The organism is Lentzea sp. NPDC054927, from assembly GCF_053610285.1.
Genome location: NZ_JBSGXZ010000010.1, coordinates 169,010 through 225,770 on the forward strand (window position 1 = coordinate 169,010; position 56,761 = coordinate 225,770).

52 protein-coding genes, 2 tRNA genes and 1 riboswitch (2 of these 55 cut by a window edge) are annotated in these 56,761 nt (G+C 68.7%); of the genes, 33 read left to right on the forward strand and 21 right to left on the reverse strand.

All coding sequences use genetic code 11. From position 1 onward, the window contains the following. Positions 1 to 735, reverse strand: partial view of a PheS-related mystery ligase SrmL gene (srmL, locus tag ACWGE0_RS18175; protein WP_452262029.1) — the 5' portion only. The gene continues 294 nt to the left of window position 1, outside the view; the window shows 735 of its 1,029 coding nt (coding positions 1-735); the start codon lies at positions 733 to 735; its stop codon lies off the left edge, out of view. A gap of 127 nt (positions 736 to 862) precedes the next feature. Next, on the reverse strand, positions 863 to 2,743 hold the full coding sequence (locus ACWGE0_RS18180; protein ID WP_452262030.1) for a patatin: 1,881 nt from the start codon (positions 2,741 to 2,743) through the stop codon (positions 863 to 865). 572 nt (positions 2,744 to 3,315) lie between these two features. On the opposite strand from ACWGE0_RS18180, the gene ACWGE0_RS18185 reads away from it, so the two are divergent. Then, positions 3,316 to 4,134 (forward strand): trypsin-like serine peptidase, encoded by an 819-nt coding sequence (locus tag ACWGE0_RS18185; RefSeq protein WP_452262031.1) that lies wholly within the window; start codon positions 3,316 to 3,318, stop codon positions 4,132 to 4,134. Positions 4,135 to 4,150: 16 nt separating this feature from the next. Beyond that, a complete protein-coding gene (locus ACWGE0_RS18190; RefSeq protein ID WP_452262032.1) occupies positions 4,151 to 4,660 on the forward strand; it encodes a hypothetical protein in 510 nt (169 codons plus the stop codon). Here ACWGE0_RS18190 and ACWGE0_RS18195 read toward each other — a convergent pair. Genes ACWGE0_RS18195 through ACWGE0_RS18205 form a run of 3 tightly spaced genes read right to left on the reverse strand, consistent with a single transcriptional unit; the run spans position 4,653 to position 8,099 of the window. Continuing rightward, positions 4,653 to 5,297 (reverse strand): CatB-related O-acetyltransferase, encoded by a 645-nt coding sequence (locus ACWGE0_RS18195; protein ID WP_452262033.1) that lies wholly within the window; start codon positions 5,295 to 5,297, stop codon positions 4,653 to 4,655. The two genes, ACWGE0_RS18190 and ACWGE0_RS18195, sit on opposite strands and share 8 nt — an antisense overlap. Next, complete coding sequence (locus ACWGE0_RS18200) at positions 5,294 to 7,168, reverse strand: ABC transporter ATP-binding protein (protein WP_452262034.1); 1,875 nt, start codon at positions 7,166 to 7,168, stop codon at positions 5,294 to 5,296. The genes ACWGE0_RS18195 and ACWGE0_RS18200 overlap by 4 nt, the downstream gene beginning before the upstream one ends. A 34-nt stretch (positions 7,169 to 7,202) precedes the next feature. Further along, positions 7,203 to 8,099, reverse strand: coding sequence for an alpha/beta hydrolase (locus ACWGE0_RS18205; protein WP_452262035.1), 897 nt, complete (start codon positions 8,097 to 8,099; stop codon positions 7,203 to 7,205). Between the two features lie 69 nt (positions 8,100 to 8,168). Between ACWGE0_RS18205 and ACWGE0_RS18210 the strand changes: the two genes are divergently transcribed. Then, positions 8,169 to 9,191 carry a M48 family metallopeptidase gene (locus ACWGE0_RS18210; protein ID WP_452262036.1) on the forward strand — a complete coding sequence of 341 codons (1,023 nt, stop codon included), beginning with the start codon at positions 8,169 to 8,171 and terminating at the stop codon, positions 9,189 to 9,191. 15 nt (positions 9,192 to 9,206) lie between these two features. Then, on the forward strand, positions 9,207 to 9,983 hold the full coding sequence (locus ACWGE0_RS18215) for a S1 family peptidase (protein ID WP_452262037.1): 777 nt from the start codon (positions 9,207 to 9,209) through the stop codon (positions 9,981 to 9,983). A 190-nt stretch (positions 9,984 to 10,173) separates the two neighbouring features. On the opposite strand, the gene ACWGE0_RS18220 is transcribed toward ACWGE0_RS18215, so the two are convergent. Together ACWGE0_RS18220 and ACWGE0_RS18225 are read right to left on the reverse strand one after the other, a co-directional pair. Next, positions 10,174 to 12,363 (reverse strand): tetratricopeptide repeat protein, encoded by a 2,190-nt coding sequence (locus tag ACWGE0_RS18220; protein ID WP_452262038.1) that lies wholly within the window; start codon positions 12,361 to 12,363, stop codon positions 10,174 to 10,176. Between the two features lie 15 nt (positions 12,364 to 12,378). Further along, positions 12,379 to 12,987 (reverse strand): LysE family translocator, encoded by a 609-nt coding sequence (locus ACWGE0_RS18225; protein ID WP_452262039.1) that lies wholly within the window; start codon positions 12,985 to 12,987, stop codon positions 12,379 to 12,381. 148 nt (positions 12,988 to 13,135) lie between these two features. On the opposite strand from ACWGE0_RS18225, the gene ACWGE0_RS18230 reads away from it, so the two are divergent. Together ACWGE0_RS18230 and ACWGE0_RS18235 are read left to right on the forward strand one after the other, a co-directional pair. Then, entirely contained in the window at positions 13,136 to 13,870 is a 735-nt protein-coding gene (locus tag ACWGE0_RS18230) for a serine protease (protein WP_452262040.1), read from the forward strand. Between the two features lie 13 nt (positions 13,871 to 13,883). Then, positions 13,884 to 14,342: a GNAT family N-acetyltransferase gene (locus tag ACWGE0_RS18235; protein ID WP_452262041.1), complete on the forward strand. Its 459-nt coding sequence runs from the start codon at positions 13,884 to 13,886 to the stop codon at positions 14,340 to 14,342. Here the strand turns inward: ACWGE0_RS18235 and ACWGE0_RS18240 are convergent. Further along, entirely contained in the window at positions 14,296 to 15,489 is a 1,194-nt protein-coding gene (locus tag ACWGE0_RS18240) for an 8-amino-7-oxononanoate synthase (RefSeq protein ID WP_452262042.1), read from the reverse strand. The genes ACWGE0_RS18235 and ACWGE0_RS18240 overlap by 47 nt on opposite strands. A gap of 43 nt (positions 15,490 to 15,532) precedes the next feature. Between ACWGE0_RS18240 and ACWGE0_RS18245 the strand changes: the two genes are divergently transcribed. Next, complete coding sequence (locus ACWGE0_RS18245; RefSeq protein ID WP_452262043.1) at positions 15,533 to 16,609, forward strand: hypothetical protein; 1,077 nt, start codon at positions 15,533 to 15,535, stop codon at positions 16,607 to 16,609. Here ACWGE0_RS18245 and ACWGE0_RS18250 read toward each other — a convergent pair. Beyond that, the gene (locus tag ACWGE0_RS18250) at positions 16,593 to 17,093 is read right to left on the reverse strand and encodes a zinc-binding dehydrogenase (protein WP_452262044.1); all 501 of its coding nucleotides are present in this window, start codon (positions 17,091 to 17,093) and stop codon (positions 16,593 to 16,595) included. The genes ACWGE0_RS18245 and ACWGE0_RS18250 overlap by 17 nt on opposite strands. A gap of 489 nt (positions 17,094 to 17,582) precedes the next feature. Between ACWGE0_RS18250 and ACWGE0_RS18255 the strand changes: the two genes are divergently transcribed. From ACWGE0_RS18255 to ACWGE0_RS18315, 13 genes are all read left to right on the forward strand, one after another. Continuing rightward, positions 17,583 to 17,999: a TetR/AcrR family transcriptional regulator gene (locus ACWGE0_RS18255; RefSeq protein ID WP_452262045.1), complete on the forward strand. Its 417-nt coding sequence runs from the start codon at positions 17,583 to 17,585 to the stop codon at positions 17,997 to 17,999. Between the two features lie 10 nt (positions 18,000 to 18,009). After that, positions 18,010 to 18,969, forward strand: coding sequence for a threonine aldolase family protein (locus tag ACWGE0_RS18260; RefSeq protein WP_452262046.1), 960 nt, complete (start codon positions 18,010 to 18,012; stop codon positions 18,967 to 18,969). A 39-nt stretch (positions 18,970 to 19,008) separates the two neighbouring features. Beyond that, positions 19,009 to 19,138: riboswitch (cobalamin riboswitch) on the forward strand. A 38-nt stretch (positions 19,139 to 19,176) separates the two neighbouring features. After that, positions 19,177 to 21,081, forward strand: a complete 1,905-nt coding sequence (locus tag ACWGE0_RS18265) for a putative cobaltochelatase (RefSeq protein WP_452262047.1) — start codon at positions 19,177 to 19,179, stop codon at positions 21,079 to 21,081. Between the two features lie 10 nt (positions 21,082 to 21,091). After that, positions 21,092 to 21,706 (forward strand): cob(I)yrinic acid a,c-diamide adenosyltransferase, encoded by a 615-nt coding sequence (gene cobO, locus ACWGE0_RS18270; RefSeq protein WP_452262048.1) that lies wholly within the window; start codon positions 21,092 to 21,094, stop codon positions 21,704 to 21,706. A 4-nt stretch (positions 21,707 to 21,710) separates the two neighbouring features. Beyond that, positions 21,711 to 23,090, forward strand: coding sequence for a cobyrinate a,c-diamide synthase (locus ACWGE0_RS18275; protein ID WP_452262049.1), 1,380 nt, complete (start codon positions 21,711 to 21,713; stop codon positions 23,088 to 23,090). 31 nt (positions 23,091 to 23,121) lie between these two features. Further along, positions 23,122 to 24,165 (forward strand): cobalt-precorrin-4/precorrin-4 C(11)-methyltransferase, encoded by a 1,044-nt coding sequence (locus ACWGE0_RS18280; protein ID WP_452262050.1) that lies wholly within the window; start codon positions 23,122 to 23,124, stop codon positions 24,163 to 24,165. A gap of 23 nt (positions 24,166 to 24,188) precedes the next feature. Further along, entirely contained in the window at positions 24,189 to 25,010 is an 822-nt protein-coding gene (locus ACWGE0_RS18285) for a hypothetical protein (protein WP_452262051.1), read from the forward strand. Beyond that, positions 25,007 to 26,263, forward strand: coding sequence for a cobalamin biosynthesis protein (locus tag ACWGE0_RS18290; protein WP_452262052.1), 1,257 nt, complete (start codon positions 25,007 to 25,009; stop codon positions 26,261 to 26,263). Before ACWGE0_RS18285 ends, ACWGE0_RS18290 begins: the two co-directional genes overlap by 4 nt. A gap of 103 nt (positions 26,264 to 26,366) precedes the next feature. Beyond that, on the forward strand, positions 26,367 to 27,740 hold the full coding sequence (locus ACWGE0_RS18295; protein WP_452262053.1) for a M4 family metallopeptidase: 1,374 nt from the start codon (positions 26,367 to 26,369) through the stop codon (positions 27,738 to 27,740). A 124-nt stretch (positions 27,741 to 27,864) separates the two neighbouring features. Then, a complete protein-coding gene (locus tag ACWGE0_RS18300; protein ID WP_452262054.1) occupies positions 27,865 to 28,641 on the forward strand; it encodes a S1 family peptidase in 777 nt (258 codons plus the stop codon). A gap of 48 nt (positions 28,642 to 28,689) precedes the next feature. Then, on the forward strand, positions 28,690 to 29,403 hold the full coding sequence (locus ACWGE0_RS18305; protein WP_452262055.1) for a PIG-L deacetylase family protein: 714 nt from the start codon (positions 28,690 to 28,692) through the stop codon (positions 29,401 to 29,403). Between the two features lie 51 nt (positions 29,404 to 29,454). After that, the gene (cobA, locus tag ACWGE0_RS18310) at positions 29,455 to 30,663 is read left to right on the forward strand and encodes a uroporphyrinogen-III C-methyltransferase (protein ID WP_452262056.1); all 1,209 of its coding nucleotides are present in this window, start codon (positions 29,455 to 29,457) and stop codon (positions 30,661 to 30,663) included. 82 nt (positions 30,664 to 30,745) lie between these two features. After that, the gene (locus ACWGE0_RS18315) at positions 30,746 to 31,657 is read left to right on the forward strand and encodes a ricin-type beta-trefoil lectin domain protein (protein WP_452262057.1); all 912 of its coding nucleotides are present in this window, start codon (positions 30,746 to 30,748) and stop codon (positions 31,655 to 31,657) included. Here ACWGE0_RS18315 and ACWGE0_RS18320 read toward each other — a convergent pair. The 4 genes from ACWGE0_RS18320 to yaaA form a co-directional block, all read right to left on the reverse strand. Continuing rightward, entirely contained in the window at positions 31,570 to 32,796 is a 1,227-nt protein-coding gene (locus ACWGE0_RS18320; protein WP_452262058.1) for an MFS transporter, read from the reverse strand. The genes ACWGE0_RS18315 and ACWGE0_RS18320 overlap by 88 nt on opposite strands. A 338-nt stretch (positions 32,797 to 33,134) precedes the next feature. After that, a complete protein-coding gene (locus tag ACWGE0_RS18325) occupies positions 33,135 to 34,679 on the reverse strand; it encodes a DEAD/DEAH box helicase (protein WP_452262059.1) in 1,545 nt (514 codons plus the stop codon). Positions 34,680 to 34,913: 234 nt separating this feature from the next. After that, positions 34,914 to 35,882 (reverse strand): serine protein kinase RIO, encoded by a 969-nt coding sequence (locus ACWGE0_RS18330; RefSeq protein WP_452262060.1) that lies wholly within the window; start codon positions 35,880 to 35,882, stop codon positions 34,914 to 34,916. Positions 35,883 to 36,089: 207 nt separating this feature from the next. Further along, positions 36,090 to 36,818 carry a peroxide stress protein YaaA gene (yaaA, locus tag ACWGE0_RS18335; protein ID WP_452262061.1) on the reverse strand — a complete coding sequence of 243 codons (729 nt, stop codon included), beginning with the start codon at positions 36,816 to 36,818 and terminating at the stop codon, positions 36,090 to 36,092. Positions 36,819 to 36,878: 60 nt separating this feature from the next. On the opposite strand from yaaA, the gene ACWGE0_RS18340 reads away from it, so the two are divergent. The 3 genes from ACWGE0_RS18340 to ACWGE0_RS18350 all read left to right on the forward strand — a co-directional run bounded on the left by ACWGE0_RS18340 (position 36,879) and on the right by ACWGE0_RS18350 (position 38,382). Continuing rightward, positions 36,879 to 38,210: a hypothetical protein gene (locus tag ACWGE0_RS18340; RefSeq protein ID WP_452262062.1), complete on the forward strand. Its 1,332-nt coding sequence runs from the start codon at positions 36,879 to 36,881 to the stop codon at positions 38,208 to 38,210. A 17-nt stretch (positions 38,211 to 38,227) separates the two neighbouring features. Then, positions 38,228 to 38,300: transfer RNA gene (locus ACWGE0_RS18345), tRNA-Gln, on the forward strand. A 6-nt stretch (positions 38,301 to 38,306) separates the two neighbouring features. Continuing rightward, a tRNA-Lys gene (locus tag ACWGE0_RS18350) sits at positions 38,307 to 38,382 on the forward strand. Between the two features lie 250 nt (positions 38,383 to 38,632). Here ACWGE0_RS18350 and ACWGE0_RS18355 read toward each other — a convergent pair. After that, positions 38,633 to 38,800 carry a hypothetical protein gene (locus ACWGE0_RS18355; RefSeq protein ID WP_452262063.1) on the reverse strand — a complete coding sequence of 56 codons (168 nt, stop codon included), beginning with the start codon at positions 38,798 to 38,800 and terminating at the stop codon, positions 38,633 to 38,635. Between the two features lie 120 nt (positions 38,801 to 38,920). On the opposite strand from ACWGE0_RS18355, the gene ACWGE0_RS18360 reads away from it, so the two are divergent. Beyond that, positions 38,921 to 39,883, forward strand: coding sequence for a GNAT family N-acetyltransferase (locus ACWGE0_RS18360; protein ID WP_452262064.1), 963 nt, complete (start codon positions 38,921 to 38,923; stop codon positions 39,881 to 39,883). On the opposite strand, the gene ACWGE0_RS18365 is transcribed toward ACWGE0_RS18360, so the two are convergent. Then, on the reverse strand, positions 39,880 to 40,239 hold the full coding sequence (locus ACWGE0_RS18365; RefSeq protein WP_452262065.1) for a VOC family protein: 360 nt from the start codon (positions 40,237 to 40,239) through the stop codon (positions 39,880 to 39,882). The genes ACWGE0_RS18360 and ACWGE0_RS18365 overlap by 4 nt on opposite strands. 135 nt (positions 40,240 to 40,374) lie before the next feature. On the opposite strand from ACWGE0_RS18365, the gene ACWGE0_RS18370 reads away from it, so the two are divergent. Further along, the gene (locus ACWGE0_RS18370) at positions 40,375 to 42,117 is read left to right on the forward strand and encodes a proline--tRNA ligase (protein ID WP_452262066.1); all 1,743 of its coding nucleotides are present in this window, start codon (positions 40,375 to 40,377) and stop codon (positions 42,115 to 42,117) included. A 76-nt stretch (positions 42,118 to 42,193) separates the two neighbouring features. Here the strand turns inward: ACWGE0_RS18370 and ACWGE0_RS18375 are convergent, their stop codons facing one another. Continuing rightward, on the reverse strand, positions 42,194 to 44,746 hold the full coding sequence (locus ACWGE0_RS18375; protein ID WP_452262067.1) for a BTAD domain-containing putative transcriptional regulator: 2,553 nt from the start codon (positions 44,744 to 44,746) through the stop codon (positions 42,194 to 42,196). A gap of 43 nt (positions 44,747 to 44,789) precedes the next feature. Continuing rightward, positions 44,790 to 45,056 carry a hypothetical protein gene (locus ACWGE0_RS18380; protein ID WP_452262068.1) on the reverse strand — a complete coding sequence of 89 codons (267 nt, stop codon included), beginning with the start codon at positions 45,054 to 45,056 and terminating at the stop codon, positions 44,790 to 44,792. A 689-nt stretch (positions 45,057 to 45,745) separates the two neighbouring features. Between ACWGE0_RS18380 and ACWGE0_RS18385 the strand changes: the two genes are divergently transcribed. Beyond that, positions 45,746 to 48,733, forward strand: a complete 2,988-nt coding sequence (locus ACWGE0_RS18385) for a BTAD domain-containing putative transcriptional regulator (RefSeq protein WP_452262069.1) — start codon at positions 45,746 to 45,748, stop codon at positions 48,731 to 48,733. A gap of 15 nt (positions 48,734 to 48,748) precedes the next feature. Here the strand turns inward: ACWGE0_RS18385 and ACWGE0_RS18390 are convergent, their stop codons facing one another. After that, on the reverse strand, positions 48,749 to 49,723 hold the full coding sequence (locus ACWGE0_RS18390) for a hypothetical protein (RefSeq protein ID WP_452262070.1): 975 nt from the start codon (positions 49,721 to 49,723) through the stop codon (positions 48,749 to 48,751). Positions 49,724 to 49,843: 120 nt separating this feature from the next. Here ACWGE0_RS18390 and ACWGE0_RS18395 point away from each other — a divergent pair, with 120 nt between their 5' ends. Beyond that, entirely contained in the window at positions 49,844 to 50,821 is a 978-nt protein-coding gene (locus ACWGE0_RS18395; protein ID WP_452262071.1) for an ABC transporter permease, read from the forward strand. Here ACWGE0_RS18395 and ACWGE0_RS18400 read toward each other — a convergent pair. From ACWGE0_RS18400 to ACWGE0_RS18410, 3 genes are read right to left on the reverse strand one after another with little or no spacing between them, the layout of a single operon-like run. Continuing rightward, complete coding sequence (locus ACWGE0_RS18400; RefSeq protein ID WP_452262072.1) at positions 50,717 to 51,124, reverse strand: YjbQ family protein; 408 nt, start codon at positions 51,122 to 51,124, stop codon at positions 50,717 to 50,719. The genes ACWGE0_RS18395 and ACWGE0_RS18400 overlap by 105 nt on opposite strands. Positions 51,125 to 51,128: 4 nt before the next feature. Continuing rightward, on the reverse strand, positions 51,129 to 51,686 hold the full coding sequence (locus ACWGE0_RS18405; RefSeq protein ID WP_452262073.1) for a sugar O-acetyltransferase: 558 nt from the start codon (positions 51,684 to 51,686) through the stop codon (positions 51,129 to 51,131). A gap of 8 nt (positions 51,687 to 51,694) precedes the next feature. Then, the gene (locus ACWGE0_RS18410; RefSeq protein ID WP_452262074.1) at positions 51,695 to 52,663 is read right to left on the reverse strand and encodes a GlxA family transcriptional regulator; all 969 of its coding nucleotides are present in this window, start codon (positions 52,661 to 52,663) and stop codon (positions 51,695 to 51,697) included. Positions 52,664 to 52,780: 117 nt separating this feature from the next. Here ACWGE0_RS18410 and ACWGE0_RS18415 point away from each other — a divergent pair, with 117 nt between their 5' ends. From ACWGE0_RS18415 to ACWGE0_RS18440, 6 genes are all read left to right on the forward strand, one after another. Further along, the gene (locus ACWGE0_RS18415; protein WP_452262075.1) at positions 52,781 to 53,638 is read left to right on the forward strand and encodes an NAD(P)-dependent oxidoreductase; all 858 of its coding nucleotides are present in this window, start codon (positions 52,781 to 52,783) and stop codon (positions 53,636 to 53,638) included. 1 nt (position 53,639) lies between these two features. Then, positions 53,640 to 54,218: a hypothetical protein gene (locus tag ACWGE0_RS18420; RefSeq protein ID WP_452262076.1), complete on the forward strand. Its 579-nt coding sequence runs from the start codon at positions 53,640 to 53,642 to the stop codon at positions 54,216 to 54,218. Between the two features lie 9 nt (positions 54,219 to 54,227). Next, positions 54,228 to 55,181, forward strand: coding sequence for a glycosyltransferase (locus ACWGE0_RS18425; RefSeq protein WP_452262077.1), 954 nt, complete (start codon positions 54,228 to 54,230; stop codon positions 55,179 to 55,181). Positions 55,182 to 55,192: 11 nt separating this feature from the next. Next, the gene (locus ACWGE0_RS18430) at positions 55,193 to 55,657 is read left to right on the forward strand and encodes a DUF4442 domain-containing protein (protein ID WP_452262078.1); all 465 of its coding nucleotides are present in this window, start codon (positions 55,193 to 55,195) and stop codon (positions 55,655 to 55,657) included. Continuing rightward, positions 55,650 to 56,603, forward strand: a complete 954-nt coding sequence (locus ACWGE0_RS18435) for an aminotransferase class V-fold PLP-dependent enzyme (protein WP_452262079.1) — start codon at positions 55,650 to 55,652, stop codon at positions 56,601 to 56,603. Before ACWGE0_RS18430 ends, ACWGE0_RS18435 begins: the two co-directional genes overlap by 8 nt. Positions 56,604 to 56,670: 67 nt before the next feature. Next, a protein-coding gene (locus tag ACWGE0_RS18440; RefSeq protein ID WP_452262080.1) for a hypothetical protein crosses the window boundary here: on the forward strand, positions 56,671 to 56,761 show its 5' portion. Its footprint extends 623 nt past the window's final position; the window shows 91 of its 714 coding nt (coding positions 1-91); the start codon lies at positions 56,671 to 56,673; the stop codon falls past the right edge of the window.

The following is a 56,761-nucleotide window of genomic DNA, read 5'->3' on the forward strand; positions in this document are numbered from 1 at the left end:
CGGGTGCCGGGAGATCGGCCGGTACTCGTCGAGGTCCAGCATCTGCGTCGCGATGCGTTGGTCGTTGTTGCGCAGCAGGCGGATGTCCGGGATTCCCTTGCGCAGCATGAGGATCCGGTCCAGGCCTAGACCCATCGCGAGACCGTGCGGATGGTCTTTGAGGACGTGCCGTGCGGCCCGTCCGCACTCGCCGATCTCCACCCACTCGCCGTCGTCCCACACGTCGATCTGCTTGCCGTGCGTGGTGTACGGGTGTTGCGCGTCGATCGTGCGGTATCGCTTGCCGGGCAACAACGTCGTGACGACCGTGTCGATGAGGCCGCTCAGTTGTTCAGGTTGCCGGGAGATCCGCCAGACGTCCAGCTGGTGCGGCGTGCCGGTGTGCAGGCGGTCGACCGTGTCACGGCGGTAGACGAGTCCGGGGCACAGCAGCGTCACGTCCGGGCTCGCTACCCGCAACGCCGGCGGGATCATCGCCGTGGTGTGGCTGCGCAGCATGCACGTCTCGCTGACGTACCTGGTGTAGCGGGCTTCCCTGGTGATCGCGTCCGTCGGATAACCGAGATGCTCGTAGTTGTGCTCCACCGGGACGAGCGGGTGGTGGCGGACTTCCAAAGCGTTGTCGACGGCCGCCTTGAGGTCGGCGATCAGCAGCTGCATCGCGTGCGGGCCCTGCGCGGGATCGGTGAGATCACGGATGTTCAGGGCGTGCACGAGTTCATCGGTGCGGTACATGGGACTTCCCGTTCTGCTTGGCCTGAGTGGGATGCGGAGTCCCCCGACCAACGGGAAGGTTTTAGGCGCGCGCCACCGCCGCGGGTCGGGGGTGGCTAAATCGCGTCATGACCACAGGCTAGCGCGTCTACTCGGGTGGCGTCAGCCGCAGATCCGGATCCACCGGCGGCGCCCCGTCGAACGGCCCGGCGTCCTTCAGCCGCCCGACCTCGTCCAACGCGATCTCGATCCCGGCGCGGTCCGGATCACCGTCGGCCGGCGGGGTGCGGAACCACTCGTGCAGCTCCTCGGGGATCTCGAACCGGGCGAGCAGCTCCTCGTACATCGCGTCGCGGTCCGCGGCCTGCAGGCCGAGCTCCTGGTACTCGCGCACGGCCATGCGCAGCCGGATCCAGCGGTAGCGGTCGGTGTTGCGCTGCTGCTCGAACCGTTCGCGCAGCAGGTCGCCGGCCTTCTGACCGCGCAACGCCAGGCGCTGGATCGTGGCAGGCGGCATGAACAGGTTCGTGCCGCCCTCGTCGCCGGCCTGCCGCACGTGCGCGATGCGGCCGCGGTAGCCGGGCAGCGCGGACTGCATGGTGTCGCGCCAGTCCAGGAAGGTGTCCAGAATGGACACCAGGAAGCCCGGCACGGAACCCAGTGTCTTGTAAGGGGTGCCGGACGTCGACGCGTCCTGCTCCGGCAGCCACACCTCGGCTGTGTCGCCGTTCGGGTAGGACTGCAGGCTCAGGCCGAACGTGGGCCACCGCGGCAGCAGCGAGTCGAAGAAGTGGATCGGGAAGTTGCTGGTGATGCCGCCGTCGGAGAACCAGTGCACGCGCCCGTCCCGGCACAGCGGCACCGCGGCGATCAGGCCGGGGAACGACAGCGACATCCGCACCGCCAGCACGACCGGCAGCCGGTCGCGCGATGGCAGGTCCCGCAACGGCATGTACTCGTGCTGAGGGCACTTGGCCGTGGTCTCGGGCCCGTTCATCTGCTCGACCACCCGGCGCGGCAGCACGTACCCGAGGCACTCCTCGCAGTACTGCCAGCTCTCCTTGAACGGCAACCGGTACGGCCGCCCCTGGGACAGATCGGTCGTCATCAGCACCAGGTTGATCTCGCCGAGGTCGCCGAACGTCAGCGCGTGCTCGGTCCCGGCCAGCGAGTCGAGCTGGTCCGCGATCCAGTCGGCCAGCGGCGGCACACCCGTGGACTTCGGCATGCCCGCCAGCCGGTCGAGCCACGACGGAGTGAAGTCACCGGTACCCGGCACGAGTCCGAAGTGGATGGACCGCGCGTTGTGCTTCAGGAACTTCTGCATCGCGTACCCGTAGGTGACGAACAGCGCGCTGACCGCCGCGAGCGACAACACCAGCCACACCAGCAAAACGATCGCGGCCGTCGCGTAGTGCCGTGAGAACGCCAGCCCGAGCACGAGCGGCACCGCTGCGAACACCCACGCGGGCCAGGGCAGACTCGACCGCAACGGCCACAGCACCATCACCACGCAGGCGAGTGCGAGCACCACCACCAGCGTCGCGAGCCAGCCCGGATACGCCGCCGGCGCCAGCCACGCCGAGTAAAGCACCGGCCCGCCCAGCCACAGCAACGTCATCAGCGCCAGCACCGACTTCGCCCGCAGGCCGATGGCACCCAGCAACGCGAAGAACATGCACGAGATCGCGCTGCGACCCGTCGTCTCCTGCTTCTGCATGGACGCGACCGCGATCCGGTACATCGCGCGGGTTTTCTCGTTGGGCTGGAACAACTGCGCGAGCCGCCACCTGTCCGCACCGGTGCCGGAGGTGAACCAGTCGATCAGCTTGGTGAGCTTCTCGAAGCCGCCGGACGCACGACCGCGCTCGGCGGCGGCCGTGAACCCCGCGGCGATCGCCCCCGCCGACGCGCCACCGATCTGCTTGAACTCGTAGTGGCGCGCCAGCGACGCGACGGCGAGCGGATACACGACGCCGCTGGTCGTGCCTCCGCGCATGGTCAGGTCGCAGTAGCGGTCGTACTCCATGTGCCCATGATCGCGCGATCAGAAGCATCCGTCGCGGAAGTTCACTCGGACGCCATCCAATCGATCTCCATCCGTTGAGGTCGGCCCTCGCTAGCGGTGTGGCGCACCCGCATGGCATAGCGCGGATCGGCGGGGCACGAAAAATGGGCCGTTCGGGCATTCCTGCGACGTCTGGTGGGCCGCCCATCGGTCGATTGCCTCGCCTTGGGCACGGCCCTAGTCTTCGGTGGTCAGATTTTCGGGGGGACGGGGAGCTGACACACGGGGCATCAATGAGCGTGCCACTCGCCGCATGAGTGGCGCTCGCTTTTGCTGCCCTGCTCCGTTTGCCGACCCCTTGATTCATCGGTTGCACCACAAGGTCATCCTGGAGGGGGATATTTGTGGTAGGCAAACGTTTAGCCGCGTTGTTCGCGACAGTCATCACCACCACCACGTTGGTCAGCGGCGTCGCCGCTGCCGGGAGCGATCCCGACGGAAACGCGTTATCGGTAGCCCGTTCGGCGGACGGGCGCACCGTGAACTCGGCAGAGGCGGAGAGATCCGTTCTCGACTATTGGACGCCGGAAAGAATGAAAGCGTCTATTCCGGCCGATCTGCCTGCCGACACGGTCACGTCGACGCGGAAACCCGCGCCGACCGGGCCCGCGGGCGAGATCAAGCCGGAAGCGCCGACGGTGAAGCAGCAGGACTACGGCGTTCAGGACATCGGCATCCAGGCCGTGAACGCGTCGCGGGCCATGGGCAAGGTGTTCTTCCACAAGCCCAACGACACCCGGTTGTGGCACTGCTCCGGTGCCTCGATCGGCAGCCCCAAGCGGCGGCTCGTGCTCACCGCCGGCCACTGCGTGCATGGCGGCAAGGGCGGCGGTTTCGCGACCGACTTCGTCTTCGTGCCGTACTACTTCAACGGCAGCCGGCCGCACGGCAGTTTCGCCGCGACGTATCTCAGTTCCAAGAACGGCTGGATCAACAACAGCGACTTCGCCTACGACATGGGTATCGCGGTCACCGGCAACAACGCGTCCGGTCGCAAGTTGAACGACGAGGTCGGTGGTAACGGAACGCGCTGGAACTATCCGCGCGACGTGAACATCACGATGATGGGTTACCCGCTGGACCGCAACGGCGGGGAAGTGCCCTGGTTGTGCTGGGGCAAAACCGAACGAGTGGGCGTGTTCGACGGTCGCATCCAGATCAGGTGCGGTTTCACGGGCGGCGCGAGTGGCGGCCCGTGGTTGCAGGACTACAACGACCGCGCTGACGGCTGGGGTGTCGGTTACGCGAACGGCGTGACCAGTACCGTGAATTCCGACAACTGGAACCGCAGTCCGTACTTCGACGACAACTTCAAGAGTCTGTACGATTTTGCCGAATCGCATTCCGCGTAGTCACCGTCTTGCCGGGATGAGGCAGGCCGCCGTGCTGGCGGCCTGCCTCATCGCGCTGATCGCGTGCGGCTCCGGCGAATGCGTCCCAGGGCAGGAGGCGGGTGGGTGCGTGGCCACGTCCAACGGCGATGAGTGCCCGGCGATCGGGCTGCCCAGCGGGGTTTCCGTGCGGGTGGCCGAGGAGCTCGCGGCGGCGGTCACCGCCGAGATCACCGTCTGCGAGGGTGAGGCCTGCCAGACGCGGCGGGTGCCGCTCACTCCGTCGGCCGGGCCGGCCACCACCTCGTGTTCCGGCGACAACTGCGGGGCGACGCTGGTGCCGACCGGCGGCAAGGACGGGTTCGCCACGCTGGACATGCCCGTCGGATCGGTGCGGGTGACGGTGAAGCTCCTCGACGCCGATGACGAGCCGGTCGCGGACGGTTCCGTGGAGACGACGGCCAAGGGCTCGTCCTCCACGACGTGTCCGACGCCGGGCCGTCAGGTCAATCTGGCGATGACCCGGGCAGGCGTCACGGTCACCTGACGCCGTCGGAGATCGCCGCCAGCTCCGCGGGCGTCCCCGCCATGATCACGCGGACGTGCTCGGTCACCTTCTCCACCGGCCAGTCCCACCACGCGATCCGTTCCAGCAGCTCGACTTCCTCGTCGCTGTACCGCCTCCGCAGCACCTTGGCCGGGTTCCCGCCGACGATCCCGTAGGCGGGAACGTCCGCCACCACCACGGAACCGGCCGCGATGATCGCCCCGTTCCCGATCCGCACGCCCGGCATGATCAGGGCGTTGTAGCCGATCCACACGTCGTTGCCCACCACCGTGTCTCCACGGCTGGGCGCGCCGAGAGCGATGTCGAGCGTCTTCTCGCCCCACACGCCGCCGAAGATCGTGAACGGGAACGTGGACACGCCCGCCATGCTGTGGTTGGCGCCGGACATGATGAACCGGACGCCCTCCGCCAGCGCGCAGTACCGGCCGATGACCAGCTTCTCGGCGCCGAAGTTGTAGAGCACGTTGCGCTGTTCGAACTGTTCGGCGTGATGCGGGTCGTCGTAGTAGGTGTACTCGCCGATCTCGATCTGCGGGTTCTTCACCAACGGCTTGAGCAGCACCGTGCGTGCGTAGTCCGGCAACGGGTAGAGGTTGTCGGGCGAGGGAATGGTCACGGTGCTCCGATCGGTTCTTCGCTGAACTGAGTGCGGTACAACTTGGCGTAGTGGCCTTCCAGTGCCAGCAACGCCTCATGCGTACCACGCTCGACGATCTGCCCCTTGTCCACCACCAGGATCTGGTCCGCCGCCCGGATCGTCGACAACCGGTGTGCGATCACCAACGACGTCCGGCCCGCGAGAGCCTCGACCAACGCCTCCTGCACCGCCGCTTCGGAACGCGAGTCCAGGTGTGCGGTCGCCTCGTCCAGGATCACCACGCGGGGCTTGGCCAGCAGCAACCGCGCGATGGTCAGCCGTTGCCGTTCACCACCGGAAAGCCGGTATCCGCGTTCACCCACCACGGTGTCCAGCTGATCCGGCAACGACGCCACCAGATCCGCCAGCCGTGCCCGCGTCAGCGCGTCCCAGATCTCCTCGTCGGTGGCCGCGGGAGCCGCCAGCCGGAGATTGGCCCCGATCGACTCGTGGAACAGGTGCCCGTCCTGCGTCACCATGCCCACGGTCTCGCGGATCGAGTCGAACGACAGGTCGCGAACGTCCACACCGGACAGCCGGACCGCCCCGGAATCCGTGTCGTACAACCGGGGCAGCAGTGACGCGATCGTCGACTTGCCCGCACCCGACGCGCCGACGAGCGCGATCAGTGAACCGGGCTCGGCCACGAACGACACCCCGCCGAGAATCTCCTCGCCACCACGGGTGTCGAGAGAAGCGACCTCCTCCAACGACGCCAGCGACACCTTGTCCGCCGACGGGTAGGCGAACTTGACGTCGGAGAACTCAACGGAGACCGGCCCGTCCGGCACGGACACCGGCGAGGCCTTCTCCTTGATCAACGGCGGCAGGTCCAGCACCTCGAAGACCCGCTCGAACGACACCAGCGCGGTCATGACGTCCACCCGTGCCCCGGCCAACGCCGTCAACGGCGCGTACAGGCGAGTCAGCAGCAGCGCCAGCGTCACGATCGTGCCCGGCGCCATCTGCCCGGCGAACGCGAAGTACCCGCCCAACCCGTAGACCAGCGCCAACGCCAGCGACGACACCAACGTCAGCGCGACCAGGAACAGCCACTGCGCCACCGCGGTCCGCACGCCGATGTCGCGTACCCGCCGTGCCCGCGCGCCGAACTCCATGCTCTCCAGCTGCGGCCGGCCGAACAGCTTGATCAACGTCGCACCCGGCGCGGAGAACCGCTCGGTCATCTGGGTCGTCATCGCCGAGTCGAGGTTCGCGGCCTCGCGATGCATGGACGCCAAACGCTTGCCCATCCGCCGCGCCGGGATGAGGAAGATCGGCAGCAGCACCATCGCGAGCACCGTGACCTGCCACGACAGCGTCAGCATCACGGCCAGGGTCAGCACCAGCGCGATCACGTTCGTGACGACACCGGAGATCGTTTCGGAGAACGCCCGCTGCGCCGCGATCACGTCGTTGTTCAGCCGCGACACCAACGCGCCGGTGCGTGTCCGGGTGAAGAACGCGATCGGCATTCGTTGCACGTGGTCGAAGACGGACTGCCGCAGCCGCAGGATCAGGTCCTCGCCGACCCGCGACGACTGCCACCGCTCGGCCAGCGAGAACCCGGCCTCCAGCACCGCCACGCCCGCGATCGCCAGCGACAGCCACACCACGAGCGAGAAGTCGCGGCCGGTGATGATGGTGTCGACCACGCGTCCGGCCAGCACCGGCGAGGCCACCGCGAGCACGGCCGCGACCGCGCTGGTGGCGAGCAACGCGTAGACAGCCCGCCGCTGCGGGCGGGCGAACCGGGCGACACGCTTCAACGTCGCCCGGCTCACGCGACGGTTTTTCTCGTCCTGCATCGCGCTTTCGAGCGCGTACCAGGCGTTGAAGTCGATGTTCATGAGGACCAGTCTCGAACTTCGACCTATGACGAGGTCAAGTTGTTTTGAGGAACTCGTCGACCTCCGCCAGGGCCGCCGCACGCACTGGCTCAGGCGAGAGGAACAGATCGTGCATGCCTGCCTTGATCTCCACGACCTTGACCGATGATCCGATCTTCGGACCCCACTTGCGCATGCCCTCGACGTCCAGCACCGCGTCGGCCTTGGAGACGTCCTCGCTCCACTGCTTGGCGTTCAACATGCTCTTGTCGGAGTGCAGCACCAGAACCGGCACTCGCACGTCGAGTCCGTTGTGGACCTTCTCCTGCGCCAGGAGGATCGCCCGGATCCACCCGGCGAGCACCGGGAACCCCGCGAGCGGCTTCCACTTCAGGTCGAAGTCCCACTCTCCGTTGCGCGAACTGTGGATCGCCGCCCCGTACGCCTCGCCGAGGTTCGCGCGGATCTTCACCTTCGGCGCGACCTGCCCGATCAGCTTCACCACCTGCCGCATGAACGGCGGTTCGACGACGTCCAGCCACGGGCTGTTGAGCACCAAGGCGTTGATCAACTCGCCGGCGCGGCGTTCGTGCGCCCACAACGACGTGGTGAGCCCGCCCGTGGAGTGCCCCATGAGCACCACACGCGAGTGCTCTTCACGAATCACGGCGATCGCGGCGTCGATCTCCTCGAAGTACACGGCCATGTCGGTCGTGTAGTTGGGGACCTCGCCGTCGCGCAGTGACCGCCCGTAGCCGCGCAGGTCCACCGCGTAGAAGTCGTAGCCCTGGGCCGTGTAGTGCTCGGCCACGTGCTCCTGGAAGAAGTAGTCCGCGAAACCGTGCACGTAGAGGATCGCGCCCCGGTCGTTGGCCACGGCACGCCGGCGGACCAGGGTCGCTGATGCCCCGCCGCGCAACGGCAGAACGGTGGTGTCTTCGTCGCTGCTCACCGGGCAAGTTTGCAACCATCCGGCGCCGATTCCGTGCAGCCTTGTCCGGATCGTGTCTAACCTGGGGAGATGACGGGGGATATTGAGCAGTCATCGAGGGTGCGTTTCATGGGCATCAGCCCGCGCGCCTATGAGCATCCTGCCGACCGAGGCGCCCTCGCGGTGCTGAGGGCGGTGCCCGCCGTGGCACCGATCCTCAAGGCGGTCGCCGGAGCCTTCTCCGAACGAGGTGAGCGCCTCCTTCAGGTGGCTTCCTCCGTCCGGGTCGGCCCGAAGCAGTACCCGCAGCTCGACCGGATCCGCAACGAGGTGGCGGCGACGTTCGACCTGGACGAGGTCCCGGAGCTCTACGTCGAGCGCAGCGCGCAGGCGTACGCCTACACCTACGGCATCGACAAGCCGTTCATCGTGGTCAGCACCGGCGCGGTCGACCTGCTCGACAACGAGTCGCTGCGCTTCCTCATCGGTCACGAGACGGGCCACGTGATGTCGGGCCACGCGCTCTACAACACGCTCCTTCGCCGGCTCATCGACCTGACCACGTCGTTCGCGTGGGTGCCTGCGGGTGCGATCGCCATGCGGGCGGTCATCGCGGCGCTGCGCGAGTGGCAGCGCAAGACCGAGCTGTCCTGCGACCGGGCGGGCCTGCTGGCCTGCCAGGACCCGCAGGCCGCGTTGCGCACGCACCTCGCGCTCGCGGGTGATCTGGGCGGTCAGGTCGACATCGCGTCGTTCCTCGCCCAGGCGAAGGAGTACGAGGAGGTCGAGGACATCCGCGACAGCCTCCTCAAGCTCCTGCACACCGAGCACCGTTCGCACCCGCTGGTCGTGGTGCGGGCCGCCGAGCTGCAGCGCTGGTCGGCGACCGAGGAGTACCGCGAGATCCTGACCGGCACGTACCCGCGCCGCGAGGACGACCGGCCGACGACGAACCTCACGGACGACGTGAAGTCCGCCGCCCGTTCGTACAAGGAGTCCATGGGCAACTCCGCCGACCCGTTGATCAAGACGATCAACGACATCGGCGAGTCGGTCATGGGCGCGGCCGGCAGGGTTTGGAGCAAGGTTGCTCCGAACGGAGCATCCGAGTAGCTACCATCTGGAGTCATGAGACGACTCCTGGTGTTGGTTCTCTCGGCAGTGCTGGCGTCAACAGGCACCGCTGCCGCCGACGTGCAGGTCGTCGGCGGCGAGCGGGCCTCGATCGAGGCCAACCCGTGGGCCGTCTACCTCACGGACGACCGCGGCTCCCAGTTCTGCGGCGGGACGATTGTCGCGCCCGCGAAGGTCCTCACCGCGGCCCACTGCGCGCTCGGCCGCTCACCCGCCGAGCTGCGCGTCGTCGCCGGTCGCGAGGACAAGCAGGACCGCGAGGCCGGGGTGTCGGTCCCGGTCACCGACATCTGGATCCACAAGCAGTACGTCTCCGCGGACGAGGGCGAGGACGTGGCCGTGCTGACCCTGAAGAAGGCGCTGCCGTACACCCCGCTGCCCATCGCGGAGCTGTCCGATCGGGCGCTCTACCAGCCCGGCACAGAGCTCAGGGCGCTCGGCTGGGGCCGCACCAGCGAGAACGGCAAGACGTCCCGCTTCCTCATGCAGGCCACCGTGCCGGTGCTGCCGGACGACTTCTGCGTCGACGCCTACCCGCAGTTCGTGAAGACCGACATGTTCTGCGCGGGCTACGAGGGCGGCAGGATCGACACCTGCCAGGGCGACTCCGGCGGCCCGATCGTCGTGTCGGGCAAGCTCGTCGGCGTCACGTCGTGGGGCGAGGGCTGTGCGCGCAGGGGCAAGCCCGGCGTGTACGTCCGGCTCGCCAGGTACGCGAAGGACCTCCACCCGATCGTGGACGCTTTGCCGCCGGTGGTGGCCGACCCCTAGACCCCTGAGCCGCGTCCCAGTCGGCTGATGGCGTCTGCAAGTACCACCAACTCTTGATCAAATCGCCTCTACCTACACCCAACCGGCAGGCCAACGGCTCTCGGCCGTCAGAGCGGGCCAGTCAGTTGGATGTAGTTGCACGCTCGATGATCTTGAGTTGGTAGTACTTGCACACGCCATCAGCTGATCGCTAGACCGCTGAGCCGAGTTCCCGGATCAGGTCGGCCCGGTAGCGCAGGCCCGCCGACTCCGCTCGTTCGATCGCCTTGTCGTACAACGCTTTGTCCTGGGTCAGCGCGGCCTTGCCGGCGAGCGCGCGCACCTCGATGATGCGGAACTCCGCGTCGATCGCCCGTCGCAGCACCTCGTCGTACTCGGCGGGCGAACGGTTGACCTCGGCGAGCACGAGGCACGCGTCGACCTCGATGAACAGGTCGTCGTCGCCGGCCAGTTCGAGCGCGCGTTCCGCCTGCTCGCGTGCTTCGTCACGCCGATCGGTCGCGATGAGGAGTTCCGCGTACTCGACCCGCGCGGACATCTCGATGGGCCTCAAGCCGTGGCGTTGCGAGAGGTCCAACGCTTCGTGGAACGCTTCTTCGGCTTCGGCGTACTTGTGCTGTGCCGCGAGCACGACACCGAGGTTGTTGAGGCCGTTCGAGGTGTGCTGGAGGTCGTTGATCTCCCGCGCGAGCGTCACCGACCGCCGGAGCGACTCCTCGCTGGCGTCGAGCCTGCCCAGTTCCAGCTCCACCAGGCCGAGGTTGCCGAGGCCGCCGATGAGCTGTGAGCGCATGCCGTTCGGCCCGTAGAGCACGAGCGCGGCGCTGAGGTTCTCGCCGGCCAGGTCGAGTTCGCCGAGGTCGTGGTAGATCCCGGCGAGGATGTTGAGCGCCGTCGCCTCCTCTGCCTGCCGGCCGGCGGCGCGGAACTCGGCGATCGCCTGCTCGCAGTGCCCGATCGCCTGCCGGTGCTCGCCGAACCGCCAGTCGAGGTACGCGAGGCACACCCGCATCGCCGCGGCCCGTTGTCCGGCCTCGTGACTGAGCGCGGCCTCGGCGACGATGCGGAGTTCGCCGTAGTAGCCGGACTGCAGCAGGTACGCGCGCATCGCCACGACCAGCGCGGCGTCCTTCTGTTCCTGGGCGAGTGCGACGAGGTTGAGCCTCTCCGTCTCGAACCAGGCCAACGCCTCTTCGCGGTCCGCGAACCCGACGCGGTCGGCCGTGGGCGGCAGCAGCCGGGTGAAGCCGACGTTGAGCGCGGCGTCGGCACCGTCCGCCCGCTTGAGGTACCAGTCGAACACCGTCTGCCGGTCCTGTGCGGTGGTCCGTGCGTGGGCGTACAGGCGCAGCAGGTCGTGCAGCTGGTAGCGATCTCCGTTCTGCTGCACCAGGTTCGCCGCGACCAGCTCGTCGATCGCGGTGCTCACCAGACCGCTCGGGATGTCCGGCCCCGGCACGGCACCGAGGAAGTCGAACGTGCGCCGGGCCTGTGGCGACAGCTTCCGGTAGGAGAGGTCGAACGTGGCCTGCACGGCCGTGTCGTCGTCCTCGATCTCCAACGCCTCGAGCCGGTGCTCGCGCAGTTCGCCGACGTAGTCCGGCAGATGTCGCCCGGCGAGGTTCGCCCCGGCGATCCGCAACGCCAGCGGCAACCGCGCACACAACCCGATCAGCTCGCTCGTGTTGCCGTCGACGCGCATGCCCTTGAGCAGCTCGTGCGCCTCCTGCTCGGCCAACACGCCCAACCTGACCTGCGCGAACTGCGGCAGATCCTGCCGACTCGTGATCAACGCGGCGCAGCCGGGCGTGCCGGGCAGCAACGGCGCGATCACCTCGGCGGTCGCGTTGTCGAGCACCACCAGCACCCGCCGGTTGCGGAGCAGCTCGCGGTAGTCGTCGTTCGGCCCGCCGCCCAGCGCCTTCACGAACCGCGCCAGCGCCTGCTCGACCGTCATCGACGGCCCGGTGGAGTACCCGCGCAGGTTCACGTACAGCTGCCCGTCCGGGAACTTCTCCCGCAACCGGTGCGCCTCCCGCACCGCCAGCACCGTCTTGCCCACCCCTGGCAACCCGGTGATCGCCCGCACCGGCGCGTCGATCAGCTCCAGCCGCGCGATCTCCTCCTTGCGGCCCACGAAGTCCGGCAGATCGGCGGGCAGCTGACACGGCGCCGGCGGCCGCTGCACGAGCCGGTAACCGGTCGACTCGGTGATCACCTGCTCGGTGGCGCGCAGCCGGCTGACCAACGTGCGCAACGCGGCGCGCGGGTGCAACGGTTGCTCGTCCGGCCAGACCTCGGCCGCCAGCACGTCGAACGGCACGGGCTCGCCGGGACGTGCGACCAGCGCGTCACGCAGAGCCTGCAGTCGATCCGCCACGAGATCGAGTGTGCCTCAGAGCACGAGGCCCACGGACATCGTGAGGAACACCGCCGCGCACACCGCGTCCAGCGCCGTCGTCACGCCGGGCCGCTTCAACCGGCCGGCCACCCGTGACGCCGCCAGCACGATCATCAGCTCCCACACCGCGGCGAGTCCGAGGAACACCACGGCGAGCATCGCGAGCTGAGGCGCCGGTTCACCCGATCCGATGAACTGCGGCAGGAACGCGAGCGAGAACAGGATCATCTTCGGGTTCGTGATGTTGGTCAGAAAGCCCTGGCGGAACGGCCGGTTGCTCATGACCTCCTCCGGCTCGTCACCGGAGCGCTTGATCAGTCCGCGGGTGATGGAAACCGCGAGGTAGAGCAGGTAGGCGGCACCGATCCAGCGCAGCGCCGTGAGCACCATCGGGTACTGCGCGAGCACCACGCCGAGGCCGGAGATCACCAGCGTCACCTGGACCGCGGCGGCCGAGTGGATGCCCGCCAGCGCCAGCAGGCCGGCGCGGGTGCCGGAGCGCAGTGACGTGCGGAGCAACAGGAACGCGTCAACACCGGGGGTCACGATGACGACCGCGCACGCGATGAGAAAGGCCGGAACCTGGCCGAAGTCGAACAACACCGTACATACCCCCGTGAGCTACACCACTGACCGTAAAATCTTCGGCCTGACGCGACACTAACACGAGAATCTCCGGTTTTGACGTCGCCTTAGCGCGATCGCTACGGTTGGTGACCAATCGTCCACCTGGCGCAACGAGGAGTGGTCCGTGAGGGGTAAGCGGCTTGCCGTGCTGGTAGCGGTGATCGCGCTGGTCAGCGGTGCGTCGACGGCCGATGCGATCGTTGGGGGGACACCCGCGCGGGTGTCGGACACCCCGTGGGTTGTGGCGATCACCACCACGGACGGTCAGCTGATCTGCGGTGGCGCGCTCGTTGCCCCGGACAAGGTCATGACCGCGGCGCACTGCGCGACGTTGAAGGGCGTGCTCGGCAAGAACCAGCGTCCGGCCGAGCAACTGCGGGTGGTCGCGGGACGCACGGACCTGCGCGTCAAGGACGACGGCGTCGAGGCCGCAGTCGCGAGCGTGTGGCGGCACCCCGACTACCAGGAGGTCACGAAGGGCGACGACGTGGCCGTGCTGACGCTGGCCCGCTCGCTGCCGTACCGGACCATCGCGCTCGGCGAGGTCGGCGACGACGGTGTCGTGCTCGGCTGGGGTCGTACCGCCGAGGGCACGCCGCCGTCCATGACGCTGCGCAAGGTGACGGTGCCGATCCTGTCCGACGCGGAGTGCGCGCTGAAGGAGCCGGACTACCGGGCGGGCGCGATGTTGTGCGCCGGGCGCGGGGGTCGTGACGCGTGCACGGGTGACTCGGGCGGGCCGCTGGTCGTCAAAGGCAGGCTCGCGGGCGTGGTGTCGTTCGGCCGCGGTTGTGCGCGCGCCGATGAACCTGGTGTCTACACCCGGCTCGCTCACTACCGATCGGTACTTGGCTTCTGATATCCAAGGTTCGGTGCGAACCACACCGTTTCCGGCGACCCTGCGCCGTCAGTGGGGACTCGATCTGAGTCCCTCCCAGCTCTACGCGATCCTGCGCCTGCGTCAGGACGTGTTCGTCGTCGAGCAGAACAGCGTCTACTGCGACGTGGACGGCCGTGACCTCGAACACGGGACGCGGCACTTTTGGCTGGAGGCTGACGGATCGCACGACCCGCTCGCGTACCTGCGGCTGCTGGAGGAGCCTGACGGCACGCTGCGGATCGGACGTGTCGTCACCGCACGGATGGCGCGCGGACGTGGGTTCAGCCGCAGACTCGTGCAGGCCGCTCTGGCGGACGTCGGCAGCACGCCGTGTGTGCTCGACGCGCAGACGTACGTGGTGGACTTCTACGCGTCGTTCGGCTTCGTGCCCGAAGGGGAAGAGTTCATCGAGGACGGGATTCCACACCTGCGGATGCGGCGCACTCCCTGATCACGCGCACCGCGCGCTCGATGTCGGCCTCGGTCAGATCGGCGCGCGCGGTGAGCCGCAGCCTGCTGATCTGGTCCGGCACCGACGGCGGCCGGAAGCAGCCGACGATCACGCCGTTGGTGCGGCAGTTCTCGGCCCACTGGAACGCCTGCTCCGGTGACGGCGCCCGCACGCTCACGACGGCGGCGGTCGGCGTGCTGACCTGGAAACCGGCTTCCTTCAGGCGGTTGCTCAGATCGTGCGCCACGGTCAGCGCGCGCTCGGGACGGTCCGGCTCCTCGCGCAGGATCTTGATCGCGGCCAGCGACGCCGCCGCGCTGCTCGGCGCGAGGCCGGTGTCGAAGATGAACGTGCGCGCGGTGTCGATCAGGTGCTTGATCACCCGGCTCGGGCCGAGCACCGCGCCGCCCTGTGCGCCGAGCGACTTGCTCAGCGTCAGCGTGGTGATCACGTCCGGTGCCCTGATGAGGCCCGCCTCGGCCACGGCGCCGCGGCCGCCGGGCCCGACGACACCGAGTCCGTGCGCGTCGTCGACGACCAACGCCGCACCGGTCGCGCGGCAGGCCTCGTGCAGTTCGTTGAGCGGGGCGGTGTCGCCGTCGACGCTGAAGACCGAGTCCGTGACGACGATCGCGCGCCGCTTGCCGCGGGTCTCCAGCGCGTGCCGGACCTGGCCGACGTCGCAGTGACCGGCGACCACGACGTCCGCCTTGGACAGGCGCGTGCCGTCGATCAGCGAGGCGTGGATGTGCTGGTCGGCGACGATCGCGGTGCCGGGACCGGTGAGCGCCGTGAGCGCGCCCAGGTTCGCCATGTACCCGCTGCTGAACACCAGTGCCGACTGCGACCCGCAGAAGTTCGCGAGCTCGTACTCCAGCTCGGCGTGCAGCTCCGTCGAGCCCGTGACCAGGCGCGATCCCGTGGACCCCACACCCCACTTGAGCGTGGCGGCGGCCGCGGCACCCGCGACGCGCTTGTCCTTGGCGAGGCCCAGGTAGTCGTTGCTGGCGAGGTCGAGATCCGTCGAGTCCGCCGTGCGCGGCCGCAGCCGCCTGGTCAGACCCGCCTTGGCGCGCGCTTCAGAGCGGACGTCGATCCAGTCGAACGTCGACTCACCACCACTGGAAATCGCCTCAGTTGTGCTCACGGTCACCGACTGAGTCTCCCATCCGCCGACTAGCGTGCCGCTTGTGGACCTGTTCACCTTCACGCGTGCCGAACTCACCTCGCCGGTGCAGTTCTGCGACGGCCGCTGGGTGGTGTCCGACTACGACGACGTGCGCGCCGTCCTGGCCGATCCGGTCACGTTCCTGCCCGACAACGCCCTGACCGCCGTCACGCCGGTCGCACCCACCGCGTTGCGCACCCTGGTGAGGGCCCGCTTCTCGTTGCCGCCGACGCTCGCGAACAACGGCTCCGAGTCCCACGCCGGCCTGCGGAAACTCGTCGCGTCGTTCTTCACGCCGGTTCGGGTCGCCGCCGCGGAGCCTCGCATCCGCTCGCTGGTTTCGGAACGGCTGGGTGGCGCGGATCTCAACCGGCTCGATCTTGTCCGCGACCTGGCCTGGGACCTGCCCGCCATCGTGCTGATGGAGCTGCTCGGCCTGGAGAACGTCGACGTCCCGACGCTCAAGCGCTGGAGCTCCGGATCGCTGGAGTTCTTCTGGGGCAACATCTCCCGCGACCGTCAGCTGGAACTGGTCGACGACGTCGGCGACTTCCACCAATGGCTGATCAAGCGCTACCACGCCCGTGACGGCGAACTGTTCTGCGCTCTGGCCGACGCCGGCGTGTCCGCCGAGGACTCCGCCGGACTCTGCTACTTCCTGCTGATCGCGGGCCAGGAGACGACGACTCAGTTGTTGTCCACGGCGTTGCGTCGTGCACTGCAGGACCGCGCGTTGTGGGCTCGTCTGCCGTTGCCCGACGTCGCCGAGTCGTTCGTGGAGGACGTCCTGCAGACCGACACGCCCGTGGTGACCTGGAGGCGCCTGACTGCCCGTGAGGTCGTGCTGTCCGGTGTGCGCGTCCCTGCCGGTGCGGAGCTCGTGTTGTTGTTGAGCGGCAAGGAGAACGACCCTCGCCACCTCGCGTTCGGCTACGGCCGCCACTTCTGCCTCGGCGCCGGGCTGGCGCGGTTGGAGGCCGCGGTGACCTTGCGGACCGTGGCGGAGCACGAGCCGTCGTTGCACCTGGTCGGTGACGATCCGGAGTGGCTCAACCTGCTGTCGTTCCGCGCGCCGAAGTCGGTCACGGTCGCGCGATGAGCTTGCCCGTCGTTGTGCGGGCTTCGAGTGCTCGGTGGGCTTCGGCGATCTCTTCGAGCTGGTAGACCTCGCCGAGTACCGGCTTCAGGTGGTGGCTGAAGACCTCTTCCGGTGTCACGTCGCGGGGGAGTCCCATGACCGCGACGCCCTTGCGGAAGACGTCGCCGGCCGTCACGTCCAACGGCTCACCGCTGGCGAACCCGAACACGACCATGCGTCCGACGCCATCCTCGAGCAGCTCGAACGCTCGTTTTCCGACGGCGCCGCCGATGGACTCGAACACGACGTCGACCGGCTCGAGGCCGTCCCAGTCGTAGCCGAGCCCGCCCTTGCTGGATGCGGCGAGCACGGTCGCGCCTGCCCGTTCCGCGAGTTGGACGAGCAGGCTGCCGACGCCACCGGACGCCGCTTCGACCAGCACGCGGTCGCCAGGCCGGATGCGAGCGGCCTTGGCCGCGGCGACCGCGGTGGTGCCTTGCCGCAACAGCGCTTCGTGGTCGCTGGTCGCCGGACCGCCGGTCCGGATCCGATGCCATGAATCGGACTACCGGTCCGTGCCGCCGCCACGGTCAAACGGACCGCCAGTCCCGCAGCGTCGGCAATGTGCAACCGGACTGCCGGTCCGCTCGACCGGACCTCCGTGGCCGTGATCACGCCTGGCAAGCGGACTGCCGGTCCGCCTGACCCACGAGGCCAACCGGACTGCCAGTCCGGGCGTCGCCAGCGGACTCGCGGTCCGGTTGCCGTCCTTGCCTCGGCGGACCGTTGGTCCGGTCGTCCTGGTGGCACCGGACTGCCGGTCCGGACCGGTCCTCCACCAAGCGGACGACCGGTCCGCTCAATACGGTGCGGACTGGCAGTCCGCCTATGCCGAGGAGCTGGAATGGAACGTGCCGATGCCTCCCGCAACCGCGCCGCCGTTCTGGCGGCGGCCACCGGCCTCATCTGTGAACGCGGCATCGAGGCAGTGTCGATGGACGACATCGCGGCGGCGGCCGGCGTGGGTAAAGGAACCGTGTTCCGAAGATTCGGTGACAAGTCGGCACTGGTGGAGGCCGTCGTGGGGGAGACGGCGGCGTCCTGGATCAACGTCGCTTCGCTGGAAGCCCGCACCGCGGCGGAGTTCGCCAGAACGCTGTTCGACCACGTGCTGGCCTCTTTGCCGTTGGTCATCGCGTTGGAGCGTTCGAAGACGCTCACCGGCGACGTTCACTTCGACATCGTCGTGAAGCGGCTCGCGAAGCTGGTCGGCTCGGCCTTCAAAGCACACGCCTTGCTCGCCGTGTTGAGGGGAGAGCACATTGCGTTCCTGCTCGACCGGGGCATGACCGCCTTTGACATCCGGGCCGGCGTTATCTCGCTCGCCGACGCGCTCGCGGCTGAGGTTTGATGCTGGGGTGTTGAACCGCCAGCTCTCCGGAGTCACGAAGCGAACCCTGCTCGAAGAGCTCGGCCCGGTGCCGGACGTCGAGCCCGACCGCTACGGCGACGGCGGCCCGGTGGGCGCGCTGGAGGAGCGGGTCGCGCAGCTGCTGGGCACCGAGGCCGCGTTGTTCGTGCCGACCGGGACGATGGCGCAGCAGATCGCGCTCAAGTGCTGGGCCGACCGCACGCACAACCCGATCGTCGCGATGCACCCGCAGGCGCATCCGCTCAACCACGAGGACGACGCGCTGACCGTGCTGTCCGGGCTGCGTCCGATCAAGGTGCCGAACTCCGAGGTGGCCACCTGTCCTGAGCCGTACGGGACGCTGCTGCTCGAGGTGCCGGACCGCGAGGCCGGGTTCGTCCTGCCTACCTGGGACGAGCTGACCACGCTGGTGGATCAGGCCCGCGAACGGGACGCGGTCGTGCACCTCGACGGCGCGCGGCTGTGGGAGAGCACGTTCGGGCTGGGCAAGCCGCTGCCGGAGATCGCCGGTCTGTTCGACTCGGTGTACGTCTCGTTCTACAAGTCGCTGGAGGGCATGTCCGGCGCGGCGCTCGCGGGCAGCCAGGACTTCGTCGACCAGGCACGTGTCTGGCGGCACCGGTACGGCGGCATGCTGTTTCAGCAGTGGCCGGCGGCGTTGTCCGCGATGCACGGCCTGGACACGGTGCTCCCGAAGCTCGGCAGCTACGTCGAGCACGCCAAGGTCGTGGCCGGGGCGATGGGCCTGCCGGAGCCGCACACCCACCAGTTCGCGCTGCACCTACCGGGTGACCCGAAGCTGCTGACGGAGCTGAGCGGCAAGTTCCTCGGCTCGTTCTGGCGGGACGGCACGCTCGCCAAGACCGAGATCACCGTGGCCGCGCCCGCGCTGGAATGGACCGCTGACGAGGTCCGGGAGGCCTGGGCGGAGTTCCAGAGCCTGCTCTGAGGGCGATGTCGCTCACCTGGCTGTTGGTAGCGCGGGTGCGAAATGCGACGATGCCGGGGCTGTGAGGGGAGTGCGAGGAAGCCGGTGCGAATCCGGCGCCGTCCCGCGACTGTGACCGGTCTGAAGGAGAAGCCGGGAGTCAGGAACTCGCCCCTCTCTTGATCACCGACCGCGGGCGTGGACACCCGAGGAAGGACTTCGCCGAGCATGTACCCCTTTTCGGCTGTCGTCGGACATGACGACCTCCGGCTGGCCCTCCTGTTGAACGCCGTGCATCCCGGCATCGGCGGTGTTCTCGTGCGCGGCGAGAAGGGGACCGCGAAGTCGACGATCGTGCGTGCCCTGGCCGCGCTGCTGCCGGAACTCGACCTCTCACAGGGCTGCCGTTTCGGCTGCGTGCCCGGCAGCACCGACTGCCCGGACGCGCCGCACGAGAATGTTGAACGCCGTCCGGCCAAGCTGGTCGAACTGCCCGTGGGCGCCACCGAGGACCGCCTGGTCGGCTCGCTCGACCTGGAGAAGGCGCTGACCGAGGGCGTGCGGGCGTTCCAGCCCGGTCTGCTCGCCGCCGCGCACCGGGGCGTGCTCTACGTCGACGAGGTCAACCTGCTGCACGACCACTTGGTCGACCTGCTCCTGGACGCCGCCGCGATGGGGCGCGCGCACGTCGAACGCGAAGGCGTGTCGATCTCGCACCCGTCCCAGTTCCTGCTGGTCGGCACCATGAACCCGGAGGAGGGCGAGCTGCGGCCGCAGCTGCTCGACCGGTTCGGGCTGACCGTGGCGGTGAAGGCGGCGCGTGACGTCGGCGTCCGCACCGAGGTGATCCGGCGCCGGCTGGCCTACGAAGCCGACCCCGTGACGTTCGCGGCGAAGTGGGCTGAAGAAGACGCGGCGCTCAAGCGGCAGATCGAGCACGCCCGCGAGAAGCTCAAAGCTGTGTCCCTTCCGGACGGTGAACTGCGCCGGATCGCCGCTGTCTGCGCGGCTTTCGAGGTCGACGGCATGCGTGCGGACCTCGTCGTCGCCCGCGCCGCCACCGCGCACGCCGCCTGGCGAGGTGCGGATCAGGTCGAGGAGACCGACGTCGAGGTCGCGGTCCGGCTCGCCCTGCCGCATCGGCGCCGCCGCGACCCGTTCGACGAGCCCGGCATCGAGGAGCAGCAGCTCGAGGACGCGATGCGCCAGGCAGCCGAGCACGCCGAAGAACCGGAGGAGGGCCCGGACGACGACGGCCCCGGCGGTGGCGACCTGCCCGAACCGCAGGAAGGCCCCGCGGGCAACGGAAACGCGCCGCAGGACCGTCCGGCACCGGAACCCGCGCCCGCGTTCAAGGCACGGCTGCTGGAGGTGCCCGGAGTCGGCGAAGGCGCGCCGGGCAAGCGTTCCAGGGCCCGTGCCCGCACCGGCCGGATCGTGCGGTCGTCCAAAGTGGACGGCAACGGTCTGCACCTCGTCGACACGCTCACCAACGCGGCACCGCACCAGCAGGCGCGCGGCCGCAGCGGCCCCGGACTCCTCCTCACCGCGGGAGACCTCCGCAAGGCGGTCAGGGAAGGCAAGGAGTCGAACCTCGTCCTGTTCGTCGTCGACGCCTCCGGCTCGATGGCGGCACGGCAGCGGATGTCGGCCGTCAGCGGCGCCGTCGTGTCCTTGTTGCGTGACGCCTACCAGCGCCGGGACAAGGTCGGCGTGGTGACGTTCCGCGGCAACCAGGCCGAAGTCGCTTTGCCGCCAACGACTTCCGTCGACGCGGCGGCCACCCGTCTGAAGAAGATGCGCACCGGCGGCAGGACCCCGCTCGCGGACGGACTGCTCAAGGCCCACCGCGTCCTGGAGATCGAACGGCTGCGCGACCCGCAGAAGCGTCCGCTCGTGGTGCTGCTGACCGACGGCCGCGCGACGTCCAGCGGCCTCGGTGGAGACCCGATGAAGGACGCCCTGAAGGCCGCCGGCCTGCTCGAACAGACCGCTGTCGTGGTCGTGGACTGCGAACAGGGCCACGTCCGGCTCGGCCTCGCGCAGAAGATCGCGGAAGCCCTGCAGGGCACCTGCGTCCGTCTCGACCAGCTCAGCGCCGACCACCTCGCCGGCGTCGTCCGGGCCGCATAAGGAGAATCCAGTGCCTCAAGGACAACCCACCGAGGTGCCGAAGGACGGCCTGACCACCCGCCAGCGCCGCAACCGGCCGTTGCTGATGCTGCACACCGGTGAGATGAAGGGGAAGTCGACGTCGGCGTTCGGCATGGCGCTGCGCGGCTGGAACCAGGGCTGGGACATCGGCGTGTTCCAGTTCGTGAAGTCCGCCAAGTGGAAGGTGGGCGAGGAGTCCGCGTTCAAGGCGCTCGGCCGGCTGCACGACGAGACCGGCGAGGGCGGCGCGGTCGAGTGGCACAAGATGGGCGAGGGCTGGTCCTGGACCCGCAAGCATGGCACCGAGGACGATCACGCCGCCGCCGCGCAGGAGGGCTGGGCCGAGATCGCCCGCCGGATCAACGCCGAACGCCACGGCTTCTACGTGCTGGACGAGTTCACCTACCCGCTGCACTGGGGCTGGATCGACGTCGACGAGGTGGTGGAGACGCTGGCGAACAGGCCGGGTCACCAGCACGTCGTGATCACCGGCAGGTACGCGCCGGACAAGCTGATCGCCGCCGCCGACCTCGTGGTGGAGATGACCAAGGTCAAGCACCCGATGGACGCGGGCCAGAAGGGCCAGCGGGGGATCGAGTGGTGACCAGATGGTGAACCGGCTGGTCGTCGCGGCCCCTGCTTCCGGCAGCGGCAAGACCACGGTGGCGACGGGCCTGATGGCCGCGTTGCGCCGGGCCGGGTCGCGGGTCGCGCCGTTCAAGGTGGGGCCCGACTACATCGACCCCGGCTACCACTCGCTGGCGACGGCTCGTCCCGGACGCAACCTCGACCCGGTGATGGTCGGCGAGCACCGGATCCCTGGTCTGTTCGCGCACGGCTCCAAGGGCTGTGACATCGCGGTGGTCGAGGGCGTGATGGGCCTGTTCGACGGACGGGTCGACACCGCGGGCGTCGGCTCGACCGCGCACGTCGCGAAGCTGATCAACGCGCCCGTGCTGTTCGTCGTGGACGCACGGGGGCAAAGTCGATCACTCGCGGCGCTGCTGCACGGGTTCCGCGGCTACGACCCGACGGTCCGGCTCGGTGGCGTGATCCTCAACCAGGTCGGGTCGGAACGGCACGAGCAGGTGCTGAGATCCGCGTGCGACGAAGTCGGTCTCGACGTCCTCGGCGTGCTGCCGCGCGATCCGCAGTTCTCCTTGCCCTCACGGCATCTGGGGCTCGTGACGGCCGCGGAGCACGGGTCGGAGGCCGTCGCCGCGGTCGACGCGATCGCCGCCGCCGTGGCGAAGCACGTCGATCTTGACGCGGTGCGCAGGCTGGCGTCGTCGGTGCCCGCGATGGCGGTGGCCGCGTGGGAACCGCAGGTCGAAGCGGTGGCTGACGAACCGCTGGTCGCGGTGGCGGGCGGAGCGGCTTTCACGTTCGGTTACGCCGAGCACGTCGAGGTGCTGAAGGCGGCGGGCGCGGCGGTTGCGGTCGTCGATCCGCTCAACGACGAGGACCTGCCAGAGGGAACCGCGGGTCTGGTGTTGCCGGGCGGATTCCCTGAACAGCACGCGGAAGCTTTGTCGGCCAACGTGAAGTTGCGTGATGCGGTCACGCGGTTCGCTCGATCGGGTGCGCCGGTGCACGCCGAGTGCGGTGGGTTGCTGTACCTCGCGAGATCACTCGACGGGCACCCGATGTGCGGCGTGCTCGACGCCGAGGGGTTCATGACGCCGAAGTTGACCTTGGGTTATCGGGACGCGGTCGCTGCCACGTCGTCGCCGCTGCACCCACCCGGCAGCCGCGTGACCGGCCACGAGTTCCACCGGACCCAGCTGTCCACACCGCACTCGATCCCGCCGGCGTGGCATTGGCGCGGCGTCGATTCCCGGCCCGTCGCGGAAGGTTTCGTGGCAGGTGGCGTGCACGCGTCGTACCTCCACACGCACCCGGCCGGTGATCCGGAGGCGGTGGCCCGTTTCGTGCGGGCCTGCCACCCGTTCGTGGCCGGAGTGGCAGGCGGTACGGTCTTCGCTTAAGCCTCTCCCCGAAACCCCCTGTGGAGCTGTCGTGACGACGACCGGTCGGGTCTCCTTCGTCGGCGCCGGTCCCGGTGCCGCCGACCTCATCACTGTCCGAGGCGCGCGCCGCATCGCGGACGCCGACGTCGTCATCTGGGCTCCCAGTGCCGTCGACGCCGAGTGCGTCCGCGAGCACGCACGCGCCGACGCCGAACTGGTCGACTTCTCGCGTGTGACGCCCGAGGAGATCACGGACCTGTACCGCCGTGCCGCTGCTTCACGTCAGACGGTCGTGCGCCTGCACGCGGGCGATGCGGCGACCGGTGGTGGCGTGCAGGAGCAGCACGACCTGTGCGTGCGTCTCGGCCTCGAGGTCGAGGTCGTGCCGGGCGTGTCCGTCGTCGCCGCCGCGGCCGCCAAGATCGGCCGCGAGCTCACTCTGACCGAGGCGTCGTCGACCGTGCTGATCTCGCCGGAGAGCAGCGAGCTCGTGCGCGAGTTCGCCGCGTTGCAGACCACGATGGCCGCGACGGTCTCGGGCGCGCGCACCGGTCAGTTCGTCGAGAAGCTGCTGCAGGGCGGGTACTCCACCGAGACGCCGGTCGTCGTCGCGTACAAGGTGAGCCAGGCAGACGAACTGGTCGTGCACACCACGATCGGCGAGCTGGAGTCGGTGGTGAAACAGCACAAGCTGTACCGCCCGACGCTGTTCCTGGTCGGCACCGCGGTGAAGGCGCCCACGCGGCGCGTCTCGACCTCGGCCACCACGTCGGTGGACGAGCCGATCCGCGCCGCCCGCCCGACCCGCTGGTCGCGCCGTGCCGCCTCGCGCATCGCGACGCGCGTCGACGAACCGATTCCGGCGCCCGCTCCCGCCGCTCCTGCTGCTCCCACCGCCGAGCCGAACCCGGCGTGGACGGCGGTCGAGGGAATACAACAGTCGGTCCGCAAGCCGGCCGAGGAGCCCGCGCCCAAGCCGAAGCTGACCGTGGTGGCGGCCGAGAAGCCGAAGCCGCCGACGGTCAGGGCTTCGACGTCCACGCAGAAGAAGAAGCCCGCCGCCCGTAAGCCCAAGCGCACCGCCGGCAACTGATGCCGGAAGCCATGTCGGAAAACGTGACAGTGCAAGCGTTGCGGGACGCGGCGGGTCGTCCCGTCGAGATCGTCGACGCCGCGGACGGCCTGCGCCCCGCGCTCAACGTGTGCCGCGCCCGCTCCGCCGTGATCGTCAAGCTGGCCGAGGGCATCGGCCCCGCCGAGATCGGCGCGGGTCTCTCGGGCTGGCGGCGCATCCTGATGGTGTCGGACGCGGGCGAACTGACCACTGTGGACCCGCGCGACGCGGTGACCCGCCGCTGGACCGCGCCGGACGCGGTGTTGTGCCTGGCGGACAACGAGTTCCTGCGCTCGAACGACGGCTGGGCGCTGCCGGACGACTCCTTCGCGAGCCGCACGCACGTCCTCGGTGCCGAGGTCCGCGCGTTCGTGCTGGCCCGGCTCGCCCCACGCCCCGGCGTGCTGGTGTGGGACGTGCTGGCCGGCTCCGGCGCGGTGGGCGTGGAGTGCGCACGGCTGGGTGCCGCGGTGATCGCGGTCGAGCCCGACCCCGTGCAGTGCGTGCGGATCATCGCGAACGCGTCCGCGCACGGCGTCGACGTGCGGGTGGAGGAAGCCGAGCTGGACGCACCCTCGTTGCCGCGCCCGGACGCGGTGTTCGTCGGCCGCGGTGACATCGCCGCGGTCAAGGCGAGCGCGGCCGTATCCGCCCGGCGCGTGGTCGTCGCGACGGAACGGGTGGACGAGATCGTGCCTGCCCGCGACGCGTTGCAGGCCGCGGGATACGAGGTGGAGGGCGTGCACTGGACCGCCTCCCGCCTGCTGGACTCCGGATTCGCACCCGCGGTCCCGGTGACTTTGTTGTGGGGAAGCAAGAAGTGATCGGTGTTTTCGCCGGCTCCGACCAGCGCGGCGACGCCGCCGACCTCGCCGGTCTGCTCGGCTCGGACGCGGTCGTGCCGGACGGTGCGGTCAAGCCCGCCGTGCTGCAGCTGTGGCCGCGGATCGGTGCCGCGGTGCTGTTCCTGGACGCCGGCGCCGCGGTCCGGCTGATCGCGCCTCTGTTGCGGGACAAGCAGTCCGACCCCGCCGTGGTGTGCGTCGACAAGCACTTCGTGGTGGCGCTGGCCGGAGATGCGGACACGTTCGCCCGGCACGTCGCGGACCTGCTGAACCGCACGGCCGTGGTGACCGGTGGCCCGTCGATCGACTCGGTGCTGAACGAGCTCGTCGAGCAGCTCGACGCCACCGCGGACGGCGACGTCGAGGCCTGTGCCGCGGCCATCGAGGCGGGCGAGAAGGTCGTGCTGCGCAACCCGTTGGGCTTCCCGTTGCCCGCGCTGCCGCCGAACGTCGTCGCGGCGGGCGAGGACGCGGCGTGGATGATCATCGTCGACGACCGGGCCGCCACGACCAAGGACAACGTGCTGCGGATCGTGCCGCGGACGCTCGTCGTCGGTGTGGGCTCGACGCGTGGGTCGTCGGCCACGAGCGTTGGTGCGGCTCTGGCGGAACTGGACGCGCAGGGCGGCCTGGATCTGCGCGCCATCAAGGCATTCGCGACGGCGGACGCGAAAGCGGACGAGCCCGGCATCGTGGACGCCGTGGAGGACTGGGGCTTCTGGCACGGCGACACGGCCGAGCTGCTGACGTTCCCGACCGAGGAGCTGGCCGAGATCGGCGTGCCGAACCCGAGTTCGGTGGTGCGCAACTCGATGGGCACCGCGAGCGTCGCGGAGGCAGCGGCGTTGCGTGGCGCGCAGACCCTCGGCAACGGTGCCCTGGTCGAGCTCGCGGCCGAGAAGTTCAAGCGCGACAACGTGACCGTGGCCGCGGCGCGGGTGTTGCCGCGCGGCCGGCTCGCGTTGGTCGGGCTGGGACCGGGTTCGGCGGAGGAACGCACGCCACGGGCGGAAGCGGAGATCAGGCGCGCGGCGTTCGTCGTCGGCACGCCAGAGGCGATCGACGCTGTCGGGCCGCTGCTGCGTTCCGGCACCGAGATCCGCCACGACGGCGCGTGCGATTTGGCCTCGCGTGGTGCGGCTGTCGCGTTCGTCGCCTTTGGAACCGGGCCAACACTGGACAATCCGGTCGAAGCTGACGTAATTGTTGTTCCCGGAGTATGGGACCGCTGACGTTTTTCCTTCTTTCGTAGGGTCTCCGCTGAAGTTTTGTTGATTAGCGTCGCCATGCACACGGCCCACCCCCTGCCCAGGGCCCGAAGCACTGGAGACCGACATGAGATCGCGTCGTCTCGTCGCTGTCGCCTGCACCGCCGGCGTCGTCCTGTCCCTGCTGAGCGTCAACGCCCAGGCCGCGGCACCGAAAGAGGGCCTGCGCCTGCTGACCGTCCGCGACTCCCTGACCGCCACGCACACCTGGTACGAGCAGACCTTCGACGGAAAGCCGGTGCTGGGCGCGTACTACGTCGAGCACGTCGACAAGGCGACCGGCGCGAAGACCGTGGACGACGGCCGGATCACAGTCGGCACCGTCGACGTCACGCCCGCGGTCACCGCCGAGGACGCCAAGACCAAGTCGGCCGGTGTGCCGGAAGGGACGAACCTCAAGGTGCTGCCCGGCACCGGCCTCGTCTACGAGGTGATCTCCGACAACGGCAAGGGATCCGAGCGCACGCTGGTGCACGCGGAGTCCGGTGCCGTCGTGAAGTCCGAGAGCCTGGTCAAGCACGCGGACGGCACCGGAAAGGTGTTCAGCCCGAACCCGGTTGTGTCGCAGCAGAACCAGAACCTCAAGGACGACAACAACAAGGACTCGGCAGTCCCGGCCGCCGCGTACAAATCGGTCACGCTGTCCAATCTGGATGGTTCCGGATACCTCAAGGGCAACTACGCGCAGCTGACCGGCGCCAAGAGCAAGCTGGCGTACAACACGAACAACCAGTTCAGCTACACGCGGTCCAACGCGTTGTTCGAGCAGGTCAACGCCTACTGGGGCATCACAGAGGCGCAGAAGTACATTCAGAGCCTCGGCTTCACGAACATCAACAACGAGGCCCAGAAGGTCACCACGATCGGACTGGCCGACGACAACTCGTTCTACGACCCGAACAAGGACCAGATCACGTTCGGTACCGGTGGTGTCGACGACGCCGAGGACGTCGAGGTGATCTGGCACGAGCTCGGCCACGCGATCCAGGACGCACAGGTGCCCGGTTTCGGTGACCCCGCCGGCGAGTCCGGGGCGATCGGCGAGGGCTTCGGCGACTGGTGGGCGTTGATCATGTCCTCGCGCGACTCGCAGGACACGACCACGACCCCGTTGGCGTGCATCATGGACTGGGACTCGACGTCCTACACGACCACGACACCGCACTGCATCCGTCGCACCGACACGGAGCTGAAGTACGCCGACCGCAAGGGTGAGGTGCACTTCGACGGTCAGATCTGGTCGCGGGCGCTGTTCGACGTCTACAAGAAGTTCGGCCGCGAGAAGTCGGCCAAGATCGTGCTCGAGGCCCAGTTCTCGTACTCCCCGACGACCTCGTTCGCGGCGGCCGCGGCGGTCACCGTCGCCACCGCCAAGAAGCTCTACGGCGACGCCGACGCTGCTGCTGTCCAGGCCGCGTTCACGGCACGTGGAATCGCCTGAGTCAAAAGTCAAACCGCCCGTAACAGACAAGTGGCGGTTGTGCTGCTGATTCTCCGCCCGTGACGCTGTGTGTGCCGCTGCTCGACACCCTGCACACACAGCGTCATCGGGAAGGACTGGCAACATGGCGAAAACCCTGCATCGCCTGATCGTGTCCGTCATGGTTTCCGCGCTCGCGAGCATCTTCTTCATCGCCCCCGCGGCCAACGCCGGCGACGTGTCGCCGATGATCGTCGGTGGCACGCGAGCCAGCACGTCGACGTACCCGTGGGTGGTCTACCTGGCCTCGACCTCCGGATCGCAGTTCTGCGGAGGCACGCTGACGAAGGCCAACAAGGTCGTCACCGCCGCGCACTGCGTGAAGGGCCGCTCGGCCGCCAGCACGCGCGTCGTGCACGGCCGTGACGACAAGCAGAGCACCGCGGGCACGGTCGCGAACGTGACCAAGATCTGGGTCCACCCGAGCTACACCACCGCGACCGCCGGCTACGACGTCGCCGTGCTGACGCTGGACCGCAACATCAACTCGGCGACGCTGCCGCTCGCCACCCCGGCCGACACCGCGCTCTACGCGGCCGGGAACTCCGCGCTGATCCTCGGCTGGGGCACCACGTCGTCGGGCGGTTCCGCCTCGCGGTACCTGCTCAAGGCCAACGTGCCGCTGACCTCGGACAGCACCTGCAAGACCGCGTACCCGCAGTACAGCAACACCTCGATGGTGTGCGCGGGCTTCCCGCAGGGCGGCGTCGACACCTGCCAGGGCGACTCCGGTGGCCCGCTGGTGTTCGGCGGCAAGCTCATCGGTGACACGTCCTGGGGCCGCGGCTGTGCCGGCGCGGGCTACCCCGGCGTGTACGGCCGGATCGCGCCGTACTACTCGGTGATCAACGCTCAGCTCTGAGTCGATTGTCTGTTGCAGGGTGCGTGCCTCGGCGCGCACCCTGCACGCATGGCTGATCTAGAAGCTGTGCCGGAGGACTGGTCGAGCGCGCTGGTCGTCGTCGCTCACCCCGATGACATGGAGTACGGCGGTGCGGGCGCCATCGCCCGTTGGACCGCTCAAGGCAAGAAGATCGCGTACCTGCTCGCGTGCCGTGGCGAGGCCGGCATCGACTCGATGGATCCCGAGGTCTGCGGACCGTTGCGGGTCGAGGAGCAGATCGCGTCCTGCGCGGCCGTCGGCGTGACCGACGTCGAGTTCCTGGACCACCCCGACGGCGTCATCGAGTACGGCGCGCCGTTGCGCCGCGACATCGCGGCCGCCATCCGCCGGTACAAGCCCGAGGTCGTGATCACGGGCAACTACCGCGAGACCTGGCCCGGTGGCGGGCTGAACATGGCCGACCACATCGCCGTCGGCCGTGCTGCCGTCGACGCGGTGCGGGACGCGGGCAACCGGTGGATCTTCCCGGACCTGGGGCTGGAGAAGTGGGAAGGCGTCAAGTACGTGCTGGCGGCATCCTCACCGTTGTCGACACACGCCGTGGACATCACTGACTCGTTCGGCGCTTCGGTGGAATCTCTGCGCGCCCACAAGGCCTATCTCGAGGCGCTGAGCGGCGACATGGCGGACCCCGAGCCGTTTCTTCGTTCGATGGCGGAGGCCGTGGGGAGGCAGTTCGGCGGCGGGCTGGCGACGTCGTTCGAGCTGTTGCGGCTGTGACCATGTTCCCTTCAACTGGACACGACGTGTCCGGTGTGGATGCTTCTACGCATGGCCCTTGAACAGCACTACCTGGCCGGCCTCGATCTCCGGGGCCGGCGCGTCCTCGTGGTCGGCGGAGGCACGGTCGCCCAGCGCCGCCTGCCCCGCCTGATCGCGTCCGGCGCCGCAGTCGAACTCGTGTCGCCGTCCGTCACGCCCGCCGTCCAGGGCATGGTCGACGCGGGGGAGCTGACCTGGCACCAGCGGCGTTATGAAGCCGGTGACGTCGAGGGCGCGTGGTACGTGGTGGCCTGCACGTCGAACGTAGAGGTGAACACGCAGATCGGCGATGAAGCGCTTGCGCAGCGTGTGTTCTGCGTGCGCGCGGACATCGCCGTCGAAGGCACGGCCGTGACGCCGGCAGTCGGCACGCACGACGGCATGGTGCTCGGCGTGCTGGCAGGCGGCGAGCACCGCCGGTCGGCTTCGGTGCGCGACGGCCTCGTGGCGGCGTTGCGCGACGGTCGCATCGCGGACCAGGCCGCCCCGCCGGTCGGCGTGGCACTGGTGGGCGGAGGTCCCGGCGACCCCGAGCTGATCACCGTGCAGGGCAAGCGTTTGCTGGCCCACGCGGACGTCGTCGTCGCGGACCGGCTGGCCCCGCGCGAGCTGCTGGAGGAACTGCCCGCGCACGTCGAGGTCGTGGACGCGGCGAAAATCCCGTACGGCCGTGCGGCGACGCAGGAGTTCATCAACCAGACGCTGATCGACCGCGCCAAGGAGGGGAAGTTCGTCGTCCGGTTGAAGGGCGGCGACCCGTACGTCTTCGGGCGCGGCTTCGAGGAGCTGCTGGCGTGCGCCGAGGCAGGCATCCCGGTCACGGTCGTGCCAGGCGTGACGTCCGCGTTCGGCGTGCCCGCTTTGGCCGGTGTACCGGTGACGCACCGAGGTGTGGCACACGAGGTGGTCGTCGTCTCCGGCCACGTTGCACCAGACGACCCGCGCTCTCTCGTCGACTGGTCTGCCATCGCACGCCTGCAGGGCACCGTCGTGCTGATGATGGCCGTCGAACGCGCCGGTGCGTTCGCCACGGCGTTGATGGAAGGCCGCCCCGGCACGACACCCGTCGCCGTGATCCAGGAAGGCAGCACGGCATCTCAGCGCGTCTACCGGTCCACTTTGGACTCTCTGGGTGCCGACGTGAAGGCCTGGGAAGTTCGTCCGCCGGCGATCATCGTGGTGGGCCCCGTCGCCGGCATTGCTTCCGCAAATAGTTAGGTAAGTTCCTTTACAAAAGCCGCCCGACCGGTGGACTCTGCATTCACGCCGCCTAAGTCCACCGGTTTGTGCGGAGGCATGCATGAAACGCGCCTTGTCTGTGGCGGCAGCAATTGTGTTGATGATGTCCGGTTTGTTCGCTTCGTCACCAGCGAGCGCGGTCCCGGGATCACAACAGGTTTTCTGGACGTTCTACGGCTGGTACGACAACACCCCGCCGGGCGGAGACATCGCGTACCCGCAGATCCACAACTCGGCCGGCGGCAAGGGAACCTGGTCGGACCCGATCACGTTCGCGACGTCCAGCAAGGAAGCCAAGCCGGGCACGAAGATCTATTTCCCGCGCGTGAAGAAGTACTTCATCATGGAGGACTCCTGCTCCTCCTGTGAGCAGGACTGGAACGGCAACGGCCCCAACGGCGGCCCGAAGCTGTGGCACTTCGACGCGTGGGTGGGCGGCAAGGGCGGCAACGCCATGAACGCCATCGACTGCGAAGACGCCCTGACCAACTACCACGACGACGGCAAGCCGGTGATGGAGGAAACCATCATCAACCCGCCGTCGAACCTGACCGTGGACTCGACGCCGATCTTCAACACCTCGACCGGCGAGTGCTACGGCGGCGCGAAGCCCAAAACCACCAACGGCGAGTACAAGAACGTCTCGACCGGCAAGTGCCTGCAGGGCGGCTCCTCCGGCGCACAGCTCACCACGGCCACCTGCAACGGCGCCGCCTCACAGCAGTTCAAGTTCCACGGCGCGTTCATGGAACAGGGCTCACCGCAGCAGTGCACCACGCTGTCCTCGGGCAAGGTGCTGCTGAAGAAGTGCGACGGCGGCCCGGCCCAGCAGTGGTCCATCAACCCGAACAAGACCATCTCGGACATGCAGTACAACACCAAGTGCTACCGAGACGCTTCGGGCAAGGTGACAGCGGCGTCCTGCTCCGGCGACGTCGCCAAGTGGACCTTCAAGGCCGCGCCCACCAAGTGAGCGCGTAACGGCTTCAGGCTGAGCAACCCGACCGCGGTACGCAGCACCACAGCGACGTACCACGGCGCCAACAGTCCGAAGTAGTCAGCGACAAGGCCGCCCAGCAGCGCGCCGACCGGCTGAACACCCCAGGTGATCAGGGTCTGCGCGCTGCTGACGCGGCCCAGCAGTTCCGTCGGCACCGCTCGTTGTCTGAGGGCCGCCGTCGCCACACCCCACACCGCGGTGCAGAACGAACTGACCACCGCGAACACCGCGACCGTGAGCAGATCGCGCGCCACCGTCGCAATCCCCAGCCACATCAACGGAATCAGCAACACGGTGACGGTGACGGTGTTGCGATACTCGGCAAGCAGCCGCTCGGCGAGCAACCCGCCCGCGACACCGCCACAGGCGAGGGTGGCGAGGAACGCCCCGAACCCGGCGTTCGTCAGCCCGAGCCTGTGCTGGGCGAACAACACGAGCGTGGCCATCGTCATCGCGATGCACAAGTTCGTCGTGGCGCTGACCAACGTGACCGTTCGCAGCGCCTTGTGCTTCATCAACCACCGCAAGCCTTCGATGACCTTCGGTCTCGTCGGTGACTCTCTGCGTTCGGTACGCATTCTCGTGACCAGTACCGCCGCGATGGCGAACGTCAGCGCGTTGACCCAGAACGGCGCTGGTACCGCGATCGCGAACAGCAACCCACCCAGCGGCGGCCCCACGAACTGCAGCGCCACCGCCTGCGACGCGAACAGCCTCCCGTTCGCCCGCTCCAGCAGGTGGTTCTCGACGGTGGCCTTGATGAGCGGCTGTCCCACCGCCCTCGGCACGTTCTCGGCGGTGCCGATCAGAAACGCCATGCCGTAAAGGAACGCGATGTGCGCACTGTGAAAGGCCGCCAGCACGGCCATGAGCGCGCACTGGACCCAAAGGGCTGCGACGAGCAGACGCCGACCGTCGTACCGGTCGGCCGCCGCGCCGGCGGGGAGTGCGGCCAGCAGCCAGGGGAGCGCGGCGAAGAAGCTGACTCCCGCGATCAGCTTCGGATCCTGGGTGAGGGTCGTGGCGAGCAGGGGGAGCGCGGCGAGGAAGATGCCGTCGCCGAGCGCCGAGATGGCGCTGCCGCTCCACAGCAGGTACCAGTTCCGCCCCATGCCGCACCTTATGCGCCGGCGCGAAAACGATCGCCGCCGAGGGCCCCGCCCACCCAGGGGGCTTACCGCCCACCTCCACTCAACGTAGCGACGATTCGGGCGTGTCAACCCACCGCTCACCGATCTGTGGACAACTCGCCGCACACACACGACGAGGGTCGCCTCCCCGCGGGGAAGCGGCTGTTGCCGTTGAGTCCGGTCGGTGTCGCGGCGCCTGCTGCTGACGGGCGTAGTCCCGCAGAACCTGTGCCTCGGCAGGAGGTGACGCGGCCGCACGAGGCCCACACACGACGAGGGCCGCCTCCCCGGTGGGAAGCGGCCCTCGTCGTCGAATCAGATCAGTGCTGCGGCGCCCGGCGCGGACGCCCGGTGCTGCTTGCTGCCCGGCCGAAGCCGCGGCCGCCCTCGGAGCGTTCCGAGCGACGCGGGCCACCGCGGAACTCGCCGCCCTCGGTGCGACGGCCGGAGCCGCCGCGGTACTCGCCGCGGCCGCCACCGGCTGCCGGGGCGCCGAAGCGACGGCCACCGGCGCTGCCGCTGCGGCGGGCCGGCTTCTCGCGTTCGATGATCGGCTCGCCGCTCGGGATGCGGGCACCGGTGATGCGGATCAGGTCGTCGTCGCCGGGGCGCACCTTCGTGCTCTCCGGACGGATGCCTGCTCGTGCTGCCATGCCCTGGACCGCGCGGCGCTGGTCGTGGGTGACCAGCGTGACGACCGTGCCGGACTGGCCGGCGCGGGCGGTGCGGCCTGCGCGGTGCAGGTAGTCCTTCGGGTCGGCCGGCGGGTCGACGTGGACTACCAGCGAGACGTCGTCGACGTGGATGCCGCGGGCGGCGACGTCGGTGGCGATCAGGACCGGCATGGTGCCCTCGCGGAACTCGCCGAGCACGCGGGTGCGCGCGCTCTGCGCCTTGCCGCCGTGCAGCGCTCCGGCGTTGACGCCCATCGAACGCAGCTTCTTGGCCAGGCGGTCCACGTGGTGCTTGGTGCGCACGAACATGATCGTGCGGCCCTCGCGCGCGGCCACCTCGTTCACCACGTTCTGCTTGTCCTCCGCGGACACGAACAGCAGGTGGTGCTCCATGGTCGTGACGCTGGCGGTGGCCGGGGCCACCGAGTGCGTCACCGGGTTGTGCAGGTACTGGCGGACCAGCTTGTCCACGTCGCCGTCGAGCGTCGCGGAGAACAGCAGGCGCTGCCCGTCCTGCGGGGTGAGGTCGAGGATCGCGCGGACCTGGGGCATGAAGCCCATGTCCGCCATCTGGTCGGCCTCGTCCAGCGCGGTGATCTCGACCGAGCCGAGGTCGCACGTGCCCTGGCGGACGTGGTCGGACAACCGGCCCGGCGTCGCGATCAGCAGGTCGACGCCGCGGCGCAGGTGATCGATCTGGCGCGGGAACGACGTGCCGCCGACGATGACGCGGCACCACAGGCCTAGCGCGCGGGCGTGCGGCGTGAGCGCCGTTTCCACCTGCATCGCGAGCTCGCGGGTCGGGACGAGGATCAGGCCGCGCGGCTTGTTCGGCTGCGAGCGGCCGGTCGCGAGGCGGGTCAGCATGGCGAGACCGAACGCGAGCGTCTTGCCCGAGCCCGTCTGGCCGCGGCCGAGGATGTCACGGCCGGACATGGCGTCGGGAAGGGTGGCCGCCTGGATCGGGAACGGCGCGGTGATTTCGTTGGCGACGAGCGAGCGGATCAGCGCGTCGGCCAAGCCGAGTTCGGCGAACGAGGGCAGCGGGCCTTCCGGCAGCGTGCTCTCGAAGACCTCGGCGACGATCGGTTCCTCGACCCGCTGCTGCGGACGCGAGGAATTGCCCTGGCGGCCCGGGCGGCGCCGCGGTGACCTGCGGCTCTGTACACGCTCGGAACGACCTTCGGACATTGATGGCAAAACAAACCTCCGGGACATGGCACGTCTCGAGGCTGCCCCGCGCGCTACCGCGGTGCCGATCACAAGGACGGGCCCGGCGTGATGGTCACGCCGCTGATGAGTGGGTGGAAACACCGGTCAACGGCCGTCAAGCCTTCATCGGTGTACAGCACAGTCTAGCTGATCAATGGCCACGGCCTGCGCGCCCGGCAGTGTCGTTGGACACGGCCGGACGCGCAAGGTGACTCACCCCATACCCGCCACGTCCAGCAGCGTCGCCACCAGCGCGGACGGGTCGGACATCTCAGGCGGCAGGCCGCGCGAGGTGAACCAGCCGCAGATGTTGCGGACGTCGCGGTCGAGGAACTCCGGCCCGCGGGGGTTCGCGACGAGGTCGACCACCTGGGGCAGGTCGATCATGATCAGCCTGCCCTCGTGGACCATCAGGTTGTACGCGGACAGGTCGCCGTGGGTGAGACCCGCTTCCGCGAGCGTCATCAACGTGCTGACCAGCTGCCGCCACAGGTCGAGCAGCTCGTCCTCGTCCGGACGGGCCTGTGCGAGCCGTGGTGCCGCGGTGCCCTTGTCGTCACCGATGAACTCCAGCAGCAGCTCGGTGCCGCTGCGCTGCACCGGATACGGCACGGGTGCGCCGATCTGCCACAGCTTCGTGAGCGCCGCGAACTCCGCGACGGCCCACTGCTCCGCGATCAGGTTGCGCCCGAACGAGGTGCGGTTCTGGATGGCCCGCATCTCGCGGGACTTCTTCATCCGCCGGCCTTCCAGATACCCCGCGTCGCGGTGGAACATCCGGTGGTCGTTGCTGCGGTAGCGCTTGGCGGCGAGCAGGCACGCCCGTTCACCCATCGCGCGTTCCAGCAGGAAGACGTCCGCCTCCTTGCCGGTCTTCACGATGCCCAGCTCGCGGTCGACCGCGGCCAGTTCGGTGATGAGCCAGGCCGGGTAGGGCTTGGGCCCCTGGTCGGCGTCGCCCCACGTGGACCAGCGATCGCCGTCCTCGGGGGTGTCCGCCGTGCTGAGCTGGTCCTCGCGCAGCCGCGAGATCCGCAGCTTCTCTTCTTCGGTCATCCGGCCGCGACGCGTCGGTTCCGCGTCGGCGGCGTTCTTGTTGGTGCGCTTTCCCTTGCGCCGCATGGTTTCGTCGGCGCCATCGAAAGCAGATTCGTAGCGTTCGTAAAGATCGTGCTCGCGCACGGTGGGGTCTCCCGGATGGTGAAGGTGACCGCCCCACTGGCGCTCTGCGATCAAACGATGCTGATCAGGCGCGAAGGGCGGAGGACGGGGTCGCGCATGCGGTGCCGCGTCCAAAGACAGGCTCTGACATGTCGCACCTCCTCGTTCCTCACGCCGCGCTTCGGCGAACTGAAGCTTGCCCGGTCTCCCGCCGGGCCCGCAACCGAATTAATCCGTGATCAGGTCGGCGGTCTTCTCGCCGGTGGGCACCATCTTCAACCCGGCCTTCTGCGCGAGCCTGACCAGGCCTTTCAGGTCGTCCGGATCGGCCTTGCTGGTCGCGATTGCCCGCGCGAGCAGTCCCTTGTGGGCCTTGTTGAAGTGGCTCACGACCTTGCCTTCGCTCGTGATCACCCGGACGACGACGGCGTGCGGGATCCGCGCGAGGCTCGAGTACGCGCCGGAACGCAGGTCGACGACGAACTCGTCGGTCTCCCGGAACAAGGGCTCCAGCGCCGGTTTCCACAACGTGCGCAGGCTGCCGTGGGACGGAAGCGTGCTGCCACCCGACAACCGGTACGCGGGAACCGGGTCGCCACCGCGGATCGCCCCGAACAACGCCGACGCGACCGCGAGCCGTTCGTACGCCCGCTCTTTCTCGGCCTTCTTGAGCGACGGGAAGTCCAGGTTGTCGTAGAGCACGCCGGTGTAGCGCAGCAGCGCGGGCGTCGTCTCGGACGTGCGCAACGCCGCGTTCCGGTGCACCTCATCGACCTGGCGCTCGGAGATGTCGAGCGCCTTGAGGCTCGCCGGAACGTCCTTGGCCAGGTCGGCGAGCGCCGACACGAGCTTGTCGCGGACCGGGTTGAGCTCGGGGAACGACAGCGCGTCGAGGTCGAGCGGCGCGCCCTCGCCGCCGATCGCCTTGGTCTCCGACGGGGGAAGCAGCACCAGCACGGTGGGAAATCGTAGGGCAAAGCTGGAAAACCGCTGGACCTGCGTGGTGCTCTGGAATGCGTGGACGCATTGGACCGTCTCTACGACTCACTCGACGCACGGCTGCGCCCGGAGGACGTGGCCGCCCTCGTGCTGGAGGCACAGCCTTCGCTGACGCATGGCGAACGCGCGGTGCTCCGCGAGGTGGCTCAGCACGCGTCGCGGTGGCACGGCTTCTCCGGCATGAGCGACGACTACGCCCGGCCGGTCGGTGCCGCACGTCAGGTGGCCGCGACCCGTTTCCTGTTCGGTGTGGACGGAGGCACCGTCGACGTCGACGACCCGATCTCGGTGCTGGAGTTCGCGGCCTTCGCCGGCGCCGAGATCAACTGGGACCCGGCACGCACGGACTTCCTCGCTGACCGGCTGAACCGCGAGGCCCGTGCCGACGCGGGCATCGAATTGTCGAAGCGTCAGTACAACCGGCGTTTCCGCATGCTGCGCCGGCTTTCCGCGAAGGCCGGCCGACTGGAACGCGCGCGGAAGATGCGGCGCATGACGCTGCTCGCGGCGGCGGGGTTCGTCGGCTCGATCGACCGCGACCGGTTCCGCGCCGACCCGGACGCGGCGTGCTTCATCGCCTACTTCACGTCCCGGCGCAAGCTGCGCCGCGAGTTCTCGCTCGCCGGCCGGGAGAACCCGTTCGACCAGGTGGCGGACCTGCTGTTCGCGCGCTGCACGCCCCGCACCGACTGGGCCATGATCGCGCTGGCCTGTCCGACGTGGGACGTCCTGCGCAAGCTGCGTCCAGAACAGCTCGGCGAACTGCTCGGCCGGTGGTCGGCGGCGACCAGGTCGGTGGCAACACAGCTGGGCGAGCTGTGGCGTGCGTCCGACATCGACCACGCGACCATGGTCGTGCGCCGCGGCGTGGACTCGTCGACCTGGAACGCCCTGGCCGGCGCCTACAACGCCGCGCGCGCCGGCTGGATCACCTGCCTGCACGCCGCCGGCCTGACCTCGCTGGTCGAGGACGCCTGGCCGGGCAAGGTGATGCGCGTGGTCGCCGCGGACCTCGCCCGCTGGCACCAGATGTCGGGAGGCGGCCTGCACCCGGACACCTCGGTGTGGTCGCGCCTGCCGCTGCCGTGGGACGTGCTCGCCGGCACGGCTGTCTGCACGCGCGCCGACGTGGAGGCGGCATGCCGTGAGCACCGCGTGGAGCCCGAACGTTCCGGATGGACGGCCCCGCGAGCGCACAGCGGCATCGCGCGCTTCCGGCCGACCCCGGAGCTCGTGCACGGCGTGTCCGTGTCCGATCCGTTGTGGGCCATGGCGTTGCGTCGCGCGCGGGTGTTCAGCGGCAAGTCGCTGAACACCGAGGTATTGGGTGGACAGGACGCGGTCGACTGAGTGAGGCTGTACCGCGTTCGGCTGTAGTTCAGCGGTAGAACACCCGGCTCTGGGACCGGGCGGACGCCGGTTCGAGCCCGGCCGGCCGAACGCGTGGAACACGTAGCTCAGTGGTAGAGCGCCCGGCTCTTAATCCGGGGGGACGCCGGTTCGAGCCCGGTCGTGTTCTCCACGACGCCTGTGGCGTCTGGCTTTCCGGGCTGGGCATGCCGCGCCATCCGTGTGAACGGTGGGGTGGCGTGCGTCGGCCTCGCAAGTCGTAGGCACGTGCCGGCACTCACCCGGCCGTGATCTCGACGGCGCCTGTGCCGTCTGGTGTTCGCGGCTGGGTATGCCGCGCCGTCCGTGCGAAACGGTGGAGCGGCATGCGTCGGCCTCGCAAACGGCAGGCACGTGCCGGTACTCACCCTCGGCTGTGGTCGCTACGGCGCCTGGAGCGTCACGTCGGCGAGGCCCATGGTGCCGCGCCACCCGCGCAGGCGGTTGCTGCGGGCCCTGTCCGCCTTGGCGCGGACGTCTTCGGCGTGCGGGGAGTCCGGGTTGGCGCGCACCCAGCGTTCCCACGCCAGGGCGTGCCCATTCTCGAACACGTCCCCTCGTCGAGGCTCGCCTGCTCGACGGCGAGCATGCGCGGAATGGCGTTGGTGTCGCACGGCGGGCAACGCGTTATTCGGTTGTTGGGCTTATCACCTCCCCGTAGCGTCGATTGAGTGGAACTCGTCTGGCGCCCGCTCACCACCGCGGACATCCCTGTGGTGGCCGCGCTGTACAACGCGGGCGAGGCGGTCGACGACACCGGAGAACTGCTGTCCGAAGAGGACTTCACCGAGTCGTTCGCCGAGGCGGACCTGCTCAACGGGTCGCTGGCCGTGCTCGTGGACGGAACCCTTGCGGCGTACGGCTTCGTCGTGCTGCGAGACGAACCCGTGGGCACGCACCGCGTCCGGCTGGACGGGATGGTGCACCCGGAGTTCCGCCGCAACGGCATCGGCCGTGAGCTGTTGCCTCGGCTGATGACCATGGCGCGCGAGTTGCACGCCGCGCGTCACCCGGTCATGCCGATGGTGGCGAGCACCATGGCCGAGAGCCGTTCAGCTGGCCACGTCGCGCTGTGCGAAGCACTCGGCTTCCGCGCGGACCGCCACTTCTACGAGCTGGAGGTGGCACTGGGCGAGTCACTCGCCCAGGTCCCGATCCCGGCCGACTACGAGATCGTGCCGTTCTCCGCCGCTCGCGACGAAGAGGTTCGCGAGGTGTGCAACGCGGCGTTCGCCGAGCATTGGGGTTCGGTCGAGCGCAGCCCGGAGGAATGGGCCGCGTCCTTCACGAACAGCAAGCGGTTCGTCCCGCAGACCTCCTTCCTGGCGCTCGCGAACAGCGCCGTCGTCGGTTTCGTGCTGGCACGGCACTACCCGGTCGTCGAGGAGATGACCGGCGTCCGCGAGCTGTGGATCGGGGACGTCGGCACTCTCGCGGAGCACCGCGGGCGTGGTGTCGCCTCGGCCTTGCTGAGCTGGACGCTGGCTCAGGGCAAGGCGCAGGGCTACCACCGCGCAGGGCTGTCCGTGGACTCGGCCAACTCGACCCGTGCGCTCGGCGTGTACGAGCGCGCCGGGTTCGAGGTGGCGCGGACCTGGATCGACTACGGGCTGCCGGTCAAGCTGAACGCCTAAAGCTCTTCGCCGGCCTGACCGACGCAGAACTGGTTGCCGTCCGGATCGGTCAGCACCGACCAGACCAGACCGGGGACGCTGTGCACCGCCACCTCGGTGGCACCGAGCTCGACGAGTCTGGCGACCTCCGCCAGGCGGTCCGGCACGTGCGAGTCGAAGTGGACGCGGTTCTTGCCCGGCGTGGCGTCCGGCACCTGCTGGATGCCGAGGGCCGGACCGTTCTCGGTGTTCGGCGCGAGGACGAGGAACTCGCCCCAGTCGTTCTGCACGGTGGTGTTCAGCGCGGCCGTCCAGAACTCCGCGAGCTTGCGCGCGTCGCCGGTGTCGATGGTGATCATGGCAATCGTCAGGGACATGCGACGGACGCTACTCAGGGGGTCTGACAATTCTGGTTCGCCCAGGTCAGGGCCCGTCGGAAGCACCGCGCGCGATTTCGGGAAACGTCCAACCAGTACGCTGTTTCAACTGCCCGTGAACGAGGAGTACCCACCGTGATCACCAGGATGTCGTCGCTGTTCCTGCGCACTCTTCGCGAGGACCCGGCGGACGCCGAAGTGCCCAGCCACAAGCTGCTGGTGCGCGCCGGCTACGTCCGCCGCGTCGCGCCGGGCGGGTACACCTGGCTGCCGCTCGGGCTCAAGGTCCTGCGCAACATCGAGGCCGTCGTCCGCGAGGAGATGGACGCCTTCGGTGCGCAGGAGATCCAGTTCCCCGCGCTGCTGCCCAAGGAGCCCTACGAGGCGACGAACCGGTGGGAGGAGTACGGCCCCAACCTGTTCCGTCTCAAGGACCGCAAGGGCGCCGACTACCTCCTCGGTCCCACGCACGAGGAGATGTTCACCCTCGCGGTGAAGGGCGAGTACAGCTCGTACAAGGACTACCCCGTCACGCTGTACCAGATCCAGACCAAGTACCGCGACGAGGCGCGTCCCCGCGCGGGGATCCTGCGCGGCCGCGAGTTCCTGATGAAGGACTCGTACTCGTTCGACCTCACCGACGAGGGCCTGAGCCAGTCGTACCAGGACCACCGCGACGCCTACATCCGCATCTTCGACCGGCTCGGCCTGGAGTACGTGATCGTCTCCGCCACGTCCGGCGCGATGGGCGGCTCCGCGTCCGAGGAGTTCCTCGCGGTCGCCGAGACGGGTGAGGACACGTTCGTCCGCAGCACCGAGTCCGGTTACGCGGCGAACGTCGAGGCCGTCGCCACGCCCGCGCCCGCCGAGCAGTCGATCGACGACAAGCCCGCGGCGCAGGTGCACCACACGCCGAACACGCCCACCATCGAGTCGCTGGTGGACTTCCTCAACGCGAACACCGACCGCAAGTTCACCGCGGCGGACACGTTGAAGAACGTCCTGGTCAAGGTGAAGCACCCCGGCAAGGACTGGGAGCTGCTCGCCGTGGCCGTCCCCGGCGACCGCGAGATCGACTTCAAGCGTCTCGAAGCAGCCGTGGAACCCGCCGAGGTCGCGATGCTCGAGGAGTCCGACTTCGCCAAGAACTCGTTCCTGGTCAAGGGCTACATCGGACCGGGCGCGATCCAGGCGAACGGCGTCCGCTTCCTCGCCGACCCCCGCATCGTCAAGGGCACCGCGTGGGTCACCGGCGCGGACAAGACCGATCACCACATCCTCGACCTGGTGGTGGGCCGCGACTTCACGCCCGACGGCGTCATCGACGTCGCCGAGGTCCGCGAGGGCGACCCGTCGCCCGACGGCCAGGGCGTGCTGGTCGCCGCGCGCGGCATCGAGATCGGCCACATCTTCCAGCTCGGCCGCAAGTACGCGGACGCGTTCTCGCTCGACGCCCTCGGCCCGGACTCCAAGCCCGTCCGCATCACCATGGGCTCGTACGGCGTCGGCGTCTCGCGGCTCGTCGCGGTCATCGCGGAGCAGTCGCACGACGACCGCGGCCTGATCTGGCCCCGTAACGTCGCCCCCGCCGACGTCCACGTCGTCATCGCGGGCAAGGACGAGACCCTCACCGCGGCCGGCGAGGACTTCGCGAAGCAGCTCAGCGCCAAGGGCCTCAAGGTCATGCTGGACGACCGCAAGGCGAGCCCCGGCGTGAAGTTCGCGGACGCCGAACTGGTCGGCATCCCGACGATCCTGGTGGTCGGCCGCGGCCTCAAGGACGGCGTCGTCGAGGTCAAGGACCGCAAGTCCGGCGAGCGCGCCGACGTGCCGGTCGCGGAGGTCGTCGACCACCTGGTGCAGGTCGTCCGCGGCTAGATCGAACAACCGAACGCCGAGCAGCGCGCTGGGGGTGGGACGCGCTGCTCGGCGTTCAGCATTGCCCGGAGCGGGATCAGCCCGCCCGGCGGTCGGTGAGGTCCAGCGCCGGCTCCTCGAACCACGCGACGGCACGCTCCTGCTTGAGAGCACGCACGGCGCGAGGAAGTTGCTCTGCCACCACGTCACGCACGAGCAGGTGACGGAAGCCGTATTCGATCTCGCCGGTCTCGCTGTTGCGGCCTTGCCGGCGCAGGAAGTCGCGCTGTTCCAACAACTCCAACGCCTTGGCCACCTCGAGCGGGTCGCGTTGACCCACGGCGGCCACCGCGCCAGGCGACACCAGATCACCCACGACGGCCGCGTCCTGCAGCACGGCCTTCACCTCGAACGGCAACGAGTCGAGCTGAGCCGTGAGCACACCACGCACAGGCGGCGGTACCGGCAACGCACCATCGTTCTGCACGCACGGCATGCGCGGGTCCGCGACCATGCGGGCGTACTCGGTGGCGAACAACGGGTTGCCGCCGACGCACGACACGAGTGCCTGCCACAGTTCGGACGACAGCTCGCGAGCCTCCAGCAGTGAGTTCATGAGGCTGCGGGTTCCGTTGTGGGACAACGGCTCCAAGCTGATCGTCGTGGCATTGCGCTTACCGCCGAACCAGGACGGACGGCGCTGCAACAACTCCGGCCGAGCCGTGGCGATCACGAGCAGCGGCACGGAACCCGCGTGCTCGCTCAGCTCCTCCACGAAGTCGAGCACCACGTCGTTCGCCCAGTGCAGATCCTCCAGGAAGACGACCAGCGGCTCGGACTCGGCGATCTCCTCCAGGAACCGGCGCCACGCCGAGAAGTCGGCGGGCACCGACGGGGACGGCTCCACCAGCCCGGCCAGGCTCGCCGCCAGGTTGTCCGCGAGCTCACCGACGCCGACCAACGACGAAACGGCGGCTCTCAGCGTCTCCGGTGAAGCAAAACCGCGCACAACGTCGCACAACGGGCCGTAGCCGTGGTCGTCGCCAAAAGCCGTAGCGGTGCCACGCAGAGCCATCGAACAAGACGAGTTGAGCTCGTTGACGAGCCGTGTCTTGCCCACGCCCGCTTCACCGAGCACGGTCACGAAGTGCGGACGGCGACGAGTGCGAACCTCGTCCAGTAGACCTTGCAGCACGAGCAACTCACGCTCGCGCTCGACGAACGGCACCGCGGCCTGCGAACGACGGGTCGCGCCGCGCGGAGACACGCACGAGACCGCCTGCCAGCCACCGGTGGGGGAGGGATCAGCGGACCACGTCACGGAACCAGCGGCCTCACGAGTCGCACTGCACGCGCGAACCGCGCCTAAAGGCGACAACGCCATCAGCTGACGGCACTGGTCGAGCAGCACGCCGGTGGCAGTAGGCGCGCCAGAAGAAGGCAGGCGCACGAGAGAGTCGCCGGTCGCAACGCCGATCTGCACGTCCGCGACAGAGGAGAGACGGTCGCGGATGGCCAACGAGGCTCGCACGGCACGGTCAGCGTCGTCCTCAGAAGTACGTGGTACACCGAACAACGCGAGGAACACCGAACCGACGTTGCCGCCGACGACACCGCCCAACCGGGAAACTTCAGCGGAGACAACGGAAGCGACTTCCTGGTGCACCGCGTCGACGTCCTCGGGATCGCCGTCGCCGGCCGCGAGACCGAGCTGGGCGGACACCATCACGACGCTGACGAGCTTGCGCTCCACGATCGTCACGTCCACGGCCGGCGCGGGAGCAACGGGCTCCGCGACGGGGGCCGGCGGCGGCGTGATCACGACAGGAGCGGGCACAGGAGAAGACTGGCCGACGGCGAGCAGGTGCCTGCGTTGCACCGACGGCGGCAGGTCCAGCGCGGGAGCGTGGTCGAGAATCGCGCGCTCCAGTTCCTGGAGCTCGCGGCCTGGCTCGAGACCGAGTTCCTCCACCAACGCCGCTCTCGTACGGCGATAGACGCTCAGCGCGTCCACCTGCCGGCCACACCGGTACAGCGCGAGCATGAGCTGCCCGTTGAGCCGTTCGCGGTACGGTTCGACCTCGATCAGCGATTCGAGTTCGCCGATGACCTCGTAGTGCCTTCCACAGGCGAGTTCTGCCTCGAAGCAGTCCTCCTGCGTCGCCAGCCGCCAGTCCTTGATGGCGGTCAGCTCCGGCCAGTTGATGCCGGTCTCCGCAAGATCCGCGAGCACCGGACCGCGCCACAAGCTCAGCGCCTTGCGGAGCACCTTCGCGGCGGCGGGCCAGTTGCCGGAGGACAGGTCACCTCGTCCCTGTTCGGTCAGCTGCTGGAACTGAGACAGGTCGAGGGAGTTCTGGTCCACGCGCAGCAGGTAGCCCGGCGCGTGGGTGAGCAGCAGCGCGGAACCCTCGGCGCTGCCGTGGGGTGTGAGAACGCCACGCAGTCCGGAGACCGCGTTCTGGAGCATCTTGCGCGCCGTGGGCGGGACGTCCCGCGACCACAGCGCCTGGAGCAGTTTGCTGGTCGCCACAACGCGGTTGGCGTGCAGCAGGAGGAATCCCAGAGCCGCGCGCTGCTTGACGCCGCCCAGTGGCACGGGCATGTCGTCGTCGAGGACTTCGAGTGAGCCCAGCAGGTGGAATCGCATGGTTCTGGCCTCCATTGGGTGAGAATCCGGACGGAGGGGGAGATCAGCCCCAGGGGGTGTCGTCGTCGTTCGGCAGCGCGGGGAGTGTGATCGTGCTGCCCCACGGTGTGTCGCCGTCCGTGGGCGTGATGCCGCGGCCCCAAGGGGTGTCGTCGTCGGCGATGACCTTGCCCCAGGGGGTGTCGTCGGAGAGGGACTTGCCCCACGGGGTGTCGTCGTCGGCCTGTGCGGTACCGGAGAAGAGCGTGAGTGCCAGGGCCGCCGGGATGGCGGAGAGAACCAGAGCGGCTGCGGTCGTCTTGCGGATCATGTCGGCCTCCTCTTACTTGGTCGGACCTTGTGGTGAAGGCGCCTTCGACCGGCGTCTGAGAACGAAGTTAGAAGTGCCGCCCATCGCCGCTCTATCGCACACCCACCGCGTATCAATCGGCCGTGATGGCGGAGCTGAAGTGGCCAATTGAGACGCCTCAATAGCTGACGGACCAGTCAGCAAACTGCTGTTACTACGCACGGTGGTCGCTTATCCGCAGAATTAGGTGCGGTGTACCGCAATGGTTGGGTGCGGTTAGCGATCCGAACGAACGGCTTGTGCCGCTCGGAGTAGTCCTGATGAGGCGTTCAGGCTGCTTGGCGGCGTGCCGTACGATCGTCGTGAAGTACGTCGCCACCACGATGAATTCTAGATCCAAATGAGATGCCTGTTGAGATCGGGCGCATTGTGGTGGATCGTGCTGGTATGCACAAGAAAGATCTTGACAGTTTTACCGGCCGAGGCTAACTTCGGAGATCATCACCCATGAGAGTGACCGTCTGCAGTTGCTGCAACCGGAGGTCAAACAAGGGATGTGAAACAGTTTCATATTGCCGCCCGGTCTTGAGGTGACGCCCTTGAAGTGCGGTTCTGCGTCTTCGGCGAATACAATTTCTCAATGGTGAAAACGGCCGGAGCGCGAGGTGTAGGGGCTTTGCGGGAAATAAAGGCGCGAGGGGTCGTCCGTCATGAGCTCCGCCCCTGATGAGAAGCTGATTTTCAAGCTGCTCGGCCCGATCGAGGTCATCGGCGCCGAGGAGCAGGTTCAGGTACCCCCGGGACGTCAGCAGACGATCCTGGGCGCTCTCCTGCTCGAAGCCAATCGCGTGGTCAGCATGGACCAGCTGATCGACCTCGTCTGGGAACACACCCCGCCGTCGACCGCACGGGCGCAGATCCAGATCTGCGTGTCCGCGCTCCGGCGGGAGTTCGCACGCGTCGGCGTCGACGCCCAGATCGAGACCCGCCAGCCCGGCTACCTGCTGCGAGTGGCCGGCGACAAGATCGACACCTTCCTCTTCGAACGCCGTGTGGCCGACTCCGACGCCGCTGTCCGTCAGGGACGGATGGAGGAGGCGTCGACGGCTCTGCGATCGGCACTGGCGTTGTGGCGCGGACCCGCACTCGGCGGCGCCGCGGCCACGTTGCACAACAAAGCATTGCGGCTGGACGAGAAACGCTTGTCGGTGCTGGAGAACTGCGTCGACATCGAGTTGTTGCTCGGCCGCCATCACGCACTCATCGGTGAATTGCAGAGCATGGTGACCGAGCATCCGCTGCGAGAACGCCCGCGCGGCCAGCTCATGCTCGCGCTCTACCGATCCGGCCGGCAGTCCGAGGCGCTGGACGTCTATCGGACCGGCCGCGACCTGTTCATCGAGCACCTCGGTCTCGAGCCGAGTGACCAATTGCGCAAACTCGAGACGGCGATCCTCACCGACGACGAGGTGCTGCGTCTCGACCAGGAGAAGTCGGTCCCGGTGACCGTGCAGAACGTCGTGTCACCGCACCAGCTTCCGGCCACCATCTCGGACTTCATCGGGCGCCAGGACGTCGTGGCCCGTGCCGAGACCGTGCTGTCCGGCGACCACACGACCATGCCGGTGGTGAACATCTCTGGCAAGGCGGGCATCGGTAAGAGCGCTCTCGCGGTGCACGTCGCCCACCGCGTCGCCGTCGAGACCTACCCGGACGGCCAGCTCTACTGCGACCTCCGGGGCACCCAGGCCCTGCCAGCCACCCCCGCCGAAGTTCTTGGCCGATTTCTGTCCGCTTTGGGCGCCGTGGGGTCGACGTTGCCTGACGGTGTGGACGAGCGCGCGGACATGTACCGCAGCATGCTCGCCAACCGCCGTGTGCTGGTTGTTCTCGATGACGCAGGCAGTGAATCGCAGGTACACCAGCTGCTTCCGGGCTCGCCGACGTGCGGTGTCGTCGTCACGAGCCGGACCCGTTTGACCGGTCTCGCCGGATCTCATTTGGTCGACGTCGACTTCATGGAATCCGACGACGCGCTGGAACTGCTCGGCCGCATCATCGGCACGCAACGTCTGGAGAGCGAGCACGTCGCTGCGAATGCGTTGGTAGATGTCGTGGGAGGGCTCCCACTGGCCCTGCGGATCATCGGCGCGCGCCTCGCCGCCCGCCCGCACTGGACGCTCGCCTCGATGGTCGGCCGCCTCGCCGACGAACGCCACCGCCTGGACGAACTCGTGCACGGCGACATGGTCGTGCGCGCCAGCCTGTCGTTGACCTACGACGGCCTGGAGCCCGACACGTGCCGGGTCATGCGGCTGATGTCGTTGCTGGAAGCGGAAAGCCTGCCCGTCTGGACCGCCTCCGCGCTCACCGACGACGAACGCCACCGCGGCTTCGACCTGTTGGAACGCCTGGTGGACGCCCAGCTGCTCGACGTGGTCGGCAGCGACATCACGGGGTTGCCGCGCTACCGCTTCCACGACCTGATTCGCCTGTTCGCCAAGGAACAACTCGCCGTGCACGAATCACCGGCCACGCAACTCGCCGCGGTCGAACGCGTCGCCGGCGGCTGGCTCGCGATGGCCGAACAGGCGCACCAACAGCTCTACGGCGGCGACTTCACCGTTCTGCACGGCCATGGTCAACGTTGGCAACCGCACGCCCCGTACCTCGGCCAGGTGCTGCAGGACCCGTTGGGCTGGCTGGAAAGCGAGCGCCCGAACATCTGCGCCGCCGTCCTGCAGGCCGCCGACGCGGGCCTGGACGAGCTGTGCTGGGACCTCGCGATGACGCTCGTGACGCTTTTCGAAACCCGCAGCTACCTCGACGACTGGCAGCAGACCCACGAACGCGCACTGGACGCCGTGCGCAAGGCGGGCAACAAACGCGGCACCGCGGCCCTGCTGTGCTCGCTCGGGTCGTTGCACCACAGCCAGCGGCGGATGGAGGCGTCCCGGACGGCCCTGGAACCCGCGTTGGAGCTCTTCATCGAGCTCGACGACTCCCACGGCTTGGCGCTGGTGCGCCGCAATCTGGGGTTGCTGGAGTACAACGAGGGACGGCCGGAGCTCGCGACCCGGATCTTCGAGCAGTCGCTGGCCGGGTTCAGGCGAGTGGGTGACGTCGTCGGTCAGGCGTACGTCGTGTCGCAGCTCGCGCAGCTGTCGCTGGACCGCGGTGAGCACGAACTCGCGGTGGGGCAGCTGCGCGGGGCGTTGGGGATGTGCCGGGAGATCTCCAGCCCGCGCGTCGAGGCCCAGGTGCTGTACCGGCTGGGCAGCGCGATGCTGGTGCAGGGGCGCTACGAGCAGGCGCAGCAGCTCATCACGTCGGTGCTCGGCATGGTGCAGCGCTCCGGCGACACCGTCGGCGAGAGCTACGCGCTGCACTCGCTCGGGCTGATCCACGGGCGGATGCGGATGTTCGCGGAGGCCGGCCGCCTGCTGCGGCGCGCGATCCGGTTGTGCGAGGAGAACCTCGACCGGGTCGGGGCGGCGCGGATCCGGCTCGACCTGGCGCAGCTGGTGTCGCAGCGCGGGGAGACGTTCCACGCGATCGCCATCGTGGAGCAGGCGATGATGACGTTCCAGGAGCTGCGGCTCTCGTTGTGGGAGAGCAAGGCGCTGGCGGTGCTGGAGAAGATCACCGTCGACAACCCGCTGCCCACCGCCGTCCCGTCGAACGGCGGCGCGCGCTGAGCCCCGCCCAGCCGATCAGGTTGTCGGCACCAGCGAGTCGATCATCTTCTGCAACTCGGTCTCCTTCGGCAGCGGCGGGTTCGTGCCGCCTCCGCCGCCCTCCAGGTCGCCGTTCACGACCAGCACGTGCAGCTTGTTGCTGCCGTTGAGCACGACAACCTTGAGCAGGCCCTTGCTCGCCAGGCACTTGCTGGCCGACTGGGTGACGGTGGCGTCGACCTGCACGCCCTCGACGACGACCTTCTTGCCGTCCTTCTGGGTGTGCTGGATCTTCACGGCCTTGGGCGGCGACACCGTGACCTTGGGCTCGCCGCCCGACGAGTAGTACTGCACCGCCATGGCCTTGGCGAAGTCGGTGGCGGTCTGGTTGATGTCGCCCTTGGGCAGCAGCGTGCCGCCGTTGGTGCCCTTGGTGAAGTCCTTGCCCTCGCACTGGTAGTCGCCGTACGAGGTGATGCCGGACAGCGAGATGCCCTGGAACTTCTCGACCGCGATCTTGGCCTCGGGGAGGGCGTCCCAGCTCTTCGGGACCTCGTAGTTGAAGCCGAGTCCCGTCTCGACGCACTGCATGCCGTCGTCCTTGCACGGGCCGGTGGTCGCCTGGGCCGAGGTGCTGGTGGACGTGGACGGGTCGGTCTGCGCGTCGGTCTTGTTCGAGCGCGAGACCAGGAGCCACGTCAGGCCGCCGCCGACCAGGAGCACGAGCACTACCGCGCCGAGCACCAGCCAGAGCGTCTTGTTGCTCTTCTTCGGCGGTTCGTTGTCGAACCCGCCGTACACGCCGAGGCCGCCGTACCCGCCCTGACCCTGCTGGGGGAAGCCGCCCGTCTGCGGGAAGCCTCCCTGCTGCGGGAAACCGCCAGTCTGCGGGTAGCCGCCGGTCTGGTAGCCACCACTGGGGTAGCCACCGCTGGGGTGGTCACCCTGCTGCTGGCCCCAGCCCTGCTGGTCGTTCCAGCCGCCCTGTCCGCCGCCACCTGGGTAAGTCACGGGCGAAACGGTACCTGGTAGGTCTGACAGGTCTTAATTCATCAAGCGTTGACTTCCGAGGTGTGTCGGGCGTAGCGTTCCCATCGAATTCAACATGTGATGAACTTTAGGAGGCTCGTGATGCGCACCGCGCTGGTCACCGCCGTCGCAGGCGCGGTGGTGGCGTTTCTCCTGGGATTGCTGACGTTCGGCGTGCAGGCGACCGTGCATCCGCACGACGTCCCGCTCGCCGTGGTCGCGCCTCCGCCGATCGCGGAACGCGTGACAGCCGCCGACTCCGCCGAGGTCGACATCAGGGTGGTGGGCGCGGACGAGGCCCGGACCTTGTTGGCGGACAAGGAGGTCTACGGGGTTCTGGAGATCGTGCCCGGTCAGGCCACGATCCGGCTGAACCCCGCGATCAACCCGTCGGGCACGCAGGTCGCCCAGCAGGTGCTGACCGGCATCGCCCAGGGCGCCGGACTGCCGCTCAAGGTCGAAACCCAGGCCGTGTCCGCTGCCGAACGCACGGCGCCTCTTGCCGCGTCGGCGCTGTTGTGGGTCGGCGGGATGATCGCCGGACTGCTGTTCGTCGTGCTGAAGGGACGGCGGTTCCGGCTGCTGTCGTCGCTGACGACGGCCGTGCTGGTCGTTGGTTCCGTGACGGGGCTGTTGGCGTGGTGGGGCGTCACGTTCAGCGCTGAGGCACTCGGCTTCATGCTCGCCGTCGCCGTGTCGTTCGCGCTGCTGCAGGCCGGGTTGTTCAAGCACCTCGGCGTCCGCGCGATGGCGATCCTCGGCCTGCTCTACCTGATGGCGCCCGCGGTGGCGGGCCAGGTGCCGGAGCTGCTCAACCCGGCCTACAAAGCGGTGCTGTGGTCGTGGACGCCGTTCCGGTTCTCCACGGAAGGCCTGCGCAGCCTCATGTACGACGGGTCCGTCGGCACCGAGTGGTGGGTGTTCGGCGGGATCGCGCTCGTCGGGCTCGTGCTGCTTGCCGTGAACAAAGCTGAACTAGCCGGCCAGGAAGCTCAGCCGGACCGTGCGGACGGGGTTGTCGACGTTGGTGTCGACGAGGCAGATCGACTGCCAGGTGCCGAGCGCCAGCACACCGCCTAGCACCGGGATCGTCGCGTAGGGCGGCACCAGCGCGGGCATCACGTGGTCACGACCGTGACCAGGGGTGCCGTGCCGGTGCCGCCACTTCACGTCGTGGGGGAGGATGCGCTCCAACGCGGTCAGCAGGTCGTCGTCGCTGCCCGCGCCCGTCTCGATGATCGCGACGCCGGCGGTCGCGTGTGGCACCCACACGTGCAGCAGGCCGTCGCCGTTCTCACTGGAGAGAAACCGCTCGCACTCACGCGTGAGGTCGTGCACGACCTCTTCGTCACCGGTGCGGATCTGGATCTCCTCGCTGCGCATGACCTCAGATCTTACGAACCACCCGTGCGGGGTTGCCGACTGCGAGCACATAATCAGGCAAATCGCGCGTGACGACACTGCCCGCGCCGACGACCGTGTTGTTCCCGATCGTCACACCCGGACACACGATCACGCCGCCGCCGAACCACACCTTGTCCCCGATGACGATCGGTGCGGTGGTCTCCCAGCCCTCGATCCGCGCGTCGTGGTCTTCGATGGGGTGCAACGCCGTCAGCAGCTGCACGCGCGGGCCCATCATCACGTTGTCGCCGATGGTGACCGGGCCGCAGTCGAGGATGATGCCGTCGTAGTTCATGAAGAAGTTCGCGCCGATGCGGGTGTTGTAGCCGTACTCGATCTGCAGGCGCTGCATGAACGTCGAGTTCTCGCCGATCTCCGCGACGAAGCCCTTGATGATGGCGTACATGCCGTCGAGGTCTTCCGGGTCGTGCGCGTTGAACCGGGCCATCTCCCGCCAGGCGCGCCGCCGGTCCGCGTCCAGCTCGGGGTCGCCGGGCTGGTAGGGCTCGCCGTTGATCATCTTCTCGCGGTTGGTTCCCATGAGGACATTCAACCTGCGTAGGCACGGCGGTAGTCGGTGGGCGTGACGCCGACGTGGGCGGTGAAGTGGCGGCGCAGGTTCGTGCCGGTGCCCAGACCGCAGCGTTGCGCGACCTGTTCGACGGACAGCGACGTCGTCTCCAGCAGCGCCTGGGCGTGGGCGACGCGCTGGGCGAGCAGCCACCGCAACGGGGTGCTGCCGGTGGCCTCGCGCAGGCGGCGGAAGAACGAGCGCTGGCTCATCCCGGCACGGCGCGCGAGCTGGGCGACGGTGAGCGGCCGGTCCAGGTGTCCGGCGGCCCACTCGAGCACCGGGGCGATGCTGTCGTCGTCGGTGTCCGGGACGTGCCTGGTGACGAACTGGGCCTGGCCGCCGGTGCGGTGGGCGGGCACGCACAGCTTGCGGGCCAGCTGGTTCGCGACGTGCGCGCCGAAGTCCTGACGCACGAGGTGCAGGCACAGGTCGAGCCCGGCGGCCGCGCCCGCGCTGGTGAGGATCGAGCCGTCGTCGATGTAGAGCACCGAGTCGTCGACCCGCACCTCCGGGAACCTGCGAGCCAGCCGGTCGGTGTACGACCAGTGCGCGGTGGCTCTCCTGCCGTCGAGCAGGCCAGCCTCCGCGAGCACGAACGCGCCGTTGCACAGCGAGGCGATGCGCACACCGTTGGCCGCGGCGTCCTGGAGTTCCTTGACCAGCAAGGGATCCAGCGGATCGGTTCCGTCGAGGACGGCCTGCGGAACTGACGGGACGATGATGGTGTCCGCGCCTTGGAGGCCTTCCACTCCGTGTTCTGGACTCAGCACCCAACCGCTTCGCGCTCGTGGTGCGGCGGGGTTCAGGCCGCACAGCCGCATCGTGTACCAGGGATCGAAGTGGTCGACGCCGAACACGACGCACGCCAGCCCGGCCTCGTAGACGTCCCAAAGGGCAGGCGCGTCGTCGTCCGTCACCAAGATCGCCACCGTGCCCGTTGCCATGAGGTCAGGCTAGCTGGCAGCAATCGTTCGACAGGAGGCATTTCTGCCACTGTCGGCCGGCGGCGGTGCTTGCGAGGGTTGTCGAGATCAATCGACAACCCATTGGGGGACAACGCAATGCACTCCGACGTCGCCGTGCTCGGACTCGGTCAGATGGGGTCGGCGCTCGCTTCCGCCTTCCTGCGCGCCGGTCACCGCGTCACGGTCTGGAACCGCTCGGAAAGCAAGATCGCGCCACTGGTGTCCGAAGGGGCGCACGCCGCGGGCTCGGCCGTGGCAGCGCAGCGGTCCGCCCCTGTCGTGGTGGCCTGCGTGCTGGACTACCCGGCGCTGACCGAGGTCCTCGACCCGGAGCTGTCCGGCGTCCTGGTCAACCTCACCTCCGGCTCACCGGAGCAGGCCCGCGAGCTCGCCGGGCAGATGGCCGAGCGCGGTGTGCGCTACGTCGACGGCGGCATCATGACGACGCCGCCCGGCATCGGCGACCAGCGCTCGATGATCCTCTACAGCGGAGACCAGGAGGCCTTCGCCGAGGCGGCGGACCTGCTGTCAGCGCTGGCCGAGCCGGTCAATCTCGGTGCGGAACCGGGCAGGGCCGCGCTGTACGACACGGCACTTCTGGGCATCATGTGGGCCACGCTCACCGGATGGCTGCACGCGGGCGCACTCGTCACCGCCGACGGGTCGACCGCCGGGCACTTCACGCCGCTGGCCACCCGCTGGCTCGGTCCGGTGGCGGGATTCCTCAGCACCTACGCCGAGCAGGTCGACGCCGGCCGTTACCCCGGCTCGGACGCCACCCTCGACGTGCACCTGGCCACGCTGGACCACCTGGTGCACGCCAGCGAGGTCAGGAAGGTCGACTCGGCACTGCCCAGGCTGCTGCACGACTACGCGCGGCGAGCCGTGGCGGCAGGGCACGGCGACGACGGCTGGGCGAGGATCATCGAGCTGCTGCGCGCGAAGGCGGCCTGAGGTGGACTGGTCCTCAGCACTCGACGCCACGGCCCACGACTGCGTACACGTCCTGGGCAAGCTCCCGGAGGACGGCTTCCTCCGCCGCGCACACGGTCTGGAGTGGTCCTGCCGGACGACCCTCGACCACGTCGTGGAGGGCCTGCTCGGCTACACCGCGCTGCTGGCGACCCAGGCCGAGAGCCGGTGGACCAGCCTGCTGGGCACCCTGCGTCCGGGCCTGCCGATCGAGCACTGCCTCGAAGGTGTCGTGACCACCGCCACGCTGCTGTCCCGCACGGTCGCGCTGACCGCCACGGACGTGCGTGCTTGGCATCCGTGGGGCGTCTCGGACGCGGCGGGTTTCGCGGCGATGGGTGTCACCGAACTGACGATGCACACGCACGACATCATGCGGGCGCACGACGTGGAGTGGCGACCGAAGCCCGAGCCCTGCGCGCTGGTGGTCGAGCGGCTCTTCCCCGACGCCCCGCAGCATTCGGACCCCGTGGCGTTGTTGTTGTGGTGCACAGGACGCGGCGAACTACCAGGGGTGCCGCCGCGGGAGCAGTGGCAGTGGCACGGGTCGGTCGCCGCGTAAGTTCACGTCATGCGCGTGCTCTTCGCCAGCATGGCCACGGTTGGCCACACCTATCCGTTGATCCCGTTGGCGATCGCGATGCGGAACGCCGGGCACGAGGTGCACTTCGCCGTCGGCGAGGAGATGCACAAAGTGCTCGGGAAGCTCGGCTTGCGGCCGTTCCGGCCGGGGATCGTGTTCGGGGAGATCTACGCCGAGGACATCGCGCCGGAACTGGAACGGCTGCTGCCCGACCTCGTGATCGGCGAGTGGGCGGTGCCCGAGGTCGTGTCCGAGGCCCGGCGGCGCGGATTTCCCGCGCTGTGGCACGGGTTCGGGCGGATGTTCCCCGAGGGCATCGGGCTCGTGCGGCCTGCCGGTGGGCGGCACGTCGACATCTGCCCGCCGTCGTTGCAGGACCCCGCTTTCCTGGCGGAGGACCGGATCGGGTTGCGTCCGGTGCCGTTCGCCGAGCCCGGTGAGATACCGGTGCGCACGGCAGGGAAGCTGATCTACCTCACGCTCGGCACCGCGTTCGGTACCCGGGAACTGCTCGCCGAGGCGGTCGTGGGGCTGGGCAAGCTCTCCGACGCGCAGGTGGTCGTCGCCGCGCCGCACGTCGAGCTCGCGCACGTGCCGCCGAACGTGACCGTGCACCCGTGGCTGCCCCAGGCGGAGGTGCTCCGGTACGCGGACGTCGTCGTTCACCACGGCGGCAGCGGCACGATGCTGGGCGCGCTGGCCGCCGGGGTTCCGCAGGTCGTCCTGCCGCAGGGCGCGGATCAGTTCGGCAACGCCGACGCGCTCGTCTCGGCGGGCGCGGCGGTGCGGCCGGACGCGTTCAGTGCCGGCCCGATCGCGGACTGTGCGCGACTGTTGCTGGTGGACGGTCAGTATCGCGAAGCCGCAGGTCAGGTAGCCCGGGAGATACGTCACATGCCTTCGCCGGAGGAAGTTGCGGACAGCCTGGCCGACGTTGTGTAACACTGTTTTTTATGAAGGCAAGCCGCCTGCGCTTCGGGATGAACCTGTGGCCGCCGTTCCTGTTCGCCGGCATCCGCGTCGTGGAGATCTCGCCGGACTACCGGTACGCACGGGTGCGGATGCGTCTGCGTCCGTGGAACCGCAACTTCTTCGGCACCCACTTCGGCGGTTCGCTGTTCGCGATGACCGACCCGTTCTGGGTGCTGCTGCTGTTCAACCAGCTCTCCGGCGAGCACGTGGTGTGGGACCAGGCGGGCGAGATCGAGTTCGTCGCGCCCGGCCGCGGCACGGTCTACGCGGAGTTCCGGCTTACCGACGAGCACGTCGGCCAGGTGCTGGAGCAGACCGCGTCCGGGGAGAAGGCGTTGATCTGGTTCGAGACGGACGTCGTCGGGCAGGATGGGACTGTGATCGCTCGGGTGAAGAAACAGGTCTACGCACGTCGCAAGCGCGACAAGCAGCTCGCGCATGCGTGAGGCCTTCGGAGCTGAGTTCGACGTCGAGCCGGGTTACCTGAACACGGCGTCCATCGGTGTGCCCCCGCGGCACGTCGCCGACGCGGTCGCGACCGCGCACGAACGGTGGCGGCGTGGTCAGGACACCTCGTCGACCTTCAACGACGCGGTCGAGACGTCCCGGGAGGCGTGGGGCCGGTTGATCGGCGTGCCCGCGACGTCGGTCGCGTGCGGCGTCACGGTCTCGCAGTTCGTGTCGCTGGTCGCGCGGTCGTTGCCGGCCGGGTCGAAGGTCTTCGTCGAACCGGGTGAGTTCACCAGCGTCACGTTGCCGTTCGTCGCGGCGGGCCACGAGATCGTGTCCACAGTGGACGCGGCGGATCTCGTCGCGGTGAGCGTGGTCCAGTCGGCGGACGGGAGGATCGCGGACCTCGAAGCGTTGCAGGCATCCGGCAAACCGGTGCTGCTGGACGTGTCGCAGGCCGCCGGGTGGATGCCGTTGTCGTTGGCGTGGGCCGATTTCGTCGTCGGGGTCGCCTACAAGTGGTTGATGGCCCCGAAGGGTGCGGCCTGGATGGCGGTCCGGCCGGACCGGATGGACTCTCTCGAGCCGGTGGCGGCGAACTGGTACTCCACCGAGGAGAACTACGGCACCACGTTGGTGCTCCGTTCGGACGCACGGCGGTTCGACCTCTCGCCCACGTGGCTCGCGCACGTCGGTGCGGCGGTCGCGCTCCCGTGGGTCGCCTCGTTGGATCTCGAGGCTGTGCGCGCGCACAACGTGAGCCTGACGGATCGACTGCTGACCGGACTCGGACTGCCGCCCAACGGCTCGGCGATCGTCTCAGTGGGCGCACCGCCCGTGGACGGTGTCGTCTCCTCGGTTCGTGCAGGTCGCACCCGGTTCGCGTGTCACATGTACAACACGATCGAGGACGTTGATCGGGTGCTCAAAGCGCTTGGCTGACCGCCGTCCGTTACCGTGGGTCCTTGTGTCGGAACCACGCCAGTCACCTGAAGAGGTGACCCAGAACATGCCTCGCTTCCCACCGAGGCCGACCGACACCGCGCCGTTGTACCCGGCCGACGAGCTCATGAAGCTCCAGTCGATCATGGACAACCGCC

Coding starts and splice junctions, on each gene's coding strand:
- ACWGE0_RS18275 (WP_452262049.1), top strand. CDS start 21,711: ATGGTGAACCGGCTGGTCGTCGCGGCCCCTGCTTCCGGCAGCGGCAAG.
- ACWGE0_RS18190 (WP_452262032.1), top strand. CDS start 4,151: ATGAGGCAGGCCGCCGTGCTGGCGGCCTGCCTCATCGCGCTGATCGCG.
- ACWGE0_RS18380 (WP_452262068.1), bottom strand. CDS start 45,056: ATGATCCGCAAGACGACCGCAGCCGCTCTGGTTCTCTCCGCCATCCCG.
- ACWGE0_RS18325 (WP_452262059.1), bottom strand. CDS start 34,679: ATGTCCGAAGGTCGTTCCGAGCGTGTACAGAGCCGCAGGTCACCGCGG.
- ACWGE0_RS18215 (WP_452262037.1), top strand. CDS start 9,207: ATGAGACGACTCCTGGTGTTGGTTCTCTCGGCAGTGCTGGCGTCAACA.
- ACWGE0_RS18375 (WP_452262067.1), bottom strand. CDS start 44,746: ATGCGATTCCACCTGCTGGGCTCACTCGAAGTCCTCGACGACGACATG.
- ACWGE0_RS18410 (WP_452262074.1), bottom strand. CDS start 52,663: ATGGCAACGGGCACGGTGGCGATCTTGGTGACGGACGACGACGCGCCT.
- ACWGE0_RS18430 (WP_452262078.1), top strand. CDS start 55,193: ATGAAGGCAAGCCGCCTGCGCTTCGGGATGAACCTGTGGCCGCCGTTC.
- ACWGE0_RS18210 (WP_452262036.1), top strand. CDS start 8,169: ATGACGGGGGATATTGAGCAGTCATCGAGGGTGCGTTTCATGGGCATC.
- ACWGE0_RS18295 (WP_452262053.1), top strand. CDS start 26,367: ATGAGATCGCGTCGTCTCGTCGCTGTCGCCTGCACCGCCGGCGTCGTC.
- ACWGE0_RS18315 (WP_452262057.1), top strand. CDS start 30,746: ATGAAACGCGCCTTGTCTGTGGCGGCAGCAATTGTGTTGATGATGTCC.
- ACWGE0_RS18320 (WP_452262058.1), bottom strand. CDS start 32,796: ATGGGGCGGAACTGGTACCTGCTGTGGAGCGGCAGCGCCATCTCGGCG.
- ACWGE0_RS18185 (WP_452262031.1), top strand. CDS start 3,316: ATGAAAGCGTCTATTCCGGCCGATCTGCCTGCCGACACGGTCACGTCG.
- cobA (WP_452262056.1), top strand. CDS start 29,455: ATGGCCCTTGAACAGCACTACCTGGCCGGCCTCGATCTCCGGGGCCGG.
- ACWGE0_RS18385 (WP_452262069.1), top strand. CDS start 45,746: ATGAGCTCCGCCCCTGATGAGAAGCTGATTTTCAAGCTGCTCGGCCCG.
- ACWGE0_RS18255 (WP_452262045.1), top strand. CDS start 17,583: ATGGACGACATCGCGGCGGCGGCCGGCGTGGGTAAAGGAACCGTGTTC.
- ACWGE0_RS18435 (WP_452262079.1), top strand. CDS start 55,650: ATGCGTGAGGCCTTCGGAGCTGAGTTCGACGTCGAGCCGGGTTACCTG.
- ACWGE0_RS18405 (WP_452262073.1), bottom strand. CDS start 51,686: ATGGGAACCAACCGCGAGAAGATGATCAACGGCGAGCCCTACCAGCCC.
- ACWGE0_RS18415 (WP_452262075.1), top strand. CDS start 52,781: ATGCACTCCGACGTCGCCGTGCTCGGACTCGGTCAGATGGGGTCGGCG.
- ACWGE0_RS18425 (WP_452262077.1), top strand. CDS start 54,228: ATGCGCGTGCTCTTCGCCAGCATGGCCACGGTTGGCCACACCTATCCG.
- ACWGE0_RS18200 (WP_452262034.1), bottom strand. CDS start 7,168: ATGAACATCGACTTCAACGCCTGGTACGCGCTCGAAAGCGCGATGCAG.
- ACWGE0_RS18400 (WP_452262072.1), bottom strand. CDS start 51,124: ATGCGCAGCGAGGAGATCCAGATCCGCACCGGTGACGAAGAGGTCGTG.
- ACWGE0_RS18395 (WP_452262071.1), top strand. CDS start 49,844: ATGCGCACCGCGCTGGTCACCGCCGTCGCAGGCGCGGTGGTGGCGTTT.
- ACWGE0_RS18265 (WP_452262047.1), top strand. CDS start 19,177: ATGTACCCCTTTTCGGCTGTCGTCGGACATGACGACCTCCGGCTGGCC.
- ACWGE0_RS18300 (WP_452262054.1), top strand. CDS start 27,865: ATGGCGAAAACCCTGCATCGCCTGATCGTGTCCGTCATGGTTTCCGCG.
- ACWGE0_RS18305 (WP_452262055.1), top strand. CDS start 28,690: ATGGCTGATCTAGAAGCTGTGCCGGAGGACTGGTCGAGCGCGCTGGTC.
- ACWGE0_RS18365 (WP_452262065.1), bottom strand. CDS start 40,239: ATGTCCCTGACGATTGCCATGATCACCATCGACACCGGCGACGCGCGC.
- ACWGE0_RS18180 (WP_452262030.1), bottom strand. CDS start 2,743: ATGGAGTACGACCGCTACTGCGACCTGACCATGCGCGGAGGCACGACC.